Source organism: Nodosilinea sp. E11, from assembly GCF_032813545.1.
Lineage (GTDB): Bacteria > Cyanobacteriota > Cyanobacteriia > Phormidesmidales > Phormidesmidaceae > Nodosilinea.
Genome location: NZ_CP136520.1, coordinates 525,611 through 583,281, shown reverse-complemented (window position 1 = coordinate 583,281; position 57,671 = coordinate 525,611). Strand labels below are relative to the sequence as shown.

Here is a 57,671-nt window from a genome sequence, read left to right as displayed (position 1 = left end):
TTGGTGCAGCGCCCCACCAACGATGGCCGCGCCAGCGAACTGATTCGCCGTATGACCGAAACCATTCACCAAGAGCTGGCCCAACCGGTGGCCCCGGTGGGTAACCCCAACGCCAACCCGGTGCAGCTAAGCCCCCCCGGCGAGTTTGAAGCCCCTGGCGAGTTTGAGGGGGCTGCCCCAGGCGGCGGTGAATCTCCCGTCCAGCCCCAGCCCGGCACGATGACTTCACCCGGACGGGTTCCTGCCCGCGACGAAATTCCGCCCGGCTAGAACCTGGCGGTGTCGTTGTTGTCTGCCGTCAGGGGCTGAGTTTAAGTTGACTGCTGGAGACCTTTGCCCATGGTGGGCGGTGCCCACCCTACGGTAGCTACAAGCGCCGGATAAAACGGGGATCTTCTTTTTTCTAAGAACCTCTAAAAATCAATACAAGAACCGCTCGTGGCGGATCACGTCTTCGCCTTCGAGCTGACTGTAGCTGCCGCTGTTGATCTGGTAGACCGATAGGGATTTGTCGTTGATGTGGTACTGGTAGTTGCCGTCAATGGCAATGTAGGTGCCCTGGTTTTCACGCACGTCGGTGGTGATCAGCGTGTCGTTGCTGGTTTTGTTGATGCCCACATAGCTCAGCCCCTGGGCCGTCTGGCACAGGTGAATTCTAAAGGACTTGGTCTCGAAGAAGGCCTCTGGGCGGTTGCTGTCGTTGCATGGCCCAGGGCCGACTGCGGGGGCCGTGCCGGGGGCTAAGTCAGCGGGCGGGACGGTGGCCTGCTGACTGGTATCGACAAAGTCGCCCCGCACCCAGCCCTCGGCCTCCGACTGGGCAAATTTTACGTAGTACCAGCTAAAACCGCCCTCACCCTCGGCCAGATGCAGCAGGGTAATGGCGTCGCCGCCGAGACCATAGCCCTGGGCGTCAGATTGGGTGGTGGGCTGCGATCGCAAATTGATCTGTGAGCCCGACGCCTGGGTGGTCAACTGGGCGGTTCGGGGCGGGTTGATGGGGGTTGAGCGAAAGCCATCATCGACTACCAGTTCAGCGATCGGGGCATTGTCGGCCTCAGCGGCGACCGGGGGTACAGCGGCTGGGGCATCGCCGACCTCAGCCCGGCGGCACCCCCCCAGGGCGATCAGCCCTACCATCAGCACTAGCCCTACTTTCGAATAGCCTGAACCCGACCCCATGCGATCTCTCCTGGGCAACTGTCGCCACTCAGCCAATATCGCCGCTAATAGTAGCGCAAACTACCCGTCCCACTTCACCTTAAATAGGCGAAACAGTTCGTAGTCTTTGGTTGAAACGACGCGCCCGCCCTCTGCCTTCACCAACGCAGGCCAGCGATCGAGAGCTTCTAGGTAGACTTCAGCACCCAGGTAGGTTTCGAGAATGGCCCAGGCCTCGGCCAGTTCGGCGTCGGGGTTGAGGGCGTCAAACAAAAACCAGCCGCCGGGCTTGAGAACCTTTTTCACCTGTTGCAGCACCGTGGCCCAGTAGTCGGCGGGATAGTAGCAGCTGACCCCGGTGGCGATCGCCATATCGAAGGAGTGGGGTTCATACTCCAGCCGATGGGCCGGCCCTTGGGTTACCCCCTTAAACAGCTTCGAATTGAGCTGAGGGCCACGGGAGGTTAACGCCTGGCAGGCCACCGAGCTCATGTCGTGGCCGTGAAACAGGGCATCCCAGTCGCGCCAGGGATAGATCAAAAAGCTGATGCCGCAGCCAATGTCGAGACAGCGATCGCGCTTGCGGGGTTTGACCGCTTCCCAAAAGGGGGTCGAAATCCGAGGCGTCAGCGTGCCTGCGATCCAGTCTTGGAACACCGGCATCTCTTCTACCTCAGGCGGCAGATCAAAGGCCTTACCGCTAAATTCGTGGTCGTAGCGTCGACCCACGGCCTGCACCAGCGGCCCCCAGGGAGAGGCCTCGGTGGGCAGGCGGCTGCTCTTGTCCTGGCTCATCCTTTCAAGGCTCGGCTAAAGTTTTCGCGGTAGGACTTGTTGAGGGCCAAAAACACTGGCCACAGCACCGTAAACTTCACCTTGCCCTCAGAAAAGTTGGTGCGGTTAAACCCTGTCCAAAACTTAAAGGCACCGCCGCCATAGATACTGGCCAACAAAAGCACGATCAATGTACTCATAGTCACTGCTCCTTTCTACCCGGGTCGCCTATGCTTCTACAATACCAACGTTGCCCCGGGTTGCCGTGCCTATTTTGAGGACAGGCCAGCTCAATCGACCGGAAGGGGTGCATTTTAGTTAATGCGATCGCTCTGGACGTAATCCCCTGGAGGTAAACCAATAGATCCAACCTGGGATAGAGATAGCAGAAGTGCATTTACTCTAGTCTATCTTCGGATGGGGCAGACCCGGTTTCAAATAATGGGTGTCCAGGTCAGTGTATTCTTTGGGGCATCTACCCAAGGTTGGGTATGGCATCAGGGATTGTTAACAGCAGGAAGGAGAAGGTATGCGCGCAGTGCTTATGGCTGGTGGTTCAGGGACTCGTCTACGGCCCCTAACCTGTGATTTACCCAAGCCAATGGTGCCCATTCTCAATCGCCCCATTGCCGAACACATCGTCAACCTACTCAAACGCAACGGCATCAACGAGGTGATTGCGACCCTGTTTTACTTGCCCGATGTCATGCGCAACCACTTTAGCGATGGCCGTGACTTTGGCGTGCAGATGACCTACGCCGTCGAAGAAGACCAACCCTTGGGCACAGCGGGCTGCGTGAAGAATATCGCCGACCTACTGACTGAGACATTTTTGGTGATTAGCGGCGACAGCGTGACCGACTTTGACCTCAAAGCCGCCATTGAGTTCCATAAGCAAAAGGGCTCTAAGGCTACCCTAGTGCTGACGCGGGTGCCCAACCCGATCGAATTTGGGGTGGTGATCACCGACGAAGACTGCCGCATCAAGCGGTTTTTAGAGAAGCCCTCTACCAGCGAAATTTTTTCTGACACCGTCAACACTGGCACCTACATTCTCGAACCCGAGGTGCTCGACTACCTGCCCGATAACGAAGAGTCTGACTTTTCTAAAGACCTGTTTCCTCTGCTGCTAGAGAAGGGTGAGCCGATCTTTGGCTACGTCGCCGACGGTTACTGGTGCGATGTCGGTCACCTAGAGGCCTACCGCGAAGCCCAGTACGATGCCCTACACCGCAAAGTGGTGGTCGATTATGCATACTCAGAGACATCTCCCGACGTGTGGATCGGCGAAAATACTCAGATAGATCCAACGGTTCAGATCCACCCGCCGGTGATGATTGGCAACAACTGCCGGATTGGCGCGCGCACGGTGCTCGAAGCGGGCACCGTGATTGGCGATAACGTCACCATTGGCAACGATGCCGATCTCAAACGGCCCATCGTTTGGAATGGAGCCATTATCGGTGATGAGGTGCACCTCAGGGCCTGTAGCATTGCCCGGGGGGCGCGGGTAGATCGCCGATCCCATGTGCTTGAGGGGGCGGTGATTGGCCCCCTGTCTACGGTGGGTGAGGAGGCGCAAATTAGCCCTGGCGTGCGGGTCTGGCCGAGTAAGCAAATCGAGTCAGGTGCAACGTTGAACATCAACCTTATCTGGGGCAATACTGCTCAGCGCAATTTGTTTGGCCAGCGGGGGGTAGCTGGCCTGGCCAATATCGACATCACCCCTGAGTTTGCGGTCAAGCTGGGGGCGGCCTACGGGTCTACCCTCAAACAGGGCTCCCACGTCACGGTGTCGCGCGATCAGCGCAGTATTTCGCGCATGGTGTCGCGATCGCTGATTGCCGGTCTCATGTCCGTCGGCGTCAACATTCAAAACCTCGAAGCGACCGCCATTCCGGTGGCCCGCAGCGTGCTGGCCCAAATGGGTGTGGCCGGGGGCATTCACGTCCGCCTGCACCCCAATCGCCCCGACTACGTGCTAATTGAGTTCTTTGACGAGCACGGCATCGACATTCCCAAGGGCAAAGAGAAGAAAATTGAAGGGGCCTACTTCAAAGAAGACCTGCGGCGAGCCGCCATCCACGAGATCGGCACCGTCACCTACCCCTCGGGGGTTGTCTCGACCTACACTACGGCCTTTGAAAAGCACCTCAACATTGAGGCGGTGACCAACAGTCAGGCCAAGGTGGTGATCGACTACCTCTATGCCGTCTCCGGAGCGGTGCTGCCGCAGATTCTCGGCAAGTTTGACTGTGACGCCGTGGTGCTCAATGCCAGCCTGCGCCAAATGGCTCTCTCTAACGACGAGCGCGAGATGATGCTGGGGCAGCTGGGCCAGGTGGTGCAGTCGCTGCGAGCCACCTTTGGAGCCCAGGTGTCAGCCAATGGTGAGCAGCTGATTTTGGTCGATGAGGTCGGTACCCGCATTCGCGGCGAAGTGCTCACCGCACTGATGGCCCACATGATGCTGACCACCCATCCGCGGGGCACCATCGTTGTGCCGGTGCACACCTCCGGCGTGATTGAGCACATTGCCCGCCGCCACGACGGTCAGGTGATTCGCACCAAGGCCAACCCCACCGCGCTAATGGAAGCCTGCCAGACCAACCCTAATGTGGTGCTGGGGGGCAGTGGCGAAATGGGCTTTATCTTCCCTGAGCTACACCCCGGTTTCGACGCCATGTTCTGCATTGCCAAGCTCATTGAGATTTTGAGCTTGCAGCAGCGATCGCTGGGGCAAATCTGGTCAGAGCTGCCCCGCATGGCCTACCGTATGCAAACCCTGCGCTGCCCCTGGACAGTGAAGGGGGCACTGATGCGCTACTTAGTTGAAGAAAACCCGCCTGAGCGCCTAGAGCTGATTGATGGGGTTAAAATTTTGGGTGACAACCCCGATGACTGGGTGCTGGTACTGCCCGATGCTGGCGAACCGCTGGTGCACATCTACGCCAACAGCCAAAACCGGGAATGGCTTGACGGCACTATCACCAAGTATCAGGATCACGTTCAGACCTTCATCGACAAAGAACAGGGGATCAAGGAGCCCATGCCACTATGAACAATTGCCTGATCATGGCCGAGATTCTGCAGTCGCCCCAGCTGCGCTACACCTCTGACAACCAAACCCCAGTGGCCGAATTTATGGTGCAGTTTCCCGGTCTGAGAGAAGGTGACCCCTCCTCTCAAATGAAGGTAGTGGGCTGGGGCAACCTGGCTCAAGACATTCAGGCCCAGTACCAGGCCGGGCAGCGGGTCATGCTCGAAGGTCGTTTGGCTATGAATGTAGTCGAGCGCTCGGAGGGGTTCAAAGAAAAACAGGTAGAAATGACCGTGCAGCGCATCTACAACGTAGGTGAACTGAGCACCATGCCCATGGCCCCGCCTGCCGCCGTGCCAGCCCCATCGGCTACCCCCAGCCCGGCGGCCTCTCGCCCAGTGGCGACCCCGGCCCCAATGCCAACCCCTGCCGAACCCGCTGCTAACCCCAGCTACGACGACATCCCCTTCTAGGGGCCGCGCCCTAGAGAACCTGCGCCTTGGGCCTCCGCGCTTGACTAGAGCGTTGGAGGCCTAGCCCTGGCTAAAACGGGTGGGGTCGGTCCGGCGAGATACTGCGGCGCTTAGCCGTTTTCTGGGTCGGCTACTACGTCAAAGCAGCCTGAAACCGAAGCGGGAATGGTGCGGGGGCGATGGGTAATGGCATCGACAAACACCCACTCGGTAGCGCCGGTCGACAGCACGGTGTCGTCGCTGAGGCGCAAAAACTTGTAGTGACGAGTGCTGCGGGCTTTGCGTAGGGTAGAGACCCAGGTGGCCAGGCGAATGCGATCGCCCGCAAAGGCCGGGCGCAGATAGGTGATTTGATGCGATCGCGCCACCCAGGTGGCCCCCAGCGCCTGGGTTTCGGCAGTGCAGCCGACGCTGGTAGCGTGGGCAATGGCGACATCCTGCATCCACTGCACGTAGGCGACGTTGTTGACGTGGCCGTTGCCATCGACCACCTCACTTGGCACAACAAACTCGTAGTGGTAGACCTGTTGCATACAGTGGCTCAACTGGGTAGGAGGGCTAATTTGTAACGTCTGGATGACGCCCTACCTAACCTACCCTGAGTTGGGGATAGGGAGCGGCGCTGGCGCTAACCCGTAAGGGTCGATACTGACGTTGCATGGCCAATCGCCAGTCAGCGCCAGCCGCCACGGCTTGCTTAACCCTGGTAGCGGTGCAGTCTTGCTGATCGTACATCTGGCGGAGTTGGGCCAGGGCAGCCTGCTCTGAAGCCTCCAGCACCGGGGCGATCGCGGCTAAGACCTGCTCGGCTCCGGCAGCGATAGTAGGGTGGGCAAATCCGTGGAGCGCCGCCTGTTGATGGAGGGTGCGATCGGGTATCCAGGCGCGTCCCGGTAAGGTTTGATCTAGAATCAGCCCCTTCAGCAGGGTAAGCAGGGTGCCATAGAGGGCAAAATCACCGCAGCTATCAAAGGCTTTAAATTCAATTCGACCGATCTCTGTGGCCGTGCGGGCTGGCTTGATCAGCGAGGGCCGGGTCGGGGGCGGTAGCTGGTTGGCCGGTGTTGCTGGGTCGACAAACACCAATACCGCAGGGCGCGCCCCCGTGCGCTCGTAGGTGCGCCGCGACAACCCAGCCCACAACTGGCCCTCCGCTACCGGAGCGCTGAAGCTGAAGGGAACGATGAAAGGGCTGTAGTATGTCAGCTTTTGACCCAGCTCAATCAGCGCTGGGATCGACAGATGCCACCCCGAGAGATTGAGGTCAGGTCCGTAGGTCACCATAGCGAGTACTTCGGTCTGTTCTTCGGGTGAGCGATTGAGCAGAGTTTGTTCGTAAGCATTGAGCGGCGGCTGGGGCAAATAGACGCTGTGCTGAGGATTAAAACTGGTCAAAATGGGCTTCAACCCCTGGGGTTGGGCTGCCCGGCACAGATGATCAAAATTTGCCTCTAATTCGGCCACGGCTCCGGCGATACTCCCTTGCAGAGTCGTGCGAATCTCAATGCCTTTGGGAATACAGTCTAAAAACTCGCCTTGGGGCGAAAATCGCTCAAACCCCTCAACATACCAGCGCTTGCTGCGAATTCCGAGGTCGCCGCTGCGGAGGCTGAGATGGTCGTTGGGATAGTGGGGCAGCGTTTGGATAATGGCGTCCCAATCGGCAAAGGTTGTGTTGGAAAAATCGGCAAAGGACTCGTCGGCCTTGAGAAAGGCTACTTCATGCTCAATTCCAAACTGAAAGGTCATGGGCGAGACTCCAAGAAGATGCACGGTGATGGATAGACCAGGAATACAGACCTTCCTGCGGGCTACGGTACTGTATCAATAAAGATCAATTCCTATCAAGGATAAAGGCCTTGCGTCTATCTATAGCATCTATAGTCAGCTTGAAGTCAGCTCATTGGTCGCTGGAAAACTGCTTTAGTTAGCCCTAAAGGTTGGTTAAGCGCAGTTTTTACCGGTTAAGAGGATTCATTTGACCTTCCAAATCTTTCCTATAGCGGGTGACAGGAGCTGGAAATTGGTTATATTATTGAGAATAGATATCATTAAATTCTGTTGAATATATACGGTGTGCCATTGCCATGGTCAGCTCCTGCGCTGTTTTTGCCCAGCAACAGGGTGAGTCGTTGATTGGAACCGCGCCGCTCACCCGCCGGTTTGTGCTGATTGAGTGCCCTCACCCCTGGGCTGAGGTGATGGACCAGTCTTGCGGTCTGCCCGCCGATCTGGCGGCTCAAATGAAGCGGTGGGCTAAGCAGTGGCCCGGTACCCGGTTTCTCTTATTCACCGGTCAACCTGTGCCGCCCTCTGCCCAGGTCCGGTGCCAGCAACCGCGTCGTCTTCTGTTTTTTGAAGCCCCTGAGCGCAATTTGCAGACTTATCAAGCCATGCAGATGGAAGGGGTGAGCCCCGATCGGCTGACGGCGGCTATAGCAGACTATTTCACCGCCCGGTCCCAGGGTACATGGCCCCAAATGGCTCGTCCCCTGCTGGGGCGGCACCTGTTTATCTGTACTCACGGGCGGCGCGATCGCTGCTGTGGTCGCTACGGCTACCCGCTCTACCGCCAGACCTCAGCCCTCGTCAACGAATTTCACCAGCTTCAGCGGTTGCCAAACCACGGTATTCACCTTTGGCAAGTCAGCCACATCGGTGGCCACCGGTTTGCCCCCACCCTGATCGATTTTCCTGAGGGGCGCTACTACGGTGCCCTCACCCTAGGCGATTGCCGATCGCTCCTGCTGCGCCAGGGCTCTCTGGCACTGCTGTCTCGCATCTATCGCGGCTGGGCGCTGCTGCCAGAGCCAGTCCAGATCCTAGAGCGGTTGCTGTGGCAGCAGCAGGGGTGGTCCTGGCTAGAGCAGCCGGTGGATTATACCCTCGCGGTTGCAGGCGCGACGGTCGATTCGTTGTCTAACGCCTCAGACCTTTCCCCATGGCAGGTCAGTTTTACCTGGGGAGAGACCTGCCATTGGCAGGCCCTGATTCAACTTGACCCCGATTTGAGCTGCACTGTCTTTGGCTCTTGTGGCGATGAAACGCCACTGACGACTCACAAATACCAGGTCACTCACCTGCAAAAACAGGTGCACCGATCAGCCGCCCTGCCGGTGTCGCTGGTTAAGAGCTTTGCCAATCTCAAGACCCATGCAAAATAACAGCTTGTTGGAAAACAGCCTATCTCCCCGCTTATGACCGTTGAAATGGGGGGTTATGCCCAATGGCAGATCGGTAAGGCTAGGTCTTGCCTCTAAGCTAAAAAAGGGGCACTGGACGTTTATGTTGTTGATAAAGAGGCTCCTATGGCTCAAATTCTTCGGCCGGGGGATCGGGTTTGTTGGTATACCGCTAATGGCCAAGCTACCGGCATCGTGCAACGCGAACTCACCACAGATACCTATGTGGGTGGTCAGACTGTTGTGGCATCGGCACAGTCTCCCTGCTATTTAATCAAAACCGACCCCCTTGGCACAGAAATCACCCAGCCCCCAGAGAGTTTAGAGAAAGTAGATTGATCCATGTTTGATTATGATCTGTTGGTGATTGGAGCCGGGTCGGCGGGTTTGGCGGCGGCTCAAGCGGCGGCCAGGTATGGGACGCGGGTGGCGATCGCAGACCCGAACTACTTGGGGGGCACCTGTGTCAATCGGGGCTGCATCCCTAAAAAATTTATGGTGTTTGCCGCCGACTTTGCCCGGCAGCAGTGTCTGGCAAAAAGCTATGGTTGGGTTAACCCCAGTGGCCAGTTTGACTGGCTTGCCCTGAGAACTGCCATCGATCAACAACTGGCTGAGCTACGACAGTCTTATCAGTCAAAGCTGGCTAAGGCGGGGGTTACGGTGCTCCACAGCTCAGCTCAGTTTGTTGACCCCCACCAGCTAACGGTGGGCGATCGCACGGTTACGGCTGACAACGTAATTATTGCTACGGGCGCAGAACCGGTTAAACCCGACCTGCCGGGCATTGACTGCGGCCTCACGTCCCGCGACATGTTTCGCCTAGAGACTCTACCCGAGCAGCTAACCATTGTAGGCGGCGGCTACATTGGGGCCGAGTTTAGCGATGTGTTTGCCACCCTGGGCTGCCAAGTGACGCTAATTGACAAAAACGAATTGATTCTGCCCGGCTTTGATCACGATATTCGTCAAACCCTGCACCAGAGTCTGATCGATCAAGGCATTCGGCTCATGCCCGAAACAGCCCTCGAATCGATTAAACCCGACCAAAGTGGCCTGCATGTCAGCCTCTCCGGCAAGTGTGAAGACACCCTGCTGGCCGACACCCTGCTGCTGGCACTGGGGCGATCGCCCAATATGACAGGCTTAAACCTAGAGGCTGCTGGGGTCAAGGTTGAGGACGGTGCGATCGCAGTGGATGACTACAGCCGCACCTCTCAGCCGTCGATCTTTGCGATCGGCGACTGTACCGATCGCCTGCCCCTGACCCCCGTCGCCAGGGCCGAAGGCGCTGCCGCCGCCAAAACCCTATTCACTGATCAGCCCCAGGCCGTCTCCTACCGCTGGGTACCCTCAGCCGTTTTTTGCTCTCCCCAGGCCGCTACCGTTGGCTATAGCGAAGCCGAAGCTAGAGCCCATACTGACCTAGACATTGAAGTCCACTGTTCTCGGTTTACGCCGCTGCGCTACCAGTTGTCGCCCCAAGATCACAAGGCGATGATTAAACTGGTGGTCAATGCCCGCTCTCAAGAGATTTTGGGCCTGCACATCGTGGGTGACAACGCCTCAGAAATAATTCAGGGCTTTATTCCAGCGCTGCGGCGGGGGCTGACTACAGCAGAACTGGCAGACACCATTGGCCTACACCCGACTTCAGCAGAAGAGGTGTTTGGTCTAGTGTAAAGAGTCTATTGCAACCCCATTGATTAATCTCAAATAGTCTTTTTCAACTATAGCCATAGCCAACATCATTTTTGGTTACCCCCGAGCTAGCAGGGCGCATGCCATGCGCTCCTACGGTTTGGCCTTTTGGGAATTGGGGGTATGTAATTTGGATTTGGTATAAGCTCTAGCTTCCTGAACTATGGCCGGTGGGTCGCGACCTACCGGCTAAGCCTGTCAAAGGCCAGAAAGAGTACCCACTAGAGGGCGAAGCCTGTCTTTTGCTTCTTTTTACCCTTTGACTTTTTCTTTGAAGAACTCTGGTTCACTTCTTGCAGTGCTTCCTGAAACAAATTATGCAAGTGCATGGGCACATTGGCAATTTCTGGCAGGGTTGGCTGCAACGGTTTACCGGCTTGGGCTAAAGCGTCGTCTAGGTCAGTTACAGTTAGCGCTGGGCGATCGAGGCATCGCCCTAACGAGGCCAACAAAGGATCAGCATTTTCTTCCGCAAAGCGGTGCCAAACATAGACATTTACCGTATCTTCTTTGAGATATTTTTGGATGATCTTATCCTGCTTCGCCAGCGACGCTTCATCGGTCGCTTCAAACAGTTCGACTAGGCGGGTGTAGTCTTTTAAGAGCGTTTGGCCCCAGCGGGGGTGAACAAACACCGTCACGGCTTCTGCCCGCCGCAGTTCGTCGGGCAAGTTGACCGGCGGCATGACCATTTTTAAGGATTTGTCATGCTTGAGCAGCTTGCCTACGGTTCGTCCGTCTTCTCCCAACGATTCTACCGACTCAGTCATCTCTTCTTCAGAGATACCGGCCTGATCTGCCAACTCTTTGAGAGATTTAGAACTGTCGATTCCGGCCTCTGCCAAGCGACGCTCGGTGGTAATGTCTTGGTATTCTTTCAGTTTTTTGTTTAGTTCGTATCCTGACAGAGTAATTTCGTCTCCCCCGAAAAACTCAACAAAATCATGGTGGTAGCGCTCTACCGATTGCCAGGCTTCTTCTAACAGCTCTGGGGCATCGCCATACAGATAGTTGGGGAACCAATTTTTGAAGTTGCCAATGGCCACTGCTAGCTTTGGTTTTCCCAGTTTGCCGAGCATCATCAAAGGTCCTGAAAACGTCCAGGCGTCGCTGTCGATAGGCAGCAGACGCGTGACAATGATCTCGCCTGGGCTAAGCCGCGCCAGATCGCTGGCTGACTGGGAACTATTCGGCTCGGCCCAGTAGCACTTCTCGGTTAGCCAGTTCATTAGCTCGTAGCGATCGCCGGCTACCTGGAGCACCTTAAATAGACCATTAAAGGTCTCTTGCCAGCGTTTAACTAAAGATTGATCGGAGGAGGATAAATTAGGTTGGTTTTTTATAAAAATATCTAGTACTGATTCGTTGTAGACCTGACCTTCGGTCAAAAACATATCGATCGCCAACTCAGATCGGCTAATGCCTTGTAAATTGGTTTCGGACCAGTGCTTCAGTTGGTCAGCGCTGTAGCTTTCTAACGCTGTGGCTAAATCGCCCTCAGCATCTAGCACAAAAGTATATAAATTTTGTTTTAAACCCTCAGCTTGGTTTAGTCGATCATTCACACGAAACCTCATGAATACAATAATAAGAAACTATCTGCAAGTAGACAAAAAGCAATTTAGGGCAACTATCTTTCAAGCTGCCCTAAATTGGCGTAGGGAGAACCAATGCCCTAAATGGTATACCGAAGTTTTATCCTACAGTATGCGGACAGATGGCCGCAACAAAGACTGGACTTCAGTTGGTCTATGCTTATCTACTTAGCAGTCAGCGAATGCTGTTAATTAGACAGTGCGCTTGGTCGCTGCATAGTAGATAAATAGGGCAACGATTGCACCCAAAACGGCGATTACAATACCGCCAATGCTCAAACCGGTTGCCGTGAGGGCTAACGTTCCTGTGGTAAACAAGCTGTAAAGGCTGCCTCCCACAAATGCACCAATTACACCTAGGATGAGAGTACCTAGGATACCACCGCTTTGGCGGCCGGGGTAAATAGCTTTAGCAATTGCGCCAGCTACTAGACCTAATACAATCCAAGCTAGAATATTCATACTTTATCATCTCCACATTTTCAGCAGGCGAGCGATTGCCCTGTTGCTTTGTGATATTAAATTAGCGAAAAAGGCCATTCTCGCGAGACCCTCTAAGGTTATAGTTGCTTCTCGTCTAAAGGCATACCTAGAGGCAACTTAGTTAGAGGTTTAGGCGGGCAAGCGCCCGTAATAGTGCAGAGGCAGCCTCTCAACCTGCCAACCTGTAAGGGTTTGCCGGTTTTTCAGTTACTCAGACTTAAGGCTGGCACTAGCGACTAAATCTGACTCAAATAGATCATGGCCAGGCTAATTCCCGCCAAAAACAACCACGAAAGCCCAGCTAAGTAAACTGGCCTGAGGCCAAGCTGAGTCAGATTAGACAGCTTTGTTTCTAGCCCCATGGCCACCATCGCCATACAGAGCAACACTTGGTTGCCGCTGAGGACGACGGCCTTGATGGGGGCCGCCACTAGCCCCAAACTGTTGACCCCGACCAACAGGCAAAAGAACAGCACAAACCAGGGAATGGGCAGCGGGCGGGCAGGCTGACTGCCATGGTCAGGGCGCTGGGCCTGCCAGCCGAGGCTGAGAATAATCGGTACGATCAGCAGCACGCGAGAGAGCTTGGTGATGGTGGCGACCTCACCGCTGAGGTCGCCGTTTTGAAAAGCGGTAGCGATCACCTGCGCTACCTCATGTACTGAGGCTCCACACCAAAGGCCAAAGGCCGAGGGGCTAAGCTGCAATAGGCTGCCCACCAGCGGATAGGTGAGCATAGCCAGGGTGCCAAAGCCGGTAATGGTGGCGATCGCATAGGTCATATCTTCTTCAGAACCCTCGATCACCGGGTTGGTTGCTACCACTGCTGACGCGCCGCAAATTGAGGTACCTGCGGCAATCAGCTGAGCTAGGCGGGGGTTAACGCCCAGCCGCTTACCCAGCCAGCAGGTCAGATAAAAGGTGCTGACGGTGCCAAGGGTGACTAGGCCCAACCCCCAGGGACCGACGGCCATCACCTCCGCCAGGCTCAGCCGCAGGCCCAGCAAAATCACCGCCAGCCGCAGCACCCGCTTCATCGCAAACTTGATGCCGGTGCGATAGGCGGCAGGCACCACGCCCCACTGTCGCCAGCCCATGCCCAGCAGCACGGCAATCAGCAGCGGGTTGAGGGTATGCAGGCTGCTCAGTCGATCTAACCCTAGGGCGATCGCCGCAATCAGGGTCGTCAGCAATAGCCCAGGCAAAACCGAAATCCCCTGGGTTTTCCAGCCACTAGAAACAGGGCCAAGGGCAGACACCCCTGGGTCAGACTTAGACGATAGTTTCATGATTAAAAACCGGTTGTAAGTTGTTCTCAGGCCACCAGCGCCAGTACTGCCACCGTCAGCAATAGCCCCATGACAAAGCGGCGAAAGAGCGCTTCATTAACCCGTTTGAAGCACAGCTGCCCCAGCATTTGCCCTAGAAAAAATGCCGGCAACAAGCGGATAAATAGGCCCCCGACCGCTACCGAGATCAGGCCGCTGGCCCAGTAAGATCCCAGAGCAATCAGCTGGATGAGGGCAAAAAATACGATAAAGTTAGCCCGGTTAGCGGCAGCCAGGTTGCTGCTAGACATCTGGTAGAGCACGATGGGAGGGCCGCCGATGCCCGCCAACCCCGTCAAAAAACCACTCAGGGCACCAACCCCCGAGGTCAAGGCCAGGTGGGGATGGGTGTAGCGGCTTTTGCCGCTCAACAACAGCAGCACAAAGCCCAAAATCAGCCCGCCGATGATGCGGCGCAGCAGGGTTGGCTCTAGCAGCGCCAGAAAGTGCGCTCCCACCGGCACCATCACTATGGCGCTGAGCACCAACGGCAAGACCTGCCGCCACTTGGTCGTTTGCACAGCGCCGGGGACTAACCCAGCCCCAGCCGTCATTTCGATCAGGAGCACGGTGGCCACTACCAGCTGCGGGTGGAACAGCAAACTCAGGGCTGGAGCGAGAATTAGCCCTGAGCCAAAGCCTGAGAAGCCTCGGGTAAAACCGGCGATCGCCACCACCCCCAGACTCATCAGCCAGATCTCGATGCCCATGGGCTTGTCTCCTGCCAGTGCAAACATTAGAAAAGGATCCCCCGATTGACCAGGTTAAGTCAGGAGTGAGGTATCGGTGGGGATCCGGAAGAGGGAAGGGGGAAGGGGGAAGGGGGTGGATGGGTGGATGGGTAGGTGGGTCGTAGGGGCAAACGGTGTTTGCCCAAACCAATGGTGGGGCGATTGGCATTTAAGGGTGGTGGGCAGTGCCACTCTACGGTGGATCGATCAACACACCGCTGCCAACGCCGCCGTCGCCACGCCAAAGGTGGCATTCAACCCCAGGGCAATTTGCTCAAAAATCTGGCTCAGGGGGGCATCGGGCAGCTTCATGGGCAGGGGCACACCGGCATCGCCCTGTTCGCAGATGCGGGGGTCGATGGGCACCTGGCCCCACAGGGGCACCGAGAGTTCGGTGGCGATCTGAGCACCGCCGCCGCTGCCGAAGATCGGTGTCGGTTCACCGCAGTGGCCGCAGAGCAGATAGCTCATATTTTCCACCAGACCCAGCACCGGCACACCTACCTGGCGAAACATGTGGACACTGCGGCGCACATCGGAGACGGCCACCTGCTGCGGGGTCGTCACCATCACCACACCACAGATCGGGCTTTCTTGGACGATGGTGATTTGGGCATCGCCGGTGCCGGGGGGCAGATCGATCAGCAGGTAATCTAGCTCGCCCCAGGCCACCTCGTGAAGAAACTGGGTGAGAATTTTATGCATGACCGGGCCGCGCCAGGCCAGGGGATGGTCGCCCTTGGCCAGCAGCCCCACCGACATTAGCTTGATGCCGTGGGCCTCTAGGGGCACAAACCGCTGGCCATCTGGGGTGTCGATCACGCGCACTTCAGAATGGCCTAGACCCAGCATTTGGGGCACGTTGGGGCCGTAGATGTCGGCATCGAGCAGCCCCACCTTGGCCCCAGTTTTGGCCAGGGCCGCTGCCAGGTTTACAGCGGTGGTCGATTTGCCGACGCCGCCCTTACCGCTCGACACCGCCAGGGTGGTGCGCACCCCAGGAATGGTGCAGAGCTGAGCGTAGGCTTTTTTGCACCAGGGCAGCTGGCTTAGGCTGTTTTGTACTTGCTCTTGTAGGCCCAGCTGGTGACGGCCCACGTAGAGCCGCAGGTAGACGTAGTCGTCTACCACTTGCAGGTTGCGTACCATGCCCAGGCTTACGAGGTCGTTGCCCAGGGTAGGTTCGCGTAGGGTTTTGAGCTGGGCGATGACTTCGGCCTTGCGGGCGATCGCCTCGGCACTGGGAGCCACTTCAGCGGGGGCCTCAGCAGCGCGATGAAACGGGGAAGTGTGGCTAGACATGGGAGGTTTCTGGCTGAGACTTCTGGATCGCATCAATGGCCCGTTGGGAGAAAATCCGCACGTCCATATCGGGGTCGTTGAGGGTCTGTTGCAGGGCGGGTAGGGCGTTGGTGTCGGCCAGTTTGCCCAATGCGGTGGCGGCATCGCGCCGCACGTCAGAATACTCGTCGGCTAGAGACTTGATCAGCACCGGGAGAGCCTGTACGTCCGGGGTTTTCTGCAATGCCCGAGCGGTGAACTTACGCACCTGCCATTCGGGGTCATCCATCGCGGTGACTAGAGCCGGAACCGCCGCCGGGTCCGCCAAAATATCGAGGGACTGGGCCGCATTGCGCCGCACTTGCCAGTCGGGGTCACTGGTCAGCAGTTCGCACAGCAGCGGCACCACCTCGGCATCGCTCAAATGGCCCAGGGTGAGTGTCGTTGCCCGCCGCACCGCTTCTACTGGATCTTTCGCCAGGGCCAGGGCCGGTTCGCAACGCACCACCTGGTTCAAGTAGCGCAGAGTGATCACCGCCGCCTCCCGCAGCTCGGGGTTCTCCGATTTAAAGAACGGCATGATGTAGGGCAGCGCCTGGGCATCGTGGATTTTGCGCAACAGCACCAGCACGTTGAGCTGGGCGTGGACATTGCCCACCTGCAACACATCCAGCAGCTTCATCAGGTCGTTGGTGGAGACCAGTTCTTTCAGCGCCGATAGCGCCTCATTTCGGACATTCTCGTGGGGTGAGCTAAGGCACTCGATCAATGGGTTGATGGCGACCGGGTTGGCAAATTCCCACAGGGTGGTGATGGCGATCTCTTGCACCGTGGGGTTTTCGTCGTAGAGCGCCCCGATTAAAGGCTCGATCGCATCTTCGTCGCCCAGGTGTTGCAGGGTTTTGACGGCGACCAGGCGCTCGTCAAGATCGGGCGATCGCAGCAGTTCAACCCACTGGGCAACTTCGGGGTCCATATCGGTGGCGTACATGGCTAAGGGTTCCAAAATGACGGCAGGGATTGGGGATTGGGGGATTGGGGGGGGATGGGGGGATGGGTGGATGAGTGTTTGCTTGACCCGCCTACCCACCAACCCACCTACCTCAATAGGAAAGGAATCTGCACCGTAATCGCCCCAGTTGGGCATTCCTTCTCGCAGGGCAGGCAGAACCAGCACTCGTCGTACTTCATGTAGGCTTTGCCGGTGTCGGGGTTCTTTACCAATACATCCAGGGGGCAAACCTCGATGCAGGCGTTGCACTTTTCGAGGCATTTCGATTCATCGACAATCACGGGTACGTCAACACGTTGGGATGTTAAGGCCATAGTTTTGGTTATGTAGAACGTGGATAGGAGCTATGAAAAATCACCGTCCCCTCCTCGGAGGGGTGCCCGGAGGGCGGGGTGGGTTCCAGAGACTGGGCTAACCCACCCCTGCCCCTCCCAGTGCTTGGTGTTGGGTTTCACTTCGTTGCACCCAACCTACGGAGTTACTGGGTGCAGCCCAGGGGGATGGTGGGCAGTGCCCACCCTACCGGACGGCGACATCGTAGACTTCTTCGACTAAATCGACATCGACGATGTAGGGCTCAACGGCGCGCTTAAACAGCTCCATGTGGCCGGTTTCGCCTTTCTTTAGGTTGACGTGGCAGAACCACTCCTCGTTGTTCTTTTCGGGGTAGTCGAGGCGGTAGTGGTACAGTCCCCAGCGGGTTTCTTTGCGGAAGAGGGAGGCGCGGGCGGCCATCTCGGCGCAGTCGCGGATGAAATGCACTTCCATACAGCGCATCAGCTCGTGGGGGTCGCGGGCTCCCATCAGGCCGAGGGTGTCTTCGTAGGCGACAAACTTTTGCAGGCCGATGTCCATGTTGTGGGGCGACTTGGGCGGTTGCAGGTAGTCGTTGACCAGGCGGCGCAGTTTGTACTCGATCTGGGTGTGGGGCACGCCGTCGGGCTGTTGCAGGGGGGCATAAATGCGGGCCTGCTCGGCGGCGAGAAACTCGGCGTCGGGTTCCATATGCTCCAGGTCGCGCACGTAGTCCATGGCGTTTTCGCCCGCGATCCGGCCATAGACAAAGGCCCCGATCATGTAGTTGTGGGGCACGCTGGCCATGTCGCCTGCCGCATACAGGCCGGGGACGGTGGTTTCGGCCCGCTCGTTCACCCAGACGCCCGAGGCGCTGTGGCCGCTACACAGGCCAATCTCAGAAATGTTCATCTCGACGCCGTGGGTGCGGTAGCTTTCGCCCCGGCCCTCGTGGAAGCGGCCTCGGCTGGGCCGTTCGTTATCCCACAGAATGGTTTCGATTTCGTTGATGGTGTCGTCGTCGAGGTGGTACATCTTCAGGTGTACCGGGCCTTTGCCGGAGTGCAGCTCTTTGTAGACCTCTAGCATCATCTGGCCGCTCCAGTAGTCGCAGTTGATGAAGCGGTGGCCCTCGGCGTTGGCGGTGTAGGCTCCAAAGGGGCTAGCCACGTAGGCGCAGGCGGGGCCGTTGTAGTCTTTGATCAGCGGGTTGATCTGGAAGCACTCGATGTTGGTGAGTTCGGCCCCGGCGTGGTAGGCCATGGAGTAGCCGTCGCCCGCGTTGGTGGGGTTTTCGTAGGTGCCGTAGAGGTAGCCGGAGGCGGGCAGCCCCAGGCGACCGCAGGCCCCGGTGCACAGCACCACCGCCTTGGCTTGAATCACCACCATGTTGCCGTTGCGCACATCAAGGCCCACCGCCCCGGTGACGCGACCGTTTTGCACCATGACGCGGGTGGCCATGACGCGGTTGGTGACGTTGACCTTGTGGCGCTTGACCTGGCGGGCGAGAATTTTTTTCAGGTCTTTGCCCTCGGGCATGGGCAGCACGTATTTGCCCACCCGGTGCACCTGCTTGAGGTCGTAGTTGCCCTCGTGGTCTTTTTGAAATTTGACGCCCCAGCTCTCTAGCTCTTGAATCACCTCAAAGCCCAGCCGCCCGGTTTCGTAGACGGCTTTTTGGTTGACGATGCCGTCGTTAGCGATAGTGATTTCGCGCACGTACTGCTCGGGGGTGGAGTTGCCGGGGATGACGGCGGTGTTGACTCCGTCCATACCCATGGCGATCGCGCCGCTGCGGCGAATGTTGGCTTTTTCTAAAATCAGCACGTCGCTGTCGGGGCTGGCCTGCTTGGCCTTAATACCTGCCATGGTGCCAGCGGTGCCACCGCCGACGACTAGAAAATCAGTTTTAAGATACTGAATGTTCACGTAACCACGTCCTCGGTTTAAACGGCAGTGAAATCAAATTGTTAGGGATTAGCTAATGCTTAAAAACGGATAGCTACCCCTTGGCTTCTGGGCCTTTGCACCCCAGCTTAAGGGAGACTCCCAAGGTCAATCAATGCCGTTTGTAGCAACAGCTACGGTTTACTCATCACAGCCTTCTATATACTCATAAAAAAACTAAATGAGATTGAATCGTCTGATATATTTAGATGCTTTATAGGATTTTTGTGGCCTGATCTACGGTTTATAATTCCTGTCTTTTAAGGCAAAAAGTAATATAATTAGATAAGAGCGATCGCAGTATTGAAGCTGTTCCTGAAAACCACTTGGGTTAAATAAATTGATATGGAGATTTACCAGCTCAAAGTATTTCTAGAGGTCGCTCGATGTCTGAGCTTCACCGAGGCAGCTGATACATTAAACTTGACCCAGCCAGCGGTGAGCGCCAAAATTAAGTGTCTAGAATCTGCGCTCGAAACCCCTTTATTCAAACGCCTAGGGCGACGGATAGAGCTAACCCAGGCAGGAGCATACCTACTAGAAGAAGGCCCTAATTTGGTCGATCTAGAAAGCCGACTGGTGGCTGAGATTGAAGAAATTAAGCAGGGTAAGTTTAGTACTTTAAAAATTGGCTGCATGCCTGATGCTTTAAGTAGCTGGCTGCCATCAGTGCTGTACGAATATCGTCGGATATACCCCGATGTGCAAACTAAATGCTTGCAGTTTGATGCGATCGAATCCCTGTTTCGTGCTATCAAGGCTGGGGAGATCGATCTGGGTATTTCAGATCTAAGTTTTGCGGCTTTCGATGAGATTTTAGGATTGGCTATTGGCTCCGTCAACTATTCACTAATAGTGTCTAGCAGCCATCAGCTTGCTCAACGACCCTGGCTAAGCCTAAAAGAACTCACCGATCAGTCCTGGGTATTGCCTCCTGAGGGCCTTCCGGGTCGGATTATGCTGCAAAAGCGCATGCAAGAACTGGGGTTAAATCTGACCGATTTTGCCCATGTCGAAATCGTGGATGCGTCGAGCTTAATGCGCACTTACTTGCTCCAGGGCCACTACCTGGGGTTTGCCTCAGACTTTGAATTTCAAGTGGAGTGTGAGGCTGGGCTAATGCGTCGCATTCCCCTAGAAGAATTTGCCCTGGGTACGCCCCTGTTTTTGCTGATGGCTAAGCGCCTTGGGCGAGCCTTAGGGTTGACCGGGCAGCCAGCCAGCCGAGGTGGCCTTGGGCTAGAGCCGATTCGTCAGTTTATGACCCTGGTACAGAGCCAGCCCGGCGTCACCGAGGGAAAACTTTCCCAGCGATTATCTACCCCAAACCCGTTGGCGCAGCCACCGGCTACAACGCCAGCGACGGGCCAAAAAGCACCCCGGTTCCAGGCTCCCAACTTTTTGGTGCGCTCTGGGTCTGCCAGCGGCACCGAGACGATCACTCTCACCATCGGCACCCAAAACCGCACTATCCAAACCGTAACCGCCGGGCTAATTATTCAGCGGCTGGGGCTGCTAGAGCATTTTCTGCCCCGCGAGGGCCGCTACAGCGGGGTGCAGTATCGGCTTCACTGGTCTGACTACAGCTCTGGGGCACCGATTGTGGCTGGGCTAGAAGCGCAGCAGATTGACATTGGCGTGCTGGGCGATTACCCGCTGTTGCTCAGTGCGGCACCCGGTGACAGCACCGCCCCGGCGGCGGGCACCCGCTTAATTAGCTTTGTGGCCAGCAACTTAGATGGCACCGGCAACGACATTATTGTGCCGCAGCACTCGACCCTCGACTGCATCGATGATTTAGCGGGGCGGGTGATTGCGGTACCTTTTGGCTCGGCGGCCCACGGTATGGTGATGCGATCGCTCCACCACCGCCAGATTCTCAATGCCGTCACCCTCACTTCTATCGACAGCGCCAGCCCCCAGCGCTCCAGCCGCCATGCCGTCCCTGTCGATGGCTACGCTTACTTCGCCCCGTTCCATGAAATCGCCAAACACAAGGGCCAGTTTCGTCGCCTGCTGCACGAAAGTTTAGACGGTCTGCCCACGTTTCACGGTGTGGTGATTCGCGCTGCCCTGGCCGAACAGTATCCCGAAATTGCCGTGGCCTACCTGCGATCGCTGCTGGCCGCTCAATACTGGTACGCCACCCAGCCCATGGCTACCACTCTGGTCAGCCGCTGGGTGAATATGGATGCCGCCATTGTCACCAAAACCCTGCGCTCTAGCGCCAGCGATCAGGCCGATGTGGTCTACCTGCCGGAAACCCAACTGCGTACCGACTGGCTCCAGGCCCACATCCAGCAGCTGGGGCAGATTGCCGGGCAAGAACACTTGGGGCAGATCAACCTCGATCGCTGGATGCAGCCGGAGTTTTTGGAGCGCGCGATCGCGTCGCTTTGATTTTAATCCTGCATAAGAACAAAAATCGTAGGGTGCATCCGCGCAGCGATGCACCATCCCAGGGTCGATAGCTTCACCCCCATTGGGCAGGGCAAACGCCGTTTGCCCCTACAGGCAGCCTTCCATGCTTTTCAGGGTTTCTTCGCGGATGCACTCAAATACCTGACGGTGCAGATTGACAAACTCTGCCGAGAGCGTGTCGTCAAAGTGGCGAGGGCGACGCAGCCCAATCGGCAGCTCGGCTTTGATGTGCCCTGGCTGCACGCCCATAATGCAGATGCGATCGCCCAAAAAGATCGCCTCCTCAATGTCGTGGGTGACAAAAATTACCGTGGTTTTCAGGTCTTCCCAGATATCCAGCAGCAGCTCCTGCATCATGTGGCGGGTTTGAGCATCGAGGGCCGCAAAGGGCTCATCCATCAGCAGCACCGAGGGCGAGTTGACCAGCGCCCGCACAATGCTGGCCCGCTGCTGCATACCCCCTGACATCTGGTGAGGATAGCTGTTGCGGTGCTTGTAGAGCCCCACCCGATTGAGGTAGTCGTGGACCAGTTCAGTGCGATCGCCCTTCGCCATCCCCCGAATTTTTAGTCCTAGCTCAATATTTTGAAACGCCGTCTTCCAGGGCAATAGCGAATATTGCTGAAACACAAAACCGCGATCGGCTCCAGGTCGAGTAATCGGAGCCTGATCTACCATCACATAGCCCGCTGTGGGTTTAATAAACCCGGCAATTACATTTAGCAGCGTCGATTTGCCGCACCCCGAAGGCCCCAGTAAACAGATAAACTCCCCTGGCTTAATGCCCATCTGAATTTGATTCAGCACATGAATCTCTTGGCCACGGCTGCGAAAAGTGACCGATAGCCCCTCCACCTGAACGGCCCCTTTGGTGGTCTGTCGTTGCTCTAACTGCGTCATCATTACGTCTTAGTCGTCCTTTTGAGTAGCATCAAAAAAGTCTTTGCCAATCGCAATTTGAGGGTTATGGCTGCATAACGTGGTGGGCAATCTCCTCTTCAGCAGCGGAGGAAAGATGGTGGGCATTGCCCACCCTACAGGCTGTCAAACCTAACCCCTAAAACCCTGAGTCTTCTTTAGACGGTGCCCTGCTTCTTCACCACCCGCCAGGGCATCAGCGCCCCCATGCCTTGGCTCACGGCCCAGGAGCTAAACGCCCCCAGCATCCCCATCAGCAGCATCCCCATTACAATCGGCGGATAGTTAGAGGTGACGTAGGACTCCCAGGTGATATAGCCAATGCCGTAGCGACCCGCTAAAATTTCCGCCGTTACCAGACAAAACCAGGCATTGCCCATGCCGATGGTCAGCCCGCTGGCAATGCTGGGCAGCGACCCCGGCACCACAATATCTTTAAACATGTGCCAGGGTTTAGCGCCTAAACACTGCCCCACTCGCATCAGCACTGTATCGCTGAGGGTGCTCTCAACCCCATTGATCGTGCTAATCAAAATGGGAAAAAAGGCCCCTACAAACGTCAGAAATACCATGCCACTCTCGGCATTGGGAAACATCAAAATCGCTAGCGGAATCCAAGCCACCGCCGGAATCGGGCGCAACAATTCTAGGGGCGGCAGCAGCAAATCTTCGATCGCCGCAAACCAACCAATCAACACCCCCAGCAGCACACCTGAGGTCGAAGCCAAGGCAAAGCCAACTAACACCCGCATGATGCTAGAGCGAAAATGTACCCAGGGGCTAGAAGTAAAGAAGGCTAACGTGGCTTTCAAAACTTCTAACGGTGATGGCACAAACTGAAAGTCAACAAAAAACTTGAAATTGATCACACAAAGCAACTGCCAAATGCCAAAAAATAGCACCAGAGACAGCAGCCGCCGGGCCGAACGGTTAGACAAAAAGATGGCGTTTAAACCCTCACCCATTTGCCCTAGCCAGCGTGGATACCCTACCCGTGAAACCGAAACCGCCATGGTTTGCCTCTCAATCACATCAATGCGTATTAGCTGAAAGCCACAGTAGGGCAAGCCGATCTCACGATTCTGTTCCCTATGACCTGCACTGCGTGCCCCTAGGTGCAGCGGTCTGTCAGCGCGTGCTATGACTCGCCCTGCTGTAGTTATTTCAGAAGCCACCCTAGGGGGGGCACTGCCCACCATCAGGAAGAAAGTTTTCCAGAAGTCGCCTAAGGCCGTTATCCTGCCGTGGCGAAGGTGGGCCAAAGCCCCTAGCGCTGAGCCCCAACCAGCATTGGCTGGCGCGCTGCATAGAGATCCTGTAGGCCTCTAAAGGCCGTCATTTGCCCCCCGGTCGAGGCGGCATAGGCTTGAGCATCCGCCTCGACGAGAAAGGCGGCGACCTCATCGCCATTGCTGACAAAGTAGGAATTTTCAGCAAACAGTTTCCAGCCGTTGTTGTAGTCGTGGACAAACATCACGTTAGCCGCCTGCCCCTCGGCCTGAAGTTCAACTAGGGCTTTGACCATATTGGCAATAGAGGCAAAGCTTCTGACCGTCTCTTCTCCTTGAGCCCAAAACTGAGCAGCCCGTTTAGGGTCAGTAATAGCTTCTCCGGTGAGGGCATCTTCACCGGTAATTTGGTAGGCCTCGGCGGTGGCGATCACCTCATCGTAAGCTAAACCCATTTCCTCCATCGCCTGGAGCAAGTAGCTCTCATCAATCCAGTTAGTCACCTCTTCAGGGTCAACGGGGTTTTCAAGGCGGCCTAGGCTGGTTAGAGTGGCAATGCTGTTTTTCAACGCGCTAATTTGCACATCTCCAATGGTGGGGTCGAGGGGCTGTAGGCCAGAGGGGCCTAAAAACATATACACCACTTCTTTATCGACCCCAGACCACCCTTCGATTTGAGTAGAAATTCCCTCGGGATCTTCCCTAAACATTTGATTAGCTTCTAGCACCGCCTTCAAATAGGCCACAACAATTTCTGGATGTTCTTCCGCGAAATCAGAGCGTACCGTAATGCCGTGGAGTGTCGGCACACCGGTTTGAGCACCATCAAAAATTTTCTTAGCAAAGCCGCGAAAAGGGAACAGTTCACCAAAGGGGACAAAATCGGCATGGGCATCAATTTGCCCGGTGCGCAAGCTCGCTCCCCCCACCTCGGGAGCCTGGCTAATCAGCTCTACATCGGTTTCTGGATCGAGGCCAGCGGCGGTGAGAGCATTGAGCACCATGCCGTGGGCGGCAGAGCCAAAAGGCACCGAGATGGTGCCACCTTTTAGGTCGGCTAGGGAGGTAGCTGTGCTATCTTTGGGCACAACAACGGCATTGCCCGCACCCGTTGGGCTATAGGCTAGAGTGCCAATAAAAACTGAGTTGGCATCCTTGGCTTCTTGCTGAAATTTGATCAGATTGATCACGGCTGGAAAATCACCCATCAGGCCAATATCGAGCTGATTGGCCAGCATTTTATTGGTGATGGGCGGGCCAGAGGTATAGCTCGACCACTGAATGTCATACTTCACCCCTTCATACTTGCCATCGGTAGGCAAATGCTTTTCCAACAGTTCTAACTCGCGCACTGTTGCTCCACCAACGGCTGTATTGATTACCTGATCTTGGGTGCCGATCGCAATGCGAATCACCTTGCCAGAATTACTTCCCGAAGCTGTAGACTCACCGTTGGAACTCACCTCTCCTGACGAACAAGCCCCCATGAAAATGACAGAGGTTATTAATAGGCCTGACGCAAACTTTTTCCGAGACCAACCTAGTAAGTAGCGCATATTTTTCCTGCATCAACTCATCTGAAGCCCATTTATTCCACCAAGCTCAGCTAGAGACTGTAAACCGAGATACATCTTGTTTTTACCAATGATTTCACCCATAAAATTATTTTCTGAGTTGATATAAATTGCTTATAAAAATCAAAGAATAAACCACTCCGAATGAATTATTCAAAGCATTAAATAAGACTTGGTAGTGCAATTATGACCAAACTATCGCCTATTCTGGGCTTGTGGGGTTATCTGGTTCAAGGCAGCGCCTGATTCAGAGGCGGGGCTAGCCCATCCTAGGGGAGTGGTGTAATTTTAGCCGTGGTCTAGGCCCTAGTAACCATCGCGATCGCACGGGGCTACCCAGACTGTTCTCACCTACCCAATAAGGCTGAAGCCGGGGGAACCATCGTTCCCCCGGCTTCAGTGGGCCAGCTCTTGAACTAGAACTAGAGAATTTAGGGCGATATGCGCCGGTAGCGAGCCTGGAATCCCATATGGATGCCGTAGGCGACTAAGCCTAGGGCGACTAACCCCATCAACCACCCCCCATAGGGCTGCTGCTGGATGGTTTGCAGCGCTCCTTCAGTATTTTTGGCCTGGCTAGGGTCAGCAGCCAGGGCAGCCTGAATAAAGAAGTACCCAATAATCACCGACACCACACCTTTAGCGGTCAGCCCAAAGCGGCCAATCCGAGTCGACCACATTTCTTCTTTGGCGCTCATTTCAAACAACTTGAGGTGACGCCGAAAATCAGTAGAATAGGCCCTGTAAAAATAGAAAAAACCGTAGGCCACGAAGGACGCTCCCATGGCCCCCACCAGCCACTGACCAAAGGGTTGCGATAGCAGAGTAGCCGCTTGCTGCCCACTAGAGTCGCTGCCGTTAGTCGGCTGATTGAACACGACTCGGAGGGCAAATAGGGCTAGGCTGCCATAGACAAAACCGCCGGTAGCGTAGGCTATGCGACGGCTAATGGTGCTAAATCCGCTATCGTCATGCTCTGGGTCGAAAGCCGCCTGTACCAGTTGCCAAATCACATAACTGGCTAACCCCGCCACAATTAATAAGAGCAAAATTTTGCCAAACGGTTGGGTGGCAATAGTGAGAAAAGCGCCCTCGGTGCTGGTGGCTCTACCGCCCCAATTAATAGCGGCTTGGAAGGCTAAAATACCCACTAGCATGTAGACAATCCCTTTTGCTGCATAGCCAAAGCGAGCCAACCGCTCGATCCACTTTTTGGGCTGCTGTCGAGACAATCCGGAGGAGTTCATAGGTTTGTTTAGGGGTTTTTTGAGAGGTTGGCGCATTCAGGTACGGGAGAGTTTGCCCCCAGTTGGTGAAGGGCAAACAACCGTTTGCCCCTGCGGGATACCGGTTTTGATCCGGGGGGTTTGGACCTCGGATTTGGTATGACACCCGAACTTAACCCCTGAATGCCACAGCAAAGAGGCTAGGTCTGCCGCAGGCTCCTAGCCAGGCCAAAGCTATAGCTTATTTTTTACCGGAAGGTCAGCAGAAAAGCATCTTTCTGCTGACATATTGCAAACGTCTATTGCGTTAGCTCGAACTATTCACGAGAACAGGCGCTGAAGACTGTCATACCCAATCCGAGTTGGGAAACCCCGGCTCATCATCAGGAACCCCGTAGGGGCGTAGCATGCTACACCCCTACAAATCGGGGGGATTCATTCAGGAGTCGGTATCATTCCCACAGAGGTGAGAATCAAGTCGGGAGTAGGTTGCTTCGCCTAGATCCCGTGAAAACGGGAATGACCTTATCTCTCTACTGGGAGTTCGAGGGTGGCCGATATGATGCCGGGTTCTGCCGTGGGCTTAAGCTGAAACCCAATGCGCCTACAGAGGTGCTGCATGCCGTCATTCTCGGCCAAAATCTCGCCTGTGATGCGGTGCAGTTGCTCAGCGCGGGCGACATCGACTAAGCGGCTGAGCAGTGCGGTGCCAATGCCCTGACGCTGGTGGGGGTCGGCGACGAGCATGGCAAACTCGGCCTCGGGCAGGCCGTGCTTTTGGGTGAGACGGGCCACCGCTAGAATTTTGGGCTCGGGGTTGACCACTTCGGCCACCAGGGCAATTTCGCGATCGTAGTCGTTAAAGCAGATGCGGGTAAGGCGATCGTGGGCCACTCGGGTGCTGTATTTCATCGCGTGGAAGTAGCGCAGGTAGGCGCTGTGGTCAGATACACCGTGGTGAAAGTCGATGATGAGCGGTTCATCTTCGGGGCGAATGGGGCGAATGGTGATGCCGTCGCGCCAGGGCCAGATGTATTGGGTGGGGTAGGGGCGAATGGCGAGGGGAATAGAAGGTGAGTTGGGCGATCGCAAAATCACCCGCGCATCCAGCGCCAGCAGACCATTGGGTGAGGCCAGTAGTGGGTTAATGTCGATCGCCTCAATGTCGGGCTGCTCGGCCACTAGCTGGCTAAAGCGCACCAAAATTTGCTCTAGGGCATCTAGATCGACCGCCGCTCGGCCTCGCACCCCCTGGAGAGCTTTGTAGATCAGGGTTTGCTCCATCAGGCGACGGGCCAGGGTGCTGTTGAGGGGGGGCAGGGCGATCGCGCTGTCTTGAAACACCTCCACGAGCTGGCCACCGCTGCCAAACAGCAGCACCGGGCCAAACTGCGGGTCTTGGCTGCTGCCCAAAATCAGCTCGTAGCCATCGACGCGGATCATCGGCTGCACGGTGACCCCCTGGAAATGCTCGGCACCGGCCTTTTCGGTGACGCTAGTGGCAATGCGATCGAAGGCGCGGGCCACGGCATGGCTGCTGTCGAGGTTGAGCTGCACGCCGCCGACATCGGTTTTGTGGGTGAGGGTGTGGCTGTAGAGTTTGAGCACCACGGGGTAACCCAGGCTGTCGGCAGCGGCGATCGCCGCCGTCCCCGTCGTCGCAATCTGGGTGGGCACTACCGGTATGCCGTAGGCCGCCAGCAGCGCCTTCGAGTCGGCCTCGGCAAGCATTGTCTGCCCAGCCGCTTTAGCCTTATGCAGAAGGGTGGCGACAGTGGCGCGATCGATGCCGTGGTTGTGGGTGAGGGCCGGCGTTTCGTAGAGACCCTTCAGGGCATAGCTGTGCCGCCACAGCAGCCCAAACAGCCGCGCCGCCTGGTCAGGGTAGCGATAGGTGGGAACACCCGCCTGGTTTAAGATGGCCTCGCCATCGTCGACTTCCCGCCCGCCCATCCAACTAGCCAGCAGAGGCCGGGTCGAGCCGCTGGTTTGCCAGGTATCGACCACCGCTTGGGCGGTCTGGGTGGGGTCAGTCATCGACTGGGGGGTCAGCACCACCAGGCAGCCGTCACTTTCTGGATCGGCGAGGGTGGCCTTGAGCGCCTGGGCAAAGCGATCGGGCTCGGCATCGCCCAGAATATCGATGGGGTTGCTGTGGCTCCAGTGGCTGGGTAGGGTCTGGTTTAGGCTCTCTAGACTGGAAGCCGACAGATCTGCCAAGGTACCCCCGGCCTGAATGAGGGCATCGGTAGCCAGCACGCCGGGGCCACCGGCATTGGTGATCATGCTCAGGCGCGGCCCACGCGGGCGAGGCTGCTTGGCCAGCACCTCGGCGGCATCAAACAGTTCTTCGATGCGATCAACCCGCAGCACGCCGCAGCGGCGAAAGGCCGCATCCAGCACGGCGTCACTGCCGGTCAAAGACCCGGTGTGGGAGGCCGCCGCCTGGGCCGCCGCCTGGGTGCGCCCCGCCTTGATCACAATGATCGGCTTGCTCAGGGCCACCTCCCGCGCCGCCGACAGAAACGCCCGCGCATCGCCAATCGACTCCATGTAGATCACAATGCTGTGGGTGTGGGGGTCGTCGCCCAGGTAGTCGATCAGATCGCCCCAGCCCACATCGAGCATCGAGCCCAGGGAGATAAAGGCGCTAAAGCCCACATTCTCCCGCAGGCTCCAGTCGAGAATGGAGGTGCACAAGGCCCCACTCTGGCTAATAAAGCCCACATTGCCCCGCCCGGCCATTTGACTGGCGAAGGTGGCATTTAGCCCGGTGAGCGGATTTTGAATGCCCAAGCAGTTGGGGCCAATCAGCCGCAGGCGTCCCTGGGCGATCGCCTGAATCTGTCGCTCTAGCTCAATTCCCGCTGGGCCAATTTCCTTAAACCCTGCCGAGAGAATAATTGCCCCCTTCACTCCCCTATTGACACATTCCTGCACTACCGCAGGCACCCCAGGGGCAGGGATAGCAATAATTGCCAGATCGGGCACTTCGGGGAGAGAGGCGATGCGATCGTATGCCTGAATACCCAACACATTGTGCCGTTTGGGGTTGATCGGGTAGACCGTGCCGCCAAAGGGATGGCTGATTAAGTTCCACAGCACTGTACGACCCACGCTGCCAGGGCGCTCAGTCGCGCCGACCACCGCTACAGACCGGGGGGCAAAGATCGGATCGAGGGGATGAATCCCAGTCTTCCAAAGATCCATCACCGGATCGGGGCAGGTCAGCATGGTTAAGTCCTCATGGGGCAGACACGGTCTACTAATCTTCGATTGGCAATTTTAGATCGATGGCTACGTAGGGTGGGCAATGCCCACCTTTACCTTGGAGTATGGCCCTCAACCTTGGTCAGCGTGGTCTTGGCTCGTAGGCTTTGACTGCGTAGCAATGCCCACCTTTACCTTAGGGTGTAGCTACGTAGGGTGGGCATTGCCCACCTTTAACCCTAGGGTGTAGCCCTTAACCTCGATCAGCGTGGTCTTGGAGGTAGAGTCCTTAGACCTTGGTGGGCAATGCCCACCCTACCTACGTAGCTTGCCCCCCTTGCCAAGCTACGTAGGGTGGGCAATGCCCACTTTTATCTTGGGGTGTGGCCCTCAACCTTGGTGAGCGTGGTCTTGGCGTGTAGGCCTTAGACCTTGGTGGGCAATGCCCACCCTACAGCTCCCCTCTCCCTGGGGAGAGGGGCTACACCGTCGTCAGCTCAGGGGCCAGGTCGGGTTGGTGGTACAGGGTGGCATCGACCCGGCAGCCGCCGTAGGCCAGGGTGTACAGCTCCTTCATGTCGCGGATCAGCGGGTAGCGGGGGTTGGCCCCGGTGCACTGGTCGTCAAAAGCCTGCTCAGACATCAGCTCCAGGTGATCGTAGAAATCCTGCTCCGACGCATTCAGGGTTTCGCGAATGGTGAGGGGAATCTCCACCTGCTGCTTTAGATCCTCGATCGCATCCACCAGCCGCGTCACCTTCTCATCGTCGGTAATGCCCCCCAGACCCAGGTGGTCGGCAATTTCCGCGTAGCGATGCTTGGCATTGGGGAACCGATACTGCGGGAAGATCGCCTGCTTAAAGGGCGCATCGGTGGCGTTGTAGCGGATCACGTGACTGATCATCAGGGCGTTGGCTAGGCCGTGGGGCACGTGGAACGTGGACCCCAGCTTGTGGGCTAGGGAGTGGCACACGCCCAGGAAGGCGTTGGCAAAGGCCATCCCAGCGATCGTGGCGGCGTAGTGGACTTTTTCCCGCGCTTCGGGGTCTGCCGCGCCGTTTTTGTAGGCCCGAGGCAGGTACTCCATCAGCAGCTTGATCGCTTGCAGCGCCAGCCCGTCGGTAAAGTCGCTGGCCATAATCGACACGTAGGACTCCAGGGCGTGGGTGAGGGCGTCGATGCCGCCAAAGGCGGTGAGGCTGCGGGGCATGTGCAGGGTCAGGGCTGGGTCAACAATGGCCACATTGGGCGTCAGGGCGTAGTCCGCCAGGGGGTACTTAATGCCGACGCGATCGTCGGTAACCACCGCAAAGGGGGTGACCTCCGAGCCCGTTCCCGAGGTGGTGGGAATGCAGATCAGCTGCGCCTTCTGGCCCAGGGCGGGCAGCTCGTAGACCCGCTTGCGGATATCCATAAACCGCATCGCCAGCCCCTCAAACTCGATCTGGGGCTGTTCGTACATCAGCCACATCACCTTGGCGGCATCCATGGGAGAGCCGCCGCCGATGGCAATCAGCACATCGGGCTCAAACCGCCGCAGCCGCTCCAGGCCCTGGTTCACATTAGTTAGGGTGGGGTCGGGCTCCACATCGTGAAACACATCCCACTCTACGCCCACTTCGTCGAGCACCTGGGTGATTTGGTGCAGCATACCCAGGTCAAACAGCGGTTTGTCGGTAATCAAAAAGGCCCGTTTTTTCCCTGCCAGCTCCCGCAGAGCCACGGGCAGACAGCCCGACTTGAAGTAGATCTTCGGCGGCACCCGGAACCACAGCATATTCTCTCGCCGCTGGGTGACGGTCTTGATGTTGAGCAGATGGTGGGGGCCGACATTCTCAGACACCGAGTTGCCGCCCCAGGTGCCGCAGCCCAGGGTCAGCGAGGGGTCGAGCTTAAAGTTGTACAGGTCACCGATCGCCCCCTGGGACGAGGGCGTATTGATCAACACCCGTGAGGTCTGGATGGCGTTCTCAAAGTAGGCAATGTCGTCGAGGTTGGCAGGGTTGGTGTAGAGCACCGAGGTGTGGCCCTTGCCGCCAAACTGCACCAGCGCCGCCGCCGTCTCTACCGCAGCATGGAAGTCCTTGGCGCGGTAAAAGCCCAAAATCGGGCACAGCTTTTCGTAGGAAAAGGGTTCGCCCGCACCCACCTCGCTCACCTCACCCATCAGCACCTTGGCCCCCTCGGGCACGGTGAACCCCGCCAGGGCGGCGATCGCCTCCACCGACTGGCCGACAATGCCCGCATTCAGCCGCCCATCCTTAAGAATGATCCGCCGCACCGCCTCGGCTTCTTCGGCATCCATGACGTAGGCCCCTCGGGCCAAAAATTCGGCCTTGGCCTGCGCGTAGATGGCATCAACCACGACGACCGACTGCTCTGAGGCGCAGATCATGCCGTTGTCGAAGGTCTTGCTGATCAAAATGGAGCTGACCGCCATGGGCAAGTCGGCGCTAGCATCGATCACCGCTGGGGTGTTGCCCGCCCCCACCCCCAAGGAGGGGTTGCCCGAGGAGTAGGCCGCCTTCACCATGCCGGGGCCACCCGTGGCGAGAATTAGCTTGATATCGGGGTGCTGCATCAGCGCTTGGGAGAGATCCACGGTGGGTTCGTCAATCCAGCCGATCAGCCCGGCGGGGGCACCGGCAGCCTCAGCCGCATCGCGCACAACCTTGGCGGCGGCAATGCTGCACTGCTTGGCCCTGGGGTGGGGGGAAAAGATGATCGCATTGCGGGTTTTAAGGGCGATCAGCGCTTTGAATAAAGCGGTCGAAGTGGGGTTGGTGGTGGGCACAACCCCCGCCAAAATGCCCACGGGTTCGGCAATTTTTTCAATCCCAAAACCCTCATCTTTTTCGAGGGTGCCGCAGGTCTTTTCGTGCTTGTACTTGTTGTAGATATATTCTGAAGCGAAGTGATTTTTAATTACCTTGTCTTCGACCACGCCCATGCCCGTTTCGGCCACGGCCATTTTGGCCAGGGGAATGCGCTGGGCATTGGCGGCCAGCGCAGCGGCACGAAAGATGTGATCGACCTGTTCTTGGGTAAAGGTGGCGTACTGCGCCTGGGCGGCTTTGACCTGTTGAATCAGGGCTTCGAGTTCAGTCAGATTGGTTACGGACATAGTGTCCTCCTGAGATGGGCTGGAGATGGGAAAAAGATATAGGGTAAAGCTTGTACGAGGCAGGTAGAAGAATGAAAAATTGGCTTGCCGTAGGGTGCATTCGCGGCTGCTCAATCCTGAGCTAGTCACCCCAAACCGTTGCTTGAGCCGCAATGCACCGCTGAGATTTTTTTGTAAAAGGAAGTCGTTTATCTCAAAAATCATCCGCGATCGCATATCGCACAACCTCCATCGTCATCAGTGGCAAGTGGTTAAGGGTGTTGTGACTATATTCATGCAATCTCCTGGGGGAGGGAAATCAAATCTTAAACAGCCGTTAAGCCCTGGGCACGAAATATATGAATAACATGCTCAACCAGTGCGGGGGTAGGGGGTTGAATATCGCCCAAGATATAGGGCAAACCCAATTGTTGCCATTTGTATTCTCCCAGCTTGTGAAAGGGCAAAACTTCGACCCTTTCAACATTATCTAGGGTGCCCACAAATTCGGCCAAACCCACCACATTTTCTTCAGGATCAGTGAGGCCAGGAACCAACACAAACCGTATCCAGGTGGGCTGGTTAATGTCTGCTAAATAACGCGCAAAATTTAGCGTAGGTTCGATAGAAACGCTGGTGACTTTGTGAAATAGGTCAGAATTGTAAGATTTGATATCTAATAAAACTAAATCGGTATTTTCTAATACGGGTTTTGCCGATTCAAGCTGTACATAACCGGAGGTGTCTAAGGCCGTGTGCAACCCCAGTTCGTGGCAGCGGCGAAAGATTTCGGCAACAAACTCGGGTTGCATTAGCGGTTCGCCGCCGCTGACGGTGACACCGCCGTTACGCAGGTAGTTTTTGGTGTGTTCGATTTGGGTCATGATCTCATCCACCGTCATCACCGTGCCGCCGTGGATCTCCTGGCAGTCGGGGTTGTGGCAGTAGAGGCAGCGCAGGGGGCAGCCCTGGGTAAACACCACAAAGCGAATGCCGGGGCCATCGACGGTGCCGCAGGTTTCGATGGAGTGGATGCGGCCCGTTTGGGTGCGGGTGGGGAGGGGGGGGGACATGGGGTGAAGGGTGAAGGGTGAAGGGTGAAGGGTGAAGAGGTGGGGTGGATGGGTGGATGGGTAGATGGGTGGATGGGTGAAGGGTGAAGGGTAGGGTGGGCAATGCCCACCTTTGATCATGGCTAAAACCAATCACCCTCGCTTTGATCAATTAAGAAGAGCGTGAGTTGTAGCAATGGGTAGGGGAAATGAGATTGGGCCATTGGAGAGTTGAGGGTGGAAGCTAGAGGGGATGGTGGGCAGTGCCCACCCTACGGGCTACGAGACTCACTCACTCATCCAAAAACGAAGATCGCCAATCTGAAATTCTCACAGGCCCACCCCGCCCTCCGGGCACCCCTCCCAAGAGGGGACAGGATGGTGGGGTGGCGGAGAGGGGCTTGGGGGTTAGCAGCGTTCGTGGAAGGTGCGGTTGATCACATCGAGCTGCTGTTCTCGGGTGAGTTTGATGAAGTTCACCGCGTAGCCCGAGACCCGGATGGTGAGCTGCGGGTATAGCTCGGGGTGATCCATGGCATCGAGCAAGGTCTCGCGGTTAAACACGTTGACATTGAGGTGGAAGCCACCGTCGCGCACGTAACCATCGAGCAGGGCGGCTAGGTTGCTGATGCGATCGCCCTCGGTTCTCCCCAGCGCCCCCGGCACAATGGAGAAGGTGTTGGAAATCCCATCCTGAGCGTCGGCGTAGGGCAGCTTGGCTACCGAGGCCAACGAGGCGATCGCCCCATTCGTATCCCTGCCGTGCATGGGGTTGGCCCCTGGGGCAAAGGGCTCACCGTCCCGGCGACCGTCGGGGGTATTCCCGGTCTTCTTGCCGTAGACCACGTTGGAGGTGATCGTGAGGATCGACTGGGTGGGCACGGCGTTGCGGTAGGTCTGGTGCTTGCGCAGTTCGGCCATGAAGGTTTGGACGAGTTGGACGGCGATCGCATCTACCCGGTCATCGTTGTTGCCGTACTTGGGAAAGTCGCCATCGACGATGTAGTCCACCGCCAGGCCCCGCTCATCGCGCACCACCCGCACACGGGCGTGCTGGATCGCCGACAGGCTATCGGCCACCACCGACAGGCCCGCCATGCCGTAGGCCATGGTACGCAGCACGTCGCGATCGTGGAGGGCCATCTCCAGCCGCTCGTAGCAGTACTTGTCGTGCATGTAGTGGATCACGTTCATGGTGTTGGCGTAGGTTTTTGCCAGCCAGGCCATCATTTGCACAAAGCGGGGCCACACCTCGGCGTAGTCGAGCACATCGCCGGTAATCGGGGCGTAGGCCGGGGCGATCTGGCCGCCGGAGTGCTCGTCTTTGCCGCCGTTGATGGCGTAGAGCAGGCACTTGGCCATATTCACCCGCGCCCCAAAGAACTGCATCTGCTTGCCGATCCGCATGGCGGAGACGCAGCAGGCGATGCCGTAGTCGTCGCCCCAGTAGGGCCGCATCAGGTCGTCGTTCTCGTACTGAATCGAGCTGGTTTGGATCGACACCTCGGCGCAGTAGTGCTTAAAGGCTTCGGGCAGCCGCTCCGACCAGAGCACCGTCAGGTTGGGCTCGGGGGCGGGGCCGAGGTTGATCAGGGTGTGCAGAATGCGGAAGCTGGTCTTAGTCACCAGGGGCCGACCATCGACGCCCATGCCGCCAATGCACTCGGTCACCCAGGTGGGGTCGCCGCTGAACAATTGGTTGTAGTCGGGGGTACGCAAAAACCGCACCAGGCGCAGCTTCATGACAAAGTGGTCGATGATTTCCTGGGCTTCGACTTCGGTGAGTCGCCCAGCCTGGAGATCCCGCTCGAAGTAGATGTCGAGGAAGGTGGACACCCGCCCCAGGGACATGGCCGCGCCGTTCTGCTCTTTGACTGCCCCCAGGTAGCCCATGTAGAGCCACTGCACTGCTTCTTGAGCGGTGACGGCGGGGCGGGCCAGGTCGAGGCCGTAGGCGGTGCCCAGATCTTTTAGCTCTTGCAGGGCTTTGATCTGGTCGGAGAGTTCTTCGCGTAGGCGAATGGTGGCCTCGTCGAGGGTGTCGAGTTCGAGGCTGGTCTTTTGGGCCTGCTTGTCGGCGATCAGGCGATCGCATCCGTACAGTGCCACCCGTCGGTAGTCGCCGATGATCCGCCCCCGTCCGTAGGCATCGGGCAAGCCCGTAATAATGCCCGACTTGCGGCAGCGGCGCATTTCGGCGGTGTAGGCGTCGAATACGCCGTCGTTGTGGGTCTTGCGGTAGCGGGTAAAGGTTTCTTTGGTGCCTGGGTCTAGCTCGTACCCATAGGCGTTCAGCCCCGCCTCTACCACGCGAATGCCGCCGAAGGGCATGATGGCGCGCTTCAGCGGCTGATCGGTTTGCAGGCCGACGATCTGTTCTAGATCGCGATCGATGTAGCCGGGGGCGTGGCTGGTAATGCCTGAGGCCACGGCGGTATCGGCATCGAGCACGCCCTTTTCGCGCTCGATCGCCATCAGGTCTTTGACCTTGGCCCAGAGGCTCTCGGTGCGGGGGGTAACGGCTGCCAGAAAAGTACCGTCCCCGGTGTAGGGGGTGTAGTGGCGCTGAATAAAGTCGCGCACGTCGATGGTGGTCTGCCAGATCCCGCCTGCAAAGCTGTTTTGGGCCTTGGAGCTGTGGGGGATGGCTTTACTGTCGTTATCAAGCTTGTTTAGGAGGGGCACATTTTCGGCAATCATTGTCATTCCTCGTGGTGATGAGTTCGAATCATGGATGGCTCGTTGGCAGCGAGGCTAAGAATAAGTCAGCAATCTGTCAGCTAACCCAGCAAAACTGACTTGAGCAGAATAACGGTGTATCTATGGTTCGTATTTAAGATTGAAGTGAGTGAAAATCTAAATTTGCAAACCTTTAAAAAACCTTTAAACAATTGCCTGGGGCCAGTTAGAGCACGAGCCAAGCGACCTTTGTTTAACAACCTATAGGTTGTTTTTGTGCTTAGCTTCTAGCTAGTTTTCTCTAATGCCACTGTTAGGGTCAGAGTCGCTTCGCCGCTCTTTTTTAATCTTAGTAGAATAATTTTGGACACCAAACCTTTGAGATAAAACCTTAGATATGCAGCTTTTTCTGAGGCCATCTCCCTCGTTTGAGGGGCAGCTTTCTCATAATTTAATTACTTGTTAACAAATAAGCCCCCGTGAGGGGCCGCGCCCAAAACCCTAAGACAGGCACGATTCGGTTGGCAACGTGTTGGCGGCCAGGGCTGGGGCGATCGCATCGGTCTCTAGACCAGCGATCGCTGGGCGGGTCTGGCTGCTTGAACTGTCATCTCTAGTCAAAGCGCACGGTCTGGCCGGTTTCGGCTTTCCACGGCTCGACAAATCGCTGGCTATTGAGCTGGGCCAAAGGGTTTACCTGCAAGCCAATCTGAGCCGCCGCTTGGTTGAGGCCGCCAACGACGCGCCAGCGGTGGCCTAGGGCTTTGGTACAGGTTGGCAAATAACTACAGCCCTAGCGACGATCACCAGATCTACCGAGCGACTAATTTCAGCCTAGGAAAATTCCGCGCAGATGGTTGAGCGGTACTACTGCGAATCACCCACTGGGGGTATCAAACTTAGCCCAGGCTGGCATACCACATAATCTGGAGTAGTTTATTAACCTGCGAACAGCTATCCATTATATTTTTTAGGTTGATCATAGAAAATAGCAAAATTATTTTTGCATAGGTAAATATACTTGTACTTATGTGTATGATTTTTGAAGAAGATTGCTGAATGGTGGCGGCTAGCTTTTATCTTTAGGTGATAGATGACTTTCGGTTTTATTTGTTTTTAACGAATAAACCAGATGAAGGGAATCGCTCGATATTTGGCTCTTTTAGGTGCTGGTTTTTCTCCCGGCAATGACTAAATTGATGAATTTTTTCATCCTGAGGGGCTCAGGTGTCGGTGTCTTTTGGCTAATTAGAGAGCGTGCTGTGTAGTTTGGCTCAATTTGGTTTGGCGATCGCCGGCTCGTTGAGTGAATTTGGCTTGCATCGTAAGCGTAATCTCGATTAGGAAAGTTGTCTTTGGCTGCCTATTTAATTAGGCTTTTCTTTTTACCTAGGAGGATTTTTAGGCATGAGTATTGTGGCTAAGGTAATCGCTCAGTCGGACGAAGCTAACCGTTTTCTCAGCAGTGCTGAACTGACAAAGCTACAAGATTTTTTTGGTAATGGTACGACCCGCATCAGCGCTTCACAGAAGCTGGCCGCTAGCGAGCAGAAAATCGTCGATGAGGGCAGCAAGCGATTCTGGGCGCAGTGCCCCAATACCCCGAGCAATAGCGGAAATCCTCAAAAAACCGCCCTCTGTCAGCGCGATCAGGGCTGGTATATTCGCCTGGTCAGCTACTGTGTCTTGGCGGGCAACTCTAAGCCCTTAGAAGACATTGGCCTAGACGGCATGCGAGATATGTATGTCTCCCTGGGGGTGCCGCTTGCCAACCTGAAGCTAGCGATGCGCTGCCTCAAAGAGGTGGCAATGGGCCTATTGAGCTCTGAGGAAGGCGCTTTGGCTGCTCCCTACTTTGATCAGCTCATTCGGGCGTTTTAGGCGCTTGAATTTGAGTAAAAACTTTGACCAACTTGATTTATTTGCTGTAGATAGGACGAACCATGCAAGATACCATTACTGCTGCGATTAACCCCGCCGATGAGAAAGGTAGCTATCTAGAGGCGGCTGAGCTAGAGGCCCTAAAAAAATATTTTCAAAGCGGTACGCTACGGGTAAAAGCGGCTAGCCAAATTGGCGAAAGTGCTGCCAGCATTATCAGTGAAACGGTAGCCAAAAGCCTGCTTTACGGAGACATCACTTGCCCTGGAGGCAACATGTATCCTACCCGGCGCTATGCGGCTTGTCTGCGCGATTTGACCTATTTTCTGCGCTACGCCACCTATGCCATGCTGGCGGCAGATGCCTCTATTTTGGATGAGCGAGTGCTGAATGGCCTCAAGGAAACCTATGACTCTCTGGGGGTGCCCATTGAGCCTACCATTCAAGCTATTCAAGCTATGAAAGAAGTGGTGACCCAACGAGTGGGTGCTGATGCTGGTCAAGAAATGGATGTGTACCTAGACCATATTATTTCGGGGCTGGGCTAGGTGTAAGGGAGAAGGTGCAAGCGGTAGGTGCAAGGGTTTGCTTCACGCTCAGACCTTGCGCCTAAGGCTTGCATCGATTGTTTTTACCTTGTTGACCACTTCCATAACGTTTAAATTATGGCTATCAACGCTGTTCACAAAACCCAGGAGCAATATCCCTGGTGGGCGGGTAACGCCCGATTTATTGACCTATCTAATACCTTCATTGTGGCCCACGTGGCTCAGGCTGCGTTGATCATGCTTTGGGCGGGGGTGTTTACCCTGTTTGAATTGGCGGTTTACTCCCCCGATGCCCCGATGTATGCCCAAGGGCTAATTTTGCTGCCCCATCTGGCTACCCAGGGCTGGGGGATGGCTTCGGGCGGGGCGATCGCCGATACCTTTCCCCTGTTTGCCATTGGGGTAGTGCACATTGTCGCGGCTGGGGTGCTGGCCGGTGGAGCTTACTTCCACTGGGCTCGCCTGGGTCAGAGCCTGGCGACGGCCGGCGGTAGAGCCGCCAAGTTTCACTTTGAGTGGGATGATGCCAAACAATTGGGCTTGATTCTGGGGCATCACCTGATAATTTTGGGCCTGGGTGCGCTGCTGCTGGTGGTCAGGGCCATGGCCTTGGGTGGGCTGTACGACGCCAATATTGGCGAAGTGCGCCTGGTCACAGACCCCACCCTCGACTTCGGCACCATCTGGAGCTATCGCACCCATCTGTTTGATGTCAACAACCTAGAAGACCTGGTGGGCGGCCACATTTATGTGGCGGTGCTGCTGATTCTAGGGGGGGCTTGGCACATTCTGGTGCCGCCCTTTAAGTGGGTACAGCAGCGGTTTCTCTTCTCGGGCGACGGCATTTTAGCCTACTCACTGTTTGGCATTGCCCTGGCCGGGTTTGCGGCCTCCTACTACTGCGGCTTTAATACCCTGGCCTACCCCACCGAGTTTTATGGGCCACCCCTAGAGCTCAAGTCGGCGTTTTTGCCCTCCTACTATGACCCCAGTGGTGCGGTTGAATCGGGCTATTCTTCCCGTACCTGGTTGGCCAATGCTCACTTTTATCTAGCCTTTTTCTTCTTGCAGGGAGGGCTTTGGCACTATCAGCGGGCCATGGGCTTTGACCTCAGTAAAACCTGGGCCAACTGGCGGCAAAATAGGGTCGCTGTCAGCGAAAACCCTGCCCTGGTCTACCAAAACCCGGTGCATTCAGAACCCAAGCCGCTGCTGGCGGTTTGCTACGAAGCACCCCAGATCGATCTACCGCCGCTGCTCACCATGGAGCAGGACTTTGCTGACTACCTCTACCGTCCTTCCCAAGGCATAGAGCCGCCCAGCTTAGCCAAAACCAACGGCAATGGAGTACGACAAACCCTCTATCAAACCACCTACGAGTCTCGTAAACAGAGCTTCTACGGGTCTCCTAAGTCAGTAGACAATAGAGCGTTTGCTCAAAGCCGTCAGCCAGGGCGCATGTACGAGCCGCCAAAGGTGCCTCAGAACGGCTTACATTACCCCGTTCCTATCCCCCAGGTGGTATACGAACCAAGCCAAAGCCCAGTCCCTAGCCCCCAAACTACGGTCTAGCTTCAACGGCTTCGAGCGATACCCTTCGACCGATACCAACACCGATACCAACGATGTCTTTAGCGATCGCCTCAGCAACCTGCTTGGGCGATCGTTTCTCTGTCTGTGGGTCTATGCTCAGGTCTCCCTCAGCCTGCGCTCAGCTAGACCCGGTAGGGTTAGTTCACCTAGCTCGCTCTGTTAGGGTCTTCCCTCTAGTTTTGGGCATTTCTTCAAAGAGTATGGCCCCAGACCGTCTGAACTCCGCCTAGACACCCCTCAAAATTGATTACCCTGAGAGTGGCTCTGGGGTTAGCCCGCAAACCGTTATTTCTACTGTTACTTCTCTACTGTTACTTCCTCTAATATGACCTCCCATTCCTTCAATCTTGAACCGGCGCTAGAGCCCCTCAACCGCTACAACCAAACCCTGCAAGCCCACGCTCACCCCCCCGACTGGGTAAACCCCACCCCGGCCCAGCGCTACGACCTAGTCGTGATTGGGGCGGGTACGGCAGGGTTGGTGGTGGCCGCAGGGGCGGCGGGCCTGGGCCTGGGGCTCAAGGTGGCTCTCGTTGAGAAAAGCTTGATGGGGGGCGACTGCCTCAACGTGGGCTGTGTGCCGTCGAAGTGCATCATTCGTTCGTCGCGGGTGGTGGCGGAGATGAAACAGGCGGCGGCCTTTGGCATTCAGCCGCCAGATCAGATCGAGGTAGACTTTGCCGCCGTCATGGATCGCATGCGCCAGATTCGCGCCGACATTAGCCACCACGACTCGGTAAAGCGCTTTAGTGACCTGGGCATTGACGTATTTTTGGGCGCGGCCCAATTTGCTGATGGTGACACGGTGACCGTAGGTGACCAGCGGCTGCGTTTCAAAAAGGCCGTGATTGCCACCGGAGCCCGCGCCCACCGGCCTGAGGTGCCAGGGCTGGCTGAGGCTGGCTTTTTGACCAATGAAACCGTGTTTTCGCTCACCGATCGCCCCGATCGCCTGGCGGTAATTGGCGGCGGCCCCATCGGCTGCGAACTCGCCCAGGCCTTTCACCGGCTGGGCAGCGACGTGACGCTGCTGCACAACCACGATCACCTGCTCAACCGCGAAGATGCCGATGCCGCCGACATCGTTCAAAACCAACTGATTCGGGAGGGGCTGGATCTGGTGCTAGAGGCCCAGCTAGAGCGAGTCGAGGCCACCGCCACAGGCAAGGTGCTGCACTACCGTCAGCCTGGGGCAGAGTCGTCTAAGACCGTGACCGTCGATCAGGTGTTGGTGGGGGCCGGGCGAGTGCCCAATGTAGATGGTCTCAACCTGGAGGCCGTCGGTGTGGAGTACGATCGCCGCCGAGGGGTGGTGGTTAATGACCATCTGCAAACCACCAACCCTCGCATCTTTGCCGCTGGTGACATCTGCATGGACTGGAAATTTACCCACGCCGCCGATGCCGCCGCCCGGATTGTGATTAAAAATGCCCTGTTTGCCCCCTTTGGCCTCGGTCGCAGCAAGCTCAGCAGTCTGGTGATGCCCTGGGTCACCTATACCGACCCCGAAATTGCCCACGTGGGGCTGTACGCCCACGAGGCCAAGCAGCAGGGCCTCGACACCGACACCATCACGATTCCCTTCGACTCGGTAGACCGCGCCCTGGCCGACGGTGAGAGTGAGGGGTTCTTGAAAATTCTGCACAAAAAAGGCTCTGACAAGATCTTGGGGGCCACCATCGTCGCGGGCCACGCCGGAGAAATGATCAGCGAGATTACCCTGGCGATCGTGACAGGGCAAGGGCTGAGCGCCATTAGCGGTGTCATTCACCCCTACCCCACCCAGGCGGAGGCGATCAAAAAAGCCGCCGATGCCTACCGCCGCACCCTGCTGACCCCACGCACCCGAAACTTGCTCAAGCTATTGACCCAGTTCAGCTAGGGGATAGGTTTTGTCTAATAGGACATCCAAGTTGGGAAACCCCGATTCATAATCAGGAACCCCGTAGGGGCGCAGTATGCTATGCCCCTACGAATCGGAGGATTCAGTTAGGATTCGGTATAAGTCGGCTTTGACCAGGTATAGCTATAGTCACCTGGGTTAGGACATCCAGAACCCTAGAAACGTTCGAACGTTCAAACGTTTTTAGAGGAAATGTCTTAACCGACCTGGCTACAGCTATATCAACCTTTAAGAGGCTGCCGCCTCGCCTCACTGCCAGATTGGTCTGCTAGCTGAGGCCCAGGGTTTGTCGCAGCAGGGCGCGATCGCTGGGGCCAATGCTAAAGCGACCGTTTTCTACATCGCGAATCCAGCTTTGGCTTTTGCCCAGCCGCTGGGCCAGTGCCCGCTGGCTGAGGTTAAGCTGCTGACGGGCCGCCTTGATGGCGCTGCTGGAGAGGCGGTCGGTGGTAGGTTCGGGCTTGGGCTGGCGGCGGCGTTTGGCTTTAGGTTTGCGCACGCTCTGCTGCCAGTCTTCCGATAGCTCAAATCCCAGCAGGCGGGCGTTGAGCAGGCGCTGCCACTTGTCGCGGGGGGCGCGATCGGTAAGGCTGAGGTCGCGGTTGGCATCGTCAGCCCAAAAGTCGAGGGCGGCATCGGCATCGTCAGGAATTTCGGCCACCCTGGCCCACAGTGGCTGAATGTCGGGACCATAGGTTTCGGGGTCAAAGCGGGGTTTGAGGCCGTAGTGGTAGAGGGCCTCCAGGTCGTTTTCAAAGGTTTTGAGCAGTCGCTTGTGGGCACCGCGCACAGTAATGGCAGCGGTCAGCCGATCTTCGCCGTAGGCAATGCGCAGCAGGGTGCGCACGGTCATGCGGTGGTCGGTGCCCAGGCGCAGCTTAAACACCAGCCACAGCAGCAGTCGCATTGCCCCTTCGTGCTGCTGCCAACTGCCCATCACCTCGGTGAGCAGGCTCTGGGGCAGGGTGCCGTACTGGTAAAAGGCGGTTTGCTTGCGATAGTCTTGCCGGTTGAGAAAGTGCTTGGCCCAAATGCCAGGCTGAAGGGTAAAGCTTAGCCCAATGAGGTGGCGGCACCCTTCGGCGTCGGTCTCAAAGTAGTACTGGGTGTGGTGCAACTGCCAAACTGCGTGTTCGGGGAGAGCAAACCCCTGGACCTTGCCCTGACGCGGCCAGTCGAGGCTGACCCGTAGCTGACACACCTGGTAGACCAGGGTTTTGATCAGGGTAAGCTTTTCGAGCTTAGTCAGGTCTTTGCGCTTCGTGAGGCCCAGGTATTGCTCAATGTGCTGGTCATTGAGCACAAAGGGCTCTGCCCAGGGGCTGTCGGTGGTGGTGGCGTAGGCGGCAAAGATCAGGTGGAGACAGGCGGCCCGTAGGTCAAACTGGGCTAAAGCGGCCAAGCCCTGCTCGGAGTCGAGCGGAGGCGAAGCTGGGTCTTCGGGGTTGGCGGCGAGGCGAAACGCCATGCTGCCTTGCCCCCGATGGATGTCTCGCTGGTAGTAGAGGTGATGATCGCGATCGCCCTGCCAAGGCAGCGACTGGCGCTGAGCCAAAATGTTACAGGCCTCCCACACCACCATTGATGAGGCGAAGGGGGTAGTTTTGCCGTTGAGAAAAATGCTGGGAATGGCGGCGGGTAGTAGGGTGCTTTTGTTACGGCCTTTTTTGGGTTTGAGTGGGGCTAGAGAGCCAATGGTGCAGGCCTCGACACAGCGGGGCACGGCTAGATCTTCACAGCGATCGCACAGGGTAGGGTCGATCCAGTAGCCATCGGCAGCAGTCTTAATGGCATCGTTGGGGCACTCTGGGCGGCAGCTATCGCAGGCGATGCAGCCTTCTTTGACGGTATAAGCCATAATCAACCCCCTTTTGAGCAATTGACCCTACCAGAAATAGCAACCGAATCTACCAGATTTTATGCCTCTGGATACGGTTTAATCATTTCTTTTTAATCGCCCAGAATAGGTTCAGGCTGGACTTTTCCGCCCGAGAATTGGTGGTTAGTATTACGGTATTCAGCCGCCTATGTTGATGGTTTTTTGACCTCATTTCAAAGTCGTATTAATCGTTCAATAAAGTACATGTCTTCTTCTCTGCGTCGTCACGTTAGTGGGGTAGAGAACGGCTTTGATTTTGATGGGTTTGAAGGGAAGGTTTGGGGTTCAAGGTGTCAGGTTGGTCGTAAACCGTAAACCCAAAACTCGACTACCGTGAATTGGGCTTGGTGGGGGTAAAGTGGCGATCGAGAATCGCGGGTAGCCGTGAGGGCTGCACCCGGCTGTAGCGGTGGTGCCCTGGGTCAACGGTAAAGGTGGGGGCCTCAGAGCAGTGTTTTTGGCAGCCGGTGTACTGAATTTCGACCTGGGTGTGCAGATTGCGATCGCGCAGGGCCTGACCTAGGGCTTCGGCGAGTTGTTTGCCGCCCCGCTTTTGGCAACCTGACTTGCGGCACATGCGAATTTTGAGCGTTCTGGCAGGCTGGGTGGCGCTTTGCTGGGTTGACGGGGTCACCGGGCTGGGCAGGGTGCAGGTTTTGGGTAATGGCGGCAGCAGGGTAAACACTTGATAGGCCTTGAGCTTGATGATGTCGCCATCGAGTTCGCTACGGCCAATGCAGCGTAGGTAGTCGCCGGGTTGCAGCCGCGATCGCAGCAAAGCCCGCACTTCTTTGCGCAATTTAATCGCCAGCACTTCGCCATCGACCTCCAGGCAAATAGTTTTGACTTTGATCGGGTCGGCTTCAACGAAGCCCAAAAAGGTGCCATCCAGGTTAAACATCCAGGGGGGCAGTGAGGTGGTGTCGGACATGGGGAATCTCCTTTAGGCGGTGGGGCGGTGGGGTGGTGGGGTGGTGGGATGGTGAAATGGTGGGATGGTGACGGAGAGAGACCCCAGGGTTCTTGGATGGAGAGAGACCCCAGGGTTCTTGAATGGGTAGCGAGTTAGCTTATGCATTGCCCAGAAGAACCCAGGGGTCTTGGCGGGCATTCAGTTCAACTTTCTAGCGTCAACGGTCTGGGGCGTTTTGATCGGGTCGCTGAGGCCAGTAATCGAGAGTTCCCATCCGTTCGACAGAGTGAATATCTGGGCGTTGTCACCCGTCGTTTGAGACACAACTTCTTCTTCGAGGTCTTTTTTGGCCACGTAAACCAGGAGCTTACCGGCGGCATTGGTGCGGAGCATTACTTTCATTGGGGTTGAAGGTTGAAGGTTTGAGGTTTGAGGTTGAAGGTTTGAGGTTGAAGGTTGAAGGTTTGGGGTTGAAGGTTGAAGGTTTGAGGTTGAAGGAGAGTGGGTAAATATCTCATCCACCCATCCACCTATCTACCCGTGCGAAGCGACGACGCTGAGTAGCTCATCGATGGTGAGGCTGCGTTTTAAGGAGACGGCGCGATCGCGCACGCTATCGAGGACTGACTGGCTGCGATCGGCATCGAGGTGAATGCCCTGGGTAGAGAGCACTCGGTTGATCAGGTGGCGACCGGAGTGTTTGCCGACGACTAAACTGCGCTGGCGACCGACTTCGCTGGGGTCGAAGGGCTCGTAAGTGGCGGGGTTGTGCAGCACGCCGTGGGCGTGGATGCCCGACTCGTGGGCAAAGGTGTTGTCGCCCACGATCGCCTTCCAGGGTGGCACCGCGCAGTTGACGGTTTTGGCCACAAAACGGGAGAGTTCTAAAAAGTGCTGGGTTTTGAGACCGGTTTTGAGGCCATAGAGGTGTTTCATCGCCATGACCACTTCTTCGAGAGCGGCATTGCCGGCCCGTTCGCCCAGCCCATTCACTGTGGTGTTGACCGAGGTGGCCCCGGCCCGCACCCCAGCCAGGGCGTTGGCGGTAGCTAGGCCCAGGTCGTTGTGGGTGTGCATTTCCACCGGAATGTCTAGGGCGTTGACCAGCTTTTGTACTTTGTCGTAGGTGGCAAAGGGGTCGAGAATGCCAACGGTGTCGCAAAAGCGAAACCGAAAGGCCCCCCACTCCTGGGCATACTGGGCGGCGTCGATCAAAAAGCTGTCGTCGGCGCGGGAGCTGTCTTCGCCCCCGACGCTCACCGCCAGCCCGTGGTCGCGGGCAAAGGAAATGGCGTCGCGCAGTTGTTCCAGAGCGGCCAGCCAGCGGCCCTGAAACTTCACCTGAATCTGGATTTCAGACACCGGGATAGAGATGTGCACCCGCTTCAGACCACAGTGGATCGAAGCTTGAATGTCTGACAAGACGGCCCGGCTCCAGCCCAGCAGGTGGGCGTTAAGGCCGAGGTCTGCGATCGCGCGAATCGCTCTGGCCTCGTCTTGCCCCATGGCGGGAATGCCCACCTCTAGCTCCTGGACGCCGATAGCATCGAGAAACTTGGCAATGGCAACCTTTTCTTCAAGGCCAAAGGCAACGCCAGCGGCCTGTTCGCCGTCGCGAAGGGTGGTGTCGTTGATGTAGATCATGGTGGGAGGGTGGATGGGAGGGAGGGTGGGAGAGTGGATGGGTGGGAGAGTGGGAGAGTGGATGGGTGGGAGAGTGGATGAGAGCAACATGCCCCATCCACCCGTCTACCCCCTACCCGACTACCCTTCACCCATCCACAAACGCCAGCGTCAAACTGTCGTGGGTGAGAAAGTGATCGACATGGAAGGTACGATCTTCGGTTTTGAGCAGAATTTCGTCGTAGAGGTAGCGGGTGGCGCGATCGCCCAAACTCTCGGCCTGGGCCGAAAGGCGACGCAGCAGGGCAATCACCGCTAGCTCGGCGGCCAGATCGTTTTCGAGCATTTGGCGGCAGGTGTAGGCCCCATCGGGCTCAGGGGTAAAGCAGCACAGATCGGCCAGAGTGGCGAAGGTGCCAGCGGGAATGCCGCCGAGACCGTTGAGCCGTTCGGCCAGGTCGTGGGCATTGCTCTGGGCGGTACTATAGCTCTCCTGAAAGAACTCGTGCACCGAGTAAAATTCAGCGCCTTCTACGACAAAGTGCTGCTTTTGATATTGAAAATAGAGAGCCTGAAAGCTGGCGTAGGCCAGATTCAGCCCTTCGCAAATGGCGGCGGTGACATCAAGCTCAAAGCCAACAGGGTTGGGGCCAACCTCGCCAAAGGCGCGGACGAGGGTTGCGGTCGTAGCTGGGGTAGTGGACATGGGAGGACTCCGGTAGGGGTGGATGGGTGGATGAGTGAGGGGGTGGATGGGTGTCGGGTGTTAGGTGTCGGGTATCGGGTATTGGGTATTTAGAACCTGAAACCTGAAACCCAAAACCTGAAACCTGAAACCCAGAACCTGAAACCTGAAACCCAATTCATGAATTCGCAACACAGGTCACTTGGGTTTGCCAACACCGCTCTAGCCAATCGATGCCTTCCTGGCGGGAGGTAGAAAACTGGCGTACGGCGCTGCGGACTAGCAGCAGCGCCAAAGCGTGGTTGACGTCGACGCGCAGGGTGCCGTCGGCGGGGCAGGCGCAGGGGATATTCAGCTCTTGCAGACGGTGGTGGATCGACCAGCGATCGCACCGCCGGACTGACACCGTCTGCCCCCAGCTGGGTACGGTAGGGGACTGATTCATGGCACTAGCTCCAGTAGGTATGGGTGGGTGGGGGACTGTTTGAGATCGCTCAGCTGAGTTTCGAGGGCTTCGATGCGATCGAGCAGCGATCGCAGGGTGGCGGCGGTGACATCGGGCAGTTGGCTGTGCTCTAGGGGCGCGGTTTGGGTGTTGCAGCGGCACACGTTGCGGCTGGGCACCCCCACGGCGGTGCAGTGGGCGGGCACCGGGCGCAGTACCACAGCCCCGGCCCCAACGCGGGCGTAGTCGCCGATGGTAATGCGGCCTAAGACCGTAGCCCCAGCCCCAAGCACCACGTGGTGGCCGACAATAGGGTGACGCTGGCCGGTTTCTTTGCCGGTGCCGCCCAGGGTGACGCCTTGATAGATCAGACAGTAGTCACCGACAATCGCGGTTTCACCAATCACCACACCCAGGCCGTGGTCTATAAAGACACCCCGGCCAAGGTGGGCGCCGGGGTGAATGTCAATGCCAGTGAAAAAGCGGCTGAGGTGGGCGATGAGCCGGGGTAAGAAGGGGATGCCGCGATCGCGCAACCCGTGGGCCAGGCGATGGGCCGCCAGCGCGTGCAGACCGGGATAACAGCACAGCACCTCCAGCCAGTGGGTTGCCGCCGGGTCGCGCTCAAAAATGATGGCGTAGTCATCGAGCAGAGCCTCCAGCAGAGGCAGACGTTGCCGCAGGGCGGCGACATCGACAGAAAACCGGGTAGAGAAGCGAGACAGGGGGAGAAACATGGCTCGGAGGGGCGGTTGTTTCTCTGCTTATAGCAATGGTCAAAATGTGGTCTGCGCCGGCCCGCCCTATCCAAACTTACTAAAACTATTAGCGCTGTACTCAATCGCTCAATCCCTAGAGAACGTAGCTTTTGAAGTTTGTGTAGGGCCAGGGGACGAGTATTTTTGAACTTGGGAATGAGTATTTTTACAGCCAGGGCTGAGTATTGTGCACTCAAGGCAAATGCCTTACCGCATCAGGCGTTTACTCAGTTTTTAAGACTGGGGAATTCGTTGGAATTTTGCACTCAGAGTACGGTTATCCCAGGGTTTAATCCACGTTTTCATTCTAGAAACTGTAGCAGACTTGGCAAAACCTTCTCTATTTAATTCGGCAATCCTTAACAATTTGCCGCCAGGGCAGGGTTGAGATGCATGGGTGATGCGATCGCCCTACAAATGCGCTCTGTCCTCTTAACCTCCTCCGTTGCTCAGGCGTAGCTTAGCGGCAGCTGGATAGTCGGCATGGCTATCCCACAAGAATTTCTCCAAAGGCTCCCAATCTCGAAGGCTTAACCAACTGTGGGATAGGCCTCTGGTCTGCCCCCCAAGGGTTGACTAAGGAGAATGAAGAATTCAGATCAAACCAGTCGCAGATTTAGCTCAAAGGGTTTCCAAGGCTTGCCTCATATCCAATCCGACTGACTGAATCCAATTGGAAACCGATACTTCGTAGGGGATTGCATGCAATGCCCCTACGACAGACCAGGGGATATACCAATAGAATTTGGTCTCAGTCGCGGCTGGTGGCAGACACTGCTCACTCCAGACAAAGACCGTTTACGTTGCTTAACATTAGAACTGTTAAGCTCGATACTGTTCTCTATTTAATAGAGAAAGAATGGATACAAACTCAAAATTTACTTTTTTAAAACCATCCTTTAATCTGTAACGAGCTTTGCAAAAATAGCCTGATTGAGTACTCAAAAAAGCCTCTCTGTTTTGGGTTTATTTAGGCTTTAACCCTTGTCTGTAAAGCCTTTGGACTGAGTGCAGAAATACCGGCACGAACCAAAAAAATACCAGGGCAGGATGGGTAAAATACTCGTCCCCAAACTTTAAAAAAAGATTGAACTCCGCCACCTCAAGGGGTTCAGCCTTTGAGTACAGCGCTAATCATTCAATAAATCCTATCGGGCACCCCCTCTCTGGGGGCGGTTACCCCGTTGCTATAACTCTTTCAACGCCGAGCACCCCAGCGTTACTCGCTCGCTAAATCAAGGGTTCCCTCCAGATAGCAACGTCCACCCCGGCTTGGTTAAAGCCATTTATCTCGACGCTTTGCCCTCTGAAAACCCCCAACCTGCGATCGAACGCCCCAGCGATTTCACCCACACCACCCACCCAGGGAAATCGCCGGGCAGAGACAACGAGGTGCACTGACCGATGGGTTCCGCTCCCCTGATATGGGGGCCACCCATCGGCCAGCGGCGGAACGTCCAGGTTCTAGGCCCAGGTTCTATGTTTCAAGCCTGATTGGTTGGTGGGCAGTGCCCACCCTACCCGCCGCCACCCGCCCGCCCACCCCTACCTCCCCAAACCCATGACGCCACCGCCCGATTCTGCCCTGACCTCCGCGCCCACCGCGACGCCCGATCTGGACATTACCCTGACCAAAACCAAAACCCTGGTCAAACCGGCGGGCGGCGGCTGTAGCACGACCACCACGGGCTGCACCACCAAAACCGACACCGCCCTCAGCGAGAGCATGCAGGCCCGCATCGACAAGCACCCCTGCTATAGCGAAGAGGCCCACCACCACTATGCCCGCATGCACGTGGCGGTGGCTCCCGCCTGCAACATCCAGTGCAACTACTGCAACCGCAAGTACGACTGCGCCAACGAAAGCCGCCCTGGTGTAGTCAGCGAGCTGCTCACCCCCGAAGAAGCCGCTCACAAAGTATTGGTGGTCGCAGGCAAAATTCCTCAAATGACGGTGCTGGGCATCGCTGGCCCGGGCGACCCCCTGGCCAACCCCGAAAAAACCTTCCGCACCTTTGAGCTAATTGCCGAGCAGGCTCCCGATATCAAGCTCTGCCTTTCCACCAACGGTCTGATGCTGCCGGACTATGTCGATCGCATCAAAGCCCTGAATGTGGACCACGTCACGATCACTATTAATATGGTTGACCCGGCGATCGGCGAGAAGATTTACCCCTGGGTGCACTACCGCCGCAAGCGCTACCGGGGCATTGAGGGGGTACGCATCCTCCACGAGCGGCAGATGGAGGGGTTAAAAGCCCTTCAGGATGCCGACATTCTCTGCAAGGTCAATTCGGTACTCATTCCCGGCATCAACGACGAGCACATGCCCGAGGTGAATGCCGCCATTCGGGAGCGGGGCGCATTTTTGCACAACATTATGCCGCTGATTTCGGCCCCGGAGCACGGCACCTACTTTGGCCTGAATGGGCAGCGTGGCCCTAAGCCCAAGGAACTGAAGCAGGTGCAGGACAACTGCGCTGGCAACCTGAAGCTGATGCGCCACTGCCGCCAGTGCCGCGCCGACGCCGTGGGCCTGCTGGGCGAAGACCGCAGCCAGGAGTTTACCAAAGAAAAGTTCATGGAAATGCCCGTGGACTACAGCCTGGAAACCCGCCAGGCCGTCCACATCAGCATTGAGCAGGCCAAGGCTGCCGTTGAAGCCAAGAAGGAATCCGCCGCCCGCATTCCCGGCAGCCTGTCGGAGGATTCGCCCAAGGTTCTAGTTGCTGTGGCCACCAAGGGCGGTGGCATCGTGAACCAACACTTCGGCCACGCCAAGGAATTCATGATTTACGAAGTGGACGCCGCCGGGGCCAAGTTCATCAGCCACCGCAAAGTCGCTGACTACTGCCAGGGCGGCTACGGCGAAGAGGCGATGCTCACCGGCATCATCGACACCATTGCCGATTGCAAAGCGGTGCTGGCGTCTAAGGTTGGCCCCTGCCCCAGCAAGCGATTGCAGGAAGCTGGGTTGGTGGTCATGGAAGACTACGACGTGATTGAGACCGTGGCTCGCAGGTTCTACGACGAGCATGTGCTGAAGCGGTGAGGAAGTGAAGAGGTGAAGAGGTGAAGAAGTGAAGGGTGAAGTGTGAGAAGACAGTTTCTCCCCACCACCCACCACCCCACCACCCCTCCTCTTTACCCTTCACCTCTTCACCCTTTACCCCATCCACCCATCCACCCATCCACCCATCCACCCATCCACCCATCCACCCATCCACCCATCCACCCATCCACCCATCCACTCCCCACTCCCCACTCCCCACTTCCCAGAGGCTCCTCCCATGCCCTACTCCATCACTCAAAGCTGTATCGGTTGTCAGCGTTGCCTCTCAGCCTGCCCAACCGGGGCGATTCAGACCGATGGTACGGCTTTCTGGATTGCGATCGATCGCTGCAACCAGTGCCAGGGCTCCTACGGGGTGCCCCAGTGCTGGGCCACCTGCCCCACCAATGAGGGCTGTGTGCCCCTGACCAGTGGGGTAGCGGCGGTGTCGCTCACCTCCTCCTCGGAGGCGATGGGGGACTACTGGGAGTCGTGGTTTGCCACCTACACCCGCATGGTGGCGAGGCTCCAGGGCGCGCCGCAGTCGGGCTATTGGCGCACCTGGTTCGATGGCTATGCCCAGGCTGTGCAGCGATTGCAGGCGACGACAGCGTAATGGTGCATTGCTTCGCGACAAGGCTTGATGGTGCATTGCTTCGCGAATGCACCCTACGGCTCCACCCATCCACCCCTTCACCCTTCACCCTTCACTCCCCCACCCGCCATGGTCACCTATCTCGACAACAACGCCACCACCCGCACCGACCCCGAGGTCTTGGCGGCGATGCTGCCCTACCTGAGCGAGCTGTACGGTAACCCCTCGTCGATGCACAGCTTTGGCGGCCAGGTGGGGGCGGTGATTGAGACTGCCCGCGAACAAGTTGCGACCCTGCTGGGTGCAGAACCGACGGAGATTATCTTCAACAGCTGCGGCAGTGAGGGCAACAACACCGCTATTCATGCGGCCCTGGCGGCCCAGCCGGAGAAGCGCCACATTGTCACCACGGCGGTGGAGCACGCGGCCATTCTGGCGGTATGCAAGCACCTGGAGAAGCGGGGCTACACCGTCACCTACCTCTCGGTAGATGAGCGCGGCGAGCTGGATCTGATGGAGCTAGAGGCAACCATGACCGGCGGCACCGCCCTGGTCACCACCATGTATGCCAACAACGAAACCGGGGTAATTTTTCCGGTGGAGCAGATTGGGGAAATTGCCAAAGCCTATGGTGCTACCTTCCACGTCGATGCCGTCCAGGCAGTGGGCAAAGTGCCCATTAACTTGGCCACCAGCACCATCGACCTGCTCACCCTCTCGGGCCACAAGCTCCACGCCCCCAAGGGCATCGGGGTGCTGTACGTCCGCAAAGGCTTCCGCTTTCGGCCCTTCCTGCTGGGAGGCCATCAGGAGCGGGGTCGCCGGGCCGGTACCCACAATGTGCCTGCGATCGTGGCCCTAGGCAAAGCCGCCGAACTGGCCCAAACCCACCTGGCCCACACCAAACGCGAGGCCGAGCTACGAGACCTGCTGGAATACGGCATTCTCGCCACCATCCCCGACACCGTGGTCAACGGCGGCGGTGCCCCCCGCCTGCCCAACACCACCAACATCGGTTTTAAGTACATCGAGGGCGAGGCGATTCTGTTCATGCTCAACCGCGAGGGCATCTGCGCCTCCTCCGGTTCCGCCTGCACCTCCGGCAGCCTCGACCCCTCCCACGTCCTCACCGCCATGGGCCTGCCCTACACCATCCTCCACGGCTCGATTCGCTTTAGCCTCTCCCGCTACACCACCGAAGCCGAAATCCGCCAGGTGCTCACCGTCATGCCCGAGATTGTGGAACGGCTCCGCGCCCTGTCGCCCTTTAACAACGATCAGGCGGAGTGGTTGCAGGAGCGAGATGTCGCTTTGGCGACGTGAGGAAGTGAAGACGTGAAGACGTGAAGAAGTCTGATCATCCACCCTTCACCCTTCACCCTTCACTCTTCACCCACCCCTCACCCCTCACCCCTCACCCTTCACCCTTAACCCCCTACCCTTCCACCCCTCACCCCCGAAACCGCCATGTGGGACTACTCCGAAAAGGTACTCGAACTCTTCTATAACCCGATCAACCAGGGTGCGATCGCTGACTCGGCTGAGCCCGATGTGGCGGTGGTCTACGGCGAAGTGGGCAGCATTGCCTGCGGCGACGCCCTGCGGCTGCACCTGAAGATTCAGCCCTCCACCGACAGCATTTTGGATGCGCGGTTTCAGACCTTTGGCTGTACGAGTGCGATCGCCTCCTCCTCTGCCCTGACCGAAATCATCAAAGGCCGCACCCTCGACCAGGCGCTGCACATCACCAACCAGGACATCGCCGATTTCTTGGGCGGTCTGCCGGAGGCGAAAATGCACTGCTCGGTGATGGGCCAGGAAGCGCTGGAGGCAGCGATCTATAAGTATCGCGGCATTGAAATCGAGCACCATGAGGACGATGAAGGCACCCTGGTCTGCGCCTGCTACGGCATCACCGAGACGAAGATTAGGCGGGCGATCGCCGAAAACGACCTGAGCACCGTGGAACAAGTCACCAACTACGTGAAGGCTGGGGGCGGCTGCGGCTCTTGCCTAGCCAACATCGAAGACCTGATTTTAGATGCCCAACAGTCCGCCGAAACCGTCCGCGCCGCCGCACTGGCCGTCGCCAAGGAACAGAGCACCCAACCACCCATCCGCCCATCCACCCATCCACCCGCCCACTCCCCTACCCCCCTCACCAACCTGGAAAAAATCATGCGCATCCAGCAGGTGATCGAGGAGGAGGTGCGCCCGGTGTTGATTGCCGACGGCGGCGATGTGAGTCTACACGACGTTCAGGGCGATCGCGTTTTGGTCAAGCTCTACGGGGCCTGCGGCTCCTGCGCCAGCAGTACCGAGACGTTGAAGTATGCGATCGAGGCCAAGCTGCAACGGCTGGTGTTACCGACGCTCACCGTCGAGGCGATCTAATTCCAGCTTCTCCAGTGGTGCATTGCTTCGCGAATGCACCCTACGGGTCCTCTCCAAAATCCGAAATCGCCAATCCCAAATTCTCTCAGACCCACCCCTAGCCCCTCCCAAGAGGGGAACCGGACAACCCCCATCCACACCCTACTCATCCACCCATCCACTCATCCACCCATCCACCCATCCACCCATCCACCCTTCACCCTTCACCCTTCACCCTTCACCCTTCACCCCCATCCCCCATGCACCCCTCCCTCCCCCACGCCGGACGCGACCCCCCGGCCTTCCCCCCAGGCCCTTGCCTGCTCCGAGTTTTCAACGTTCCGTGTCCACTCAACCCGAATTCCAAACCTAGGAGACCATCCCCATGAGACAGATTGCATTTTACGGAAAAGGCGGCATTGGCAAATCCACCACCTCGCAAAACACCCTGGCCGCTATGGCCGAAAAAGGCCAGCGGATCATGATTGTGGGTTGCGACCCCAAGGCTGACTCCACCCGCCTGATGCTGCACAGCAAGGCCCAAACCTCGGTGCTGCAACTGGCCGCCGAACTCGGTGCCGTTGAAGATGTGGAACTTGAGCAGGTGCTGCAAGTCGGCTATCGCGGCGTCAAGTGCGTTGAGTCGGGCGGTCCTGAGCCCGGCGTCGGCTGTGCCGGTCGGGGTATTATCACCGCCATCAACTTCCTCGAAGAAGAAGGCGCTTACGAAGACCTGGATTTCGTCTCCTACGACGTACTGGGCGACGTAGTTTGCGGCGGTTTCGCTATGCCCATTCGGGAAGGCAAAGCCCAGGAAATCTACATCGTCGTTTCCGGCGAAATGATGGCCATGTATGCGGCCAATAACATCGCCCGAGGCGTTCTGAAGTATGCCCAATCGGGCGGTGTGCGACTGGGCGGCCTGATCTGCAATAGCCGCAATACCGACAAAGAAGTTGAGCTAATCGAAGAACTAGCCCGACGACTCAACACCCAGATGATTCACTTTGTCCCCCGCGACAACATCGTGCAGCACGCCGAACTGCGCCGCATGACGGTGAACGAGTACGCCCCCGACAGCAAGCAAGCCGGGGAATACAACCAACTGGCCGACAAGATCATCAACAACAAAAAGCTCACCATCCCCACGCCCATCTCTATGGATGAGCTGGAGGAGCTGTTGATCGAATTCGGCATCCTCGATGGCGACGAAGAGTACCAGAAAGCGCTGGAGGCCGATAAGGCTCTGGCGACGGTTTAGGTTCCGTTGCATCAGATCCCAGGGTTCTTGGCCAATAGCCAGATTTACCGGTTCACCCCAGAAGAACCCTGGGATCTCTTCCCACCCATCTACCCATCCACTCACTCACTCACCCACCCACCCATCCACCCACCTACCCGCTACCGCTACCCATCCACCCCTACCCGAGAGGGCACCATGACTACCGTAGAAGACAGAAAGGCACTGATTGATGAGGTGCTAGAGGCCTACCCCGACAAAGCCAAAAAACTGCGGGCCAAGCACATCAGCGTGCAGGAAGCCGAAAAGGCCGACTGCGGCGTGAAGTCCAACAAAAAGTCCGTCCCCGGTGTAATGACCACCCGTGGTTGTGCCTACGCAGGCGCTAAAGGGGTGGTCTGGGGGCCGGTCAAAGATATGATCCACATCAGCCACGGTCCGGTGGGCTGCGGCTACTACTCCTGGTCGGGCCGCCGCAACTACTACATTGGCACCACCGGGGTCGATACCTTCGGCACCATGCAGTTCACCTCCGACTTCCAGGAGCGCGACATTGTGTTTGGCGGCGACAAAAAGTTGGCCAAACTAATCGACGAACTGGGCGAACTGTTCCCCCTCAGCCAGGGCACCACCATTGAATCGGAATGTCCGGTGGGCCTGATCGGCGATGACATTGAAGCCGTCGCTCGGGCCAAGGCCAAGGAAACCGGCAAGCCCGTGATTCCGGTGCGCTGCGAAGGGTTCCGGGGCGTGTCCCAATCCCTGGGCCACCACATTGCCAACGACACCGTGCGCGACTGGGTACTGCCCAAGGCCGACGAGTACCGCAAACTGCCCGAGGGCTTTGAGCCCGGCCCCTACGATGTCAACATCATCGGGGACTACAACATCGGTGGGGACGCCTGGCCCAGCCGCATGCTGCTAGAAGAAATCGGTCTGCGGGTGATCAGCCAGTTCTCTGGGGATGGCACCTTCAATGAAGTGGTGATGACACCGCTAGCTAAGCTCAACTTGATCCACTGCTATCGGTCGATGAACTACATCTGCCGGTTCATGGAAGAGAAGTATGGCATTGGCTGGCTGGAGTACAACTTCTTTGGCCCCACCCAGATCGCCAAGTCGCTGCGCAAGATTGCCGCCCAGTTTGACGAAACCATTCAGGCCAAGGCTGAAGAGGTGATTGCCAAGTACCAGCCGCGCATGGATGCGATCGCCGCCAAGTATCGCGCCCGCCTAGAAGGCAAGAAGGTGATGATGATGGTCGGCGGCCTGCGCCCCCGCCACGTCGTGCCCGCCTTTACCGACCTGGGCATGGATGTGATCGGCACCGGCTACGAGTTTGGCCACGGCGACGACTACAAACGCACCGCCGAATACGTCAACGAAGGCACCGTCATCTACGACGACATCAGCGGCTACGAGTTTGAGGAATTTGCCAAAGAACTCAAGCCCGACCTGATCGCCGCTGGCATCAAAGAGAAGTACGTCTTCCAGAAAATGGCCCTTCCCTTCCGCCAGATGCACTCCTGGGATTACTCCGGCCCCTACCACGGCTACGACGGCTTTGAAGTCTTCGCCCGCGATATGGACATGGCGATCAACAACCCCACCTGGGCGCTGATCAACCCGCCTTGGGCTTAAGAGTGGATGGGTAGATGGGTGGATGGATAGATGGGTCACGTTGATCCACCCTCCCACTCATCCACCCTCCCACTCATCCACCCTCCCACTCATCCACCCTCCTACCTCCCCCCCATCCACCCTTCCCC

Annotated in this window: 46 protein-coding genes (1 of these 46 cut by a window edge); 17 read left to right on the top strand and 29 right to left on the bottom strand. The window is 57.1% G+C overall.

Annotated elements, in window-relative coordinates; genetic code table 11:
- A protein-coding gene (locus RRF56_RS05105) for a serine hydrolase (RefSeq protein WP_317036551.1) crosses the window boundary here: on the top strand, nucleotides 1-270 show its 3' end. 1,653 nt of this gene lie to the left of the window's left edge; 270 of the gene's 1,923 nt are visible here — the last part of the coding sequence; the start codon falls outside the window, past its left edge; the stop codon is at nucleotides 268-270.
- A 150-nt stretch (nucleotides 271-420) separates the two neighbouring features.
- Here RRF56_RS05105 and RRF56_RS05100 read toward each other — a convergent pair whose 3' ends face one another.
- Genes RRF56_RS05100 through RRF56_RS05090 form a run of 3 tightly spaced genes read right to left on the bottom strand, consistent with a single transcriptional unit; the run spans nucleotide 421 to nucleotide 2,135 of the window.
- Nucleotides 421-1,182: an SH3 domain-containing protein gene (locus RRF56_RS05100; RefSeq protein ID WP_317036550.1), complete on the bottom strand. Its 762-nt coding sequence runs from the start codon at nucleotides 1,180-1,182 to the stop codon at nucleotides 421-423.
- 60 nt (nucleotides 1,183-1,242) lie between these two features.
- Nucleotides 1,243-1,956 (bottom strand): class I SAM-dependent methyltransferase, encoded by a 714-nt coding sequence (locus tag RRF56_RS05095; RefSeq protein WP_317036549.1) that lies wholly within the window; start codon nucleotides 1,954-1,956, stop codon nucleotides 1,243-1,245.
- Nucleotides 1,953-2,135, bottom strand: a complete 183-nt coding sequence (locus RRF56_RS05090) for a hypothetical protein (protein WP_317036548.1) — start codon at nucleotides 2,133-2,135, stop codon at nucleotides 1,953-1,955. Before RRF56_RS05090 ends, RRF56_RS05095 begins: the two co-directional genes overlap by 4 nt.
- Nucleotides 2,136-2,464: 329 nt before the next feature.
- Here RRF56_RS05090 and RRF56_RS05085 point away from each other — a divergent pair, with 329 nt between their 5' ends.
- Complete coding sequence (locus RRF56_RS05085; RefSeq protein ID WP_317036547.1) at nucleotides 2,465-4,996, top strand: mannose-1-phosphate guanyltransferase; 2,532 nt, start codon at nucleotides 2,465-2,467, stop codon at nucleotides 4,994-4,996.
- Nucleotides 4,993-5,448, top strand: a complete 456-nt coding sequence (locus tag RRF56_RS05080; protein WP_317036546.1) for a single-stranded DNA-binding protein — start codon at nucleotides 4,993-4,995, stop codon at nucleotides 5,446-5,448. Before RRF56_RS05085 ends, RRF56_RS05080 begins: the two co-directional genes overlap by 4 nt.
- 110 nt (nucleotides 5,449-5,558) lie before the next feature.
- On the opposite strand, the gene RRF56_RS05075 is transcribed toward RRF56_RS05080, so the two are convergent.
- Both RRF56_RS05075 and RRF56_RS05070 read right to left on the bottom strand, forming a co-directional pair.
- Nucleotides 5,559-5,981: an acyl-CoA thioesterase gene (locus tag RRF56_RS05075; RefSeq protein WP_410510537.1), complete on the bottom strand. Its 423-nt coding sequence runs from the start codon at nucleotides 5,979-5,981 to the stop codon at nucleotides 5,559-5,561.
- A 55-nt stretch (nucleotides 5,982-6,036) separates the two neighbouring features.
- Complete coding sequence (locus RRF56_RS05070; protein WP_317036544.1) at nucleotides 6,037-7,197, bottom strand: hypothetical protein; 1,161 nt, start codon at nucleotides 7,195-7,197, stop codon at nucleotides 6,037-6,039.
- Between the two features lie 338 nt (nucleotides 7,198-7,535).
- On the opposite strand from RRF56_RS05070, the gene RRF56_RS05065 reads away from it, so the two are divergent.
- From RRF56_RS05065 to gorA, 3 genes are all read left to right on the top strand, one after another.
- Nucleotides 7,536-8,612: a sucrase ferredoxin gene (locus tag RRF56_RS05065; RefSeq protein ID WP_317036543.1), complete on the top strand. Its 1,077-nt coding sequence runs from the start codon at nucleotides 7,536-7,538 to the stop codon at nucleotides 8,610-8,612.
- Between the two features lie 144 nt (nucleotides 8,613-8,756).
- Nucleotides 8,757-8,969, top strand: coding sequence for a DUF2945 domain-containing protein (locus tag RRF56_RS05060; RefSeq protein WP_317036542.1), 213 nt, complete (start codon nucleotides 8,757-8,759; stop codon nucleotides 8,967-8,969).
- A gap of 3 nt (nucleotides 8,970-8,972) precedes the next feature.
- On the top strand, nucleotides 8,973-10,313 hold the full coding sequence (gorA, locus tag RRF56_RS05055) for a glutathione-disulfide reductase (RefSeq protein WP_317036541.1): 1,341 nt from the start codon (nucleotides 8,973-8,975) through the stop codon (nucleotides 10,311-10,313).
- A gap of 239 nt (nucleotides 10,314-10,552) precedes the next feature.
- Here the strand turns inward: gorA and RRF56_RS05050 are convergent, their stop codons facing one another.
- From RRF56_RS05050 to RRF56_RS05015, 8 genes are all read right to left on the bottom strand, one after another.
- Nucleotides 10,553-11,896: a hypothetical protein gene (locus RRF56_RS05050; RefSeq protein ID WP_317036540.1), complete on the bottom strand. Its 1,344-nt coding sequence runs from the start codon at nucleotides 11,894-11,896 to the stop codon at nucleotides 10,553-10,555.
- 222 nt (nucleotides 11,897-12,118) lie between these two features.
- Entirely contained in the window at nucleotides 12,119-12,388 is a 270-nt protein-coding gene (locus tag RRF56_RS05045) for a GlsB/YeaQ/YmgE family stress response membrane protein (RefSeq protein ID WP_317036539.1), read from the bottom strand.
- 257 nt (nucleotides 12,389-12,645) lie between these two features.
- Nucleotides 12,646-13,698, bottom strand: coding sequence for a YeiH family protein (locus RRF56_RS05040; RefSeq protein ID WP_317036538.1), 1,053 nt, complete (start codon nucleotides 13,696-13,698; stop codon nucleotides 12,646-12,648).
- Nucleotides 13,699-13,724: 26 nt separating this feature from the next.
- Nucleotides 13,725-14,474, bottom strand: coding sequence for a sulfite exporter TauE/SafE family protein (locus RRF56_RS05035; RefSeq protein WP_317036537.1), 750 nt, complete (start codon nucleotides 14,472-14,474; stop codon nucleotides 13,725-13,727).
- A 201-nt stretch (nucleotides 14,475-14,675) separates the two neighbouring features.
- Nucleotides 14,676-15,770 (bottom strand): Mrp/NBP35 family ATP-binding protein, encoded by a 1,095-nt coding sequence (locus RRF56_RS05030; protein WP_317036536.1) that lies wholly within the window; start codon nucleotides 15,768-15,770, stop codon nucleotides 14,676-14,678.
- Entirely contained in the window at nucleotides 15,763-16,740 is a 978-nt protein-coding gene (locus RRF56_RS05025) for a HEAT repeat domain-containing protein (RefSeq protein WP_317036535.1), read from the bottom strand. Before RRF56_RS05025 ends, RRF56_RS05030 begins: the two co-directional genes overlap by 8 nt.
- Nucleotides 16,741-16,847: 107 nt before the next feature.
- Nucleotides 16,848-17,075, bottom strand: coding sequence for a ferredoxin family protein (locus tag RRF56_RS05020; protein ID WP_317036534.1), 228 nt, complete (start codon nucleotides 17,073-17,075; stop codon nucleotides 16,848-16,850).
- Nucleotides 17,076-17,280: 205 nt separating this feature from the next.
- Nucleotides 17,281-18,984 (bottom strand): fumarate reductase/succinate dehydrogenase flavoprotein subunit, encoded by a 1,704-nt coding sequence (locus RRF56_RS05015; protein WP_317036533.1) that lies wholly within the window; start codon nucleotides 18,982-18,984, stop codon nucleotides 17,281-17,283.
- Nucleotides 18,985-19,347: 363 nt separating this feature from the next.
- Between RRF56_RS05015 and RRF56_RS05010 the strand changes: the two genes are divergently transcribed.
- Complete coding sequence (locus RRF56_RS05010) at nucleotides 19,348-21,402, top strand: LysR family transcriptional regulator (protein WP_317036532.1); 2,055 nt, start codon at nucleotides 19,348-19,350, stop codon at nucleotides 21,400-21,402.
- A 108-nt stretch (nucleotides 21,403-21,510) separates the two neighbouring features.
- Here the strand turns inward: RRF56_RS05010 and RRF56_RS05005 are convergent, their stop codons facing one another.
- The 9 genes from RRF56_RS05005 to RRF56_RS04965 form a co-directional block, all read right to left on the bottom strand.
- A complete protein-coding gene (locus tag RRF56_RS05005) occupies nucleotides 21,511-22,326 on the bottom strand; it encodes an ABC transporter ATP-binding protein (RefSeq protein WP_317036531.1) in 816 nt (271 codons plus the stop codon).
- 173 nt (nucleotides 22,327-22,499) lie between these two features.
- Nucleotides 22,500-23,306 carry an ABC transporter permease gene (locus tag RRF56_RS05000; RefSeq protein WP_410510570.1) on the bottom strand — a complete coding sequence of 269 codons (807 nt, stop codon included), beginning with the start codon at nucleotides 23,304-23,306 and terminating at the stop codon, nucleotides 22,500-22,502.
- A gap of 302 nt (nucleotides 23,307-23,608) precedes the next feature.
- On the bottom strand, nucleotides 23,609-25,057 hold the full coding sequence (locus tag RRF56_RS04995) for an ABC transporter substrate-binding protein (protein ID WP_317036529.1): 1,449 nt from the start codon (nucleotides 25,055-25,057) through the stop codon (nucleotides 23,609-23,611).
- 518 nt (nucleotides 25,058-25,575) lie between these two features.
- A complete protein-coding gene (locus tag RRF56_RS04990) occupies nucleotides 25,576-26,391 on the bottom strand; it encodes a DUF1206 domain-containing protein (RefSeq protein WP_317036528.1) in 816 nt (271 codons plus the stop codon).
- Nucleotides 26,392-26,895: 504 nt separating this feature from the next.
- The gene (locus tag RRF56_RS04985; protein ID WP_317036527.1) at nucleotides 26,896-29,604 is read right to left on the bottom strand and encodes a bifunctional acetate--CoA ligase family protein/GNAT family N-acetyltransferase; all 2,709 of its coding nucleotides are present in this window, start codon (nucleotides 29,602-29,604) and stop codon (nucleotides 26,896-26,898) included.
- A gap of 457 nt (nucleotides 29,605-30,061) precedes the next feature.
- Nucleotides 30,062-32,704: a bifunctional acetaldehyde-CoA/alcohol dehydrogenase gene (gene adhE / locus RRF56_RS04980; RefSeq protein ID WP_317036526.1), complete on the bottom strand. Its 2,643-nt coding sequence runs from the start codon at nucleotides 32,702-32,704 to the stop codon at nucleotides 30,062-30,064.
- Between the two features lie 305 nt (nucleotides 32,705-33,009).
- A complete protein-coding gene (pflA, locus tag RRF56_RS04975) occupies nucleotides 33,010-33,756 on the bottom strand; it encodes a pyruvate formate-lyase-activating protein (RefSeq protein ID WP_317036525.1) in 747 nt (248 codons plus the stop codon).
- 387 nt (nucleotides 33,757-34,143) lie between these two features.
- Entirely contained in the window at nucleotides 34,144-36,441 is a 2,298-nt protein-coding gene (gene pflB, locus RRF56_RS04970; protein WP_410510536.1) for a formate C-acetyltransferase, read from the bottom strand.
- A gap of 586 nt (nucleotides 36,442-37,027) precedes the next feature.
- Entirely contained in the window at nucleotides 37,028-37,195 is a 168-nt protein-coding gene (locus RRF56_RS04965; RefSeq protein WP_317036523.1) for a hypothetical protein, read from the bottom strand.
- A 626-nt stretch (nucleotides 37,196-37,821) separates the two neighbouring features.
- Here RRF56_RS04965 and apcD point away from each other — a divergent pair.
- The 4 genes from apcD (at nucleotide 37,822) to RRF56_RS04945 (ending at nucleotide 42,318) form a co-directional block, all read left to right on the top strand.
- Nucleotides 37,822-38,295: an allophycocyanin subunit alpha-B gene (gene apcD, locus RRF56_RS04960; protein ID WP_317036522.1), complete on the top strand. Its 474-nt coding sequence runs from the start codon at nucleotides 37,822-37,824 to the stop codon at nucleotides 38,293-38,295.
- Between the two features lie 62 nt (nucleotides 38,296-38,357).
- A complete protein-coding gene (locus RRF56_RS04955; RefSeq protein ID WP_317036521.1) occupies nucleotides 38,358-38,843 on the top strand; it encodes an allophycocyanin subunit beta in 486 nt (161 codons plus the stop codon).
- A gap of 117 nt (nucleotides 38,844-38,960) precedes the next feature.
- Entirely contained in the window at nucleotides 38,961-40,415 is a 1,455-nt protein-coding gene (locus tag RRF56_RS04950; RefSeq protein ID WP_317036520.1) for a chlorophyll a/b binding light-harvesting protein, read from the top strand.
- Nucleotides 40,416-40,761: 346 nt separating this feature from the next.
- On the top strand, nucleotides 40,762-42,318 hold the full coding sequence (locus RRF56_RS04945; RefSeq protein WP_317036519.1) for a mercuric reductase: 1,557 nt from the start codon (nucleotides 40,762-40,764) through the stop codon (nucleotides 42,316-42,318).
- 289 nt (nucleotides 42,319-42,607) lie between these two features.
- Here the strand turns inward: RRF56_RS04945 and RRF56_RS04940 are convergent, their stop codons facing one another.
- The 7 genes from RRF56_RS04940 to cysE form a co-directional block, all read right to left on the bottom strand.
- Nucleotides 42,608-44,197, bottom strand: coding sequence for a helix-turn-helix domain-containing protein (locus RRF56_RS04940; RefSeq protein WP_317036518.1), 1,590 nt, complete (start codon nucleotides 44,195-44,197; stop codon nucleotides 42,608-42,610).
- A gap of 349 nt (nucleotides 44,198-44,546) precedes the next feature.
- Nucleotides 44,547-45,149, bottom strand: a complete 603-nt coding sequence (locus RRF56_RS04935) for a (2Fe-2S) ferredoxin domain-containing protein (RefSeq protein WP_317036517.1) — start codon at nucleotides 45,147-45,149, stop codon at nucleotides 44,547-44,549.
- A gap of 180 nt (nucleotides 45,150-45,329) precedes the next feature.
- The gene (gene nifT / locus RRF56_RS04930) at nucleotides 45,330-45,533 is read right to left on the bottom strand and encodes a putative nitrogen fixation protein NifT (protein WP_317036516.1); all 204 of its coding nucleotides are present in this window, start codon (nucleotides 45,531-45,533) and stop codon (nucleotides 45,330-45,332) included.
- A gap of 132 nt (nucleotides 45,534-45,665) precedes the next feature.
- Complete coding sequence (gene nifV, locus RRF56_RS04925; RefSeq protein ID WP_317036515.1) at nucleotides 45,666-46,775, bottom strand: homocitrate synthase; 1,110 nt, start codon at nucleotides 46,773-46,775, stop codon at nucleotides 45,666-45,668.
- Nucleotides 46,776-46,902: 127 nt separating this feature from the next.
- Nucleotides 46,903-47,460: a Dps family protein gene (locus RRF56_RS04920; protein ID WP_317036514.1), complete on the bottom strand. Its 558-nt coding sequence runs from the start codon at nucleotides 47,458-47,460 to the stop codon at nucleotides 46,903-46,905.
- Between the two features lie 157 nt (nucleotides 47,461-47,617).
- Complete coding sequence (locus RRF56_RS04915; RefSeq protein ID WP_317036513.1) at nucleotides 47,618-47,884, bottom strand: Asr1405/Asl0597 family protein; 267 nt, start codon at nucleotides 47,882-47,884, stop codon at nucleotides 47,618-47,620.
- Nucleotides 47,881-48,621, bottom strand: a complete 741-nt coding sequence (cysE, locus tag RRF56_RS04910) for a serine O-acetyltransferase (RefSeq protein ID WP_317036512.1) — start codon at nucleotides 48,619-48,621, stop codon at nucleotides 47,881-47,883. The genes RRF56_RS04915 and cysE overlap by 4 nt, the downstream gene beginning before the upstream one ends.
- Before the next feature lie 1,582 nt (nucleotides 48,622-50,203).
- Between cysE and nifB the strand changes: the two genes are divergently transcribed.
- The 6 genes from nifB (at nucleotide 50,204) to nifD (ending at nucleotide 57,543) form a co-directional block, all read left to right on the top strand.
- A complete protein-coding gene (gene nifB, locus RRF56_RS04905) occupies nucleotides 50,204-51,694 on the top strand; it encodes a nitrogenase cofactor biosynthesis protein NifB (RefSeq protein WP_317036511.1) in 1,491 nt (496 codons plus the stop codon).
- Between the two features lie 238 nt (nucleotides 51,695-51,932).
- Nucleotides 51,933-52,310, top strand: coding sequence for a 4Fe-4S binding protein (locus RRF56_RS04900; protein ID WP_317036510.1), 378 nt, complete (start codon nucleotides 51,933-51,935; stop codon nucleotides 52,308-52,310).
- Nucleotides 52,311-52,418: 108 nt separating this feature from the next.
- On the top strand, nucleotides 52,419-53,612 hold the full coding sequence (nifS, locus tag RRF56_RS04895) for a cysteine desulfurase NifS (RefSeq protein ID WP_317036509.1): 1,194 nt from the start codon (nucleotides 52,419-52,421) through the stop codon (nucleotides 53,610-53,612).
- Between the two features lie 144 nt (nucleotides 53,613-53,756).
- On the top strand, nucleotides 53,757-54,683 hold the full coding sequence (nifU, locus tag RRF56_RS04890; RefSeq protein WP_317036508.1) for a Fe-S cluster assembly protein NifU: 927 nt from the start codon (nucleotides 53,757-53,759) through the stop codon (nucleotides 54,681-54,683).
- A 364-nt stretch (nucleotides 54,684-55,047) separates the two neighbouring features.
- Nucleotides 55,048-55,923 carry a nitrogenase iron protein gene (gene nifH / locus RRF56_RS04885; RefSeq protein ID WP_317036507.1) on the top strand — a complete coding sequence of 292 codons (876 nt, stop codon included), beginning with the start codon at nucleotides 55,048-55,050 and terminating at the stop codon, nucleotides 55,921-55,923.
- Between the two features lie 177 nt (nucleotides 55,924-56,100).
- A complete protein-coding gene (nifD, locus tag RRF56_RS04880; RefSeq protein ID WP_317036506.1) occupies nucleotides 56,101-57,543 on the top strand; it encodes a nitrogenase molybdenum-iron protein alpha chain in 1,443 nt (480 codons plus the stop codon).
- Nucleotides 57,544-57,671 lie beyond the last annotated feature (128 nt).

Coding starts and splice junctions, on each gene's coding strand:
- RRF56_RS05100 (WP_317036550.1), bottom strand. CDS start 1,182: ATGGGGTCGGGTTCAGGCTATTCGAAAGTAGGGCTAGTGCTGATGGTA.
- RRF56_RS05095 (WP_317036549.1), bottom strand. CDS start 1,956: ATGAGCCAGGACAAGAGCAGCCGCCTGCCCACCGAGGCCTCTCCCTGG.
- RRF56_RS05090 (WP_317036548.1), bottom strand. CDS start 2,135: ATGAGTACATTGATCGTGCTTTTGTTGGCCAGTATCTATGGCGGCGGT.
- RRF56_RS05085 (WP_317036547.1), top strand. CDS start 2,465: ATGCGCGCAGTGCTTATGGCTGGTGGTTCAGGGACTCGTCTACGGCCC.
- RRF56_RS05080 (WP_317036546.1), top strand. CDS start 4,993: ATGAACAATTGCCTGATCATGGCCGAGATTCTGCAGTCGCCCCAGCTG.
- RRF56_RS05075 (WP_410510537.1), bottom strand. CDS start 5,981: ATGCAACAGGTCTACCACTACGAGTTTGTTGTGCCAAGTGAGGTGGTC.
- RRF56_RS05070 (WP_317036544.1), bottom strand. CDS start 7,197: ATGACCTTTCAGTTTGGAATTGAGCATGAAGTAGCCTTTCTCAAGGCC.
- RRF56_RS05065 (WP_317036543.1), top strand. CDS start 7,536: ATGGTCAGCTCCTGCGCTGTTTTTGCCCAGCAACAGGGTGAGTCGTTG.
- RRF56_RS05060 (WP_317036542.1), top strand. CDS start 8,757: ATGGCTCAAATTCTTCGGCCGGGGGATCGGGTTTGTTGGTATACCGCT.
- gorA (WP_317036541.1), top strand. CDS start 8,973: ATGTTTGATTATGATCTGTTGGTGATTGGAGCCGGGTCGGCGGGTTTG.
- RRF56_RS05045 (WP_317036539.1), bottom strand. CDS start 12,388: ATGAATATTCTAGCTTGGATTGTATTAGGTCTAGTAGCTGGCGCAATT.
- RRF56_RS05040 (WP_317036538.1), bottom strand. CDS start 13,698: ATGAAACTATCGTCTAAGTCTGACCCAGGGGTGTCTGCCCTTGGCCCT.
- RRF56_RS05035 (WP_317036537.1), bottom strand. CDS start 14,474: ATGTTTGCACTGGCAGGAGACAAGCCCATGGGCATCGAGATCTGGCTG.
- RRF56_RS05030 (WP_317036536.1), bottom strand. CDS start 15,770: ATGTCTAGCCACACTTCCCCGTTTCATCGCGCTGCTGAGGCCCCCGCT.
- RRF56_RS05025 (WP_317036535.1), bottom strand. CDS start 16,740: ATGTACGCCACCGATATGGACCCCGAAGTTGCCCAGTGGGTTGAACTG.
- RRF56_RS05020 (WP_317036534.1), bottom strand. CDS start 17,075: ATGGCCTTAACATCCCAACGTGTTGACGTACCCGTGATTGTCGATGAA.
- RRF56_RS05010 (WP_317036532.1), top strand. CDS start 19,348: ATGGAGATTTACCAGCTCAAAGTATTTCTAGAGGTCGCTCGATGTCTG.
- RRF56_RS05005 (WP_317036531.1), bottom strand. CDS start 22,326: ATGATGACGCAGTTAGAGCAACGACAGACCACCAAAGGGGCCGTTCAG.
- RRF56_RS05000 (WP_410510570.1), bottom strand. CDS start 23,306: ATGGGTGAGGGTTTAAACGCCATCTTTTTGTCTAACCGTTCGGCCCGG.
- RRF56_RS04995 (WP_317036529.1), bottom strand. CDS start 25,057: ATGGGGGCTTGTTCGTCAGGAGAGGTGAGTTCCAACGGTGAGTCTACA.
- RRF56_RS04990 (WP_317036528.1), bottom strand. CDS start 26,391: ATGAACTCCTCCGGATTGTCTCGACAGCAGCCCAAAAAGTGGATCGAG.
- RRF56_RS04985 (WP_317036527.1), bottom strand. CDS start 29,604: ATGCTGACCTGCCCCGATCCGGTGATGGATCTTTGGAAGACTGGGATT.
- adhE (WP_317036526.1), bottom strand. CDS start 32,704: ATGTCCGTAACCAATCTGACTGAACTCGAAGCCCTGATTCAACAGGTC.
- pflA (WP_317036525.1), bottom strand. CDS start 33,756: ATGTCCCCCCCCCTCCCCACCCGCACCCAAACGGGCCGCATCCACTCC.
- pflB (WP_410510536.1), bottom strand. CDS start 36,441: ATGACAATGATTGCCGAAAATGTGCCCCTCCTAAACAAGCTTGATAAC.
- apcD (WP_317036522.1), top strand. CDS start 37,822: ATGAGTATTGTGGCTAAGGTAATCGCTCAGTCGGACGAAGCTAACCGT.
- RRF56_RS04955 (WP_317036521.1), top strand. CDS start 38,358: ATGCAAGATACCATTACTGCTGCGATTAACCCCGCCGATGAGAAAGGT.
- RRF56_RS04950 (WP_317036520.1), top strand. CDS start 38,961: ATGGCTATCAACGCTGTTCACAAAACCCAGGAGCAATATCCCTGGTGG.
- RRF56_RS04945 (WP_317036519.1), top strand. CDS start 40,762: ATGACCTCCCATTCCTTCAATCTTGAACCGGCGCTAGAGCCCCTCAAC.
- RRF56_RS04940 (WP_317036518.1), bottom strand. CDS start 44,197: ATGGCTTATACCGTCAAAGAAGGCTGCATCGCCTGCGATAGCTGCCGC.
- RRF56_RS04935 (WP_317036517.1), bottom strand. CDS start 45,149: ATGTCCGACACCACCTCACTGCCCCCCTGGATGTTTAACCTGGATGGC.
- nifT (WP_317036516.1), bottom strand. CDS start 45,533: ATGAAAGTAATGCTCCGCACCAATGCCGCCGGTAAGCTCCTGGTTTAC.
- nifV (WP_317036515.1), bottom strand. CDS start 46,775: ATGATCTACATCAACGACACCACCCTTCGCGACGGCGAACAGGCCGCT.
- RRF56_RS04920 (WP_317036514.1), bottom strand. CDS start 47,460: ATGTCCACTACCCCAGCTACGACCGCAACCCTCGTCCGCGCCTTTGGC.
- RRF56_RS04915 (WP_317036513.1), bottom strand. CDS start 47,884: ATGAATCAGTCCCCTACCGTACCCAGCTGGGGGCAGACGGTGTCAGTC.
- cysE (WP_317036512.1), bottom strand. CDS start 48,621: ATGTTTCTCCCCCTGTCTCGCTTCTCTACCCGGTTTTCTGTCGATGTC.
- nifB (WP_317036511.1), top strand. CDS start 50,204: ATGACGCCACCGCCCGATTCTGCCCTGACCTCCGCGCCCACCGCGACG.
- RRF56_RS04900 (WP_317036510.1), top strand. CDS start 51,933: ATGCCCTACTCCATCACTCAAAGCTGTATCGGTTGTCAGCGTTGCCTC.
- nifS (WP_317036509.1), top strand. CDS start 52,419: ATGGTCACCTATCTCGACAACAACGCCACCACCCGCACCGACCCCGAG.
- nifU (WP_317036508.1), top strand. CDS start 53,757: ATGTGGGACTACTCCGAAAAGGTACTCGAACTCTTCTATAACCCGATC.
- nifH (WP_317036507.1), top strand. CDS start 55,048: ATGAGACAGATTGCATTTTACGGAAAAGGCGGCATTGGCAAATCCACC.
- nifD (WP_317036506.1), top strand. CDS start 56,101: ATGACTACCGTAGAAGACAGAAAGGCACTGATTGATGAGGTGCTAGAG.